Source organism: Salinivibrio sharmensis (assembly GCF_001995985.1).
Lineage (GTDB): Bacteria > Pseudomonadota > Gammaproteobacteria > Enterobacterales > Vibrionaceae > Salinivibrio > Salinivibrio sharmensis.
Genome location: NZ_MUFC01000016.1, coordinates 1 through 57,671, shown reverse-complemented (window position 1 = coordinate 57,671; position 57,671 = coordinate 1). Strand labels below are relative to the sequence as shown.

Here is a 57,671-nt window from a genome sequence, read left to right as displayed (position 1 = left end):
CGTATTCGCTCAGTGGGTGAAATGGCAGAAAACCAGTTCCGTGTTGGCTTAGTGCGTGTTGAGCGTGCGGTTAAAGAGCGTTTAAGCTTGGGCGATCTCGATAACGTGATGCCCCAAGACTTGATTAACGCCAAGCCTATTTCTGCGGCGGTTAAAGAGTTCTTTGGTTCTTCTCAGCTGTCACAGTTCATGGACCAAAACAACCCATTGTCTGAGGTAACGCATAAGCGTCGTATCTCTGCGTTGGGTCCAGGTGGTCTAACGCGTGAGCGCGCTGGCTTTGAAGTTCGAGACGTACACGCGACGCACTACGGTCGTCTCTGTCCAATCGAAACGCCGGAAGGACCGAACATCGGTCTGATTAACTCACTGTCTGCGTTTGCGCGCTGCAACGGCTACGGCTTCCTTGAAACCCCGTACCGTAAAGTGGTTGACGGTAAAGTCACCGATCAAATCGATTATCTGTCAGCGATTGAAGAAGGTCACTACGTCATTGCGCAGGCAAACGCCGCGTTAAATGAAGATGGCTCATTCACTGACGAGTTGATTACCGCACGTAAGACTGGGGAATCAGGTTTGCACCCACGTGACCATGTCCAGTACATGGACGTTGCGACCAATCAGGTTGTATCGGTGGCTGCTTCTCTGATCCCGTTCCTTGAGCATGACGATGCGAACCGTGCCTTGATGGGTGCGAACATGCAGCGTCAGGCGGTGCCGACATTGCGTGCGCAAAAGCCGCTAGTGGGTACGGGTATTGAGCGTAACGTTGCCGTTGACTCTGGGGTGACCGCGGTTGCTAAACGTGGCGGTACTATCCAGTCGGTAGATGCTTCACGCATCGTGGTGAAGGTGAATGAAGATGAATTGGTACCAGGCGAAGCCGGTATCGACATCTACAGCTTGATCAAATACACCCGTTCTAACCAGAACACCTGTATTAACCAGCGTCCAACCGTGATGCCGGGCCACGAAGTGGCAAAAGGTGACGTACTGGCTGACGGCCCATCGACTGACTTGGGCGAGCTAGCACTGGGTCAGAACATGCGTATCGCGTTTATGCCGTGGAACGGTTACAACTTTGAGGATTCCATCCTTATTTCTGAGCGTGTGGCTCAGGAAGACCGTTTGACCACCATCCACATTCAAGAGCTTTCTTGTGTGGCGCGTGATACCAAGCTGGGCAGCGAAGAAATCACAGCGGATATTCCAAACGTGGGTGAAGCCGCGCTTTCTAAGCTGGATGAGTCAGGGGTTGTGTATATCGGTGCCGAAGTGAAAGGCGGCGATATCATGGTTGGTAAAGTGACGCCGAAAGGCGAAACACAACTGACACCAGAAGAGAAACTGCTGCGTGCTATTTTCGGTGAGAAAGCGTCTGACGTAAAAGACTCGTCACTGCGTGTACCGAACGGCGTATCAGGCACGGTTATCGATGTACAGGTCTTTACTCGCGATGGCGTAGAAAAAGACAAGCGTGCGCTCGAAATCGAAGAAATGCAGCTGAAAGAAGCCAAGAAAGACCTGACCGAGGAGTTCTCTATCCTTGAAGGCGGTCTGATGGCGCGTGTTCGCACACTGCTTTCTCAAGCCGGTTATACCGACAGCCAGCTCGACAACATGGATCGTCAGACCATGTTGACGCAAACGCTGGATGACGAAGCACAGCAAACCCAGCTCGAGCAATTGGCTGAGCAATACGACGAAATCAAAGCGGACTTTGATAAGAAATTCGACACCAAGCGTCGCAAGATCACCCAGGGTGATGACCTTGCGCCAGGCGTGCTGAAGATTGTTAAAGTTTACCTCGCGGTGAAACGTCGCATTCAGCCAGGCGATAAAATGGCCGGTCGTCACGGTAACAAAGGTGTTATCTCTAAGATCAACCCGATCGAAGATATGCCTTACGATGAGACAGGCGAGCCTGTTGACTTGGTACTGAACCCACTGGGTGTACCTTCGCGGATGAACATCGGTCAGATCCTAGAAACTCACTTGGGTCTGGCGGCGAAAGGTATCGGTGACAAGATCAACCGTATGCTCAAAGAGCAGCAGGAACTGGCGAAATTCCGTGAGTTCTTGCAGAAGGTCTATGATCTGGGTGATACCCGTCAGGAAGTGGATATTAGTAAACTGACTGACGAGGAAGTTCGCACACTGATCAATAACCTTCGTGATGGTCTGCCAACGGCATCTCCTGTCTTTGATGGTGCGCCTGAGCCGGTTGTTAAAGAGCTACTGAAACTGGGTGATTTGCCAGAGTCAGGTCAGCTTGACCTTTACGATGGCCGTACCGGTGAGAAGTTTGAGCGTCCAGTAACTGTCGGTTACATGTACATGCTGAAACTGAACCACTTGGTTGATGACAAGATGCACGCCCGTTCAACTGGCTCATACAGCCTGGTGACGCAGCAGCCGCTGGGTGGTAAGGCACAGTTCGGTGGTCAGCGCTTCGGTGAGATGGAAGTGTGGGCACTGGAAGCATACGGTGCTGCCTATACCCTGCAAGAAATGCTCACCGTGAAGTCGGATGACGTTAATGGCCGTACCAAGATGTATAAAAACATCGTTGATGGCGACCATCGTATGGAGCCGGGCATGCCGGAATCTTTCAACGTATTGCTGAAAGAAATCCGCTCGTTGGGTATCAACATCGAGCTGGAAGACGAGTAAGCCACGCGCTACTCTCTCCGGTAAGAATATGAAGGCGCTGCCTGTCAGCGCCTTTATGGGTCAACTCCTCACAGGAGCCGATTGTGAAAGACTTACTTAAGTTTCTGAAAGCACAACATAAGACCGAAGAATTTGATTCGATCAAGATCGGTCTTGCCTCACCTGACATGATTCGCTCATGGTCGTTTGGTGAAGTGAAAAAGCCAGAAACCATTAACTACCGTACCTTTAAGCCTGAACGTGACGGTTTGTTCTGTGCACGTATCTTTGGCCCGGTCAAAGACTATGAATGTCTTTGCGGTAAGTACAAACGCCTCAAGCACCGCGGCGTCATTTGTGAAAAATGTGGCGTTGAAGTTACTCAGACCAAAGTGCGCCGTGAGCGTATGGGTCACATTGAGCTGGCTTCTCCTGTTGCCCACATTTGGTTCCTGAAGTCGCTGCCATCGCGTATCGGCTTGCTGATGGACATGCCACTGCGTGACATCGAGCGCGTGCTTTACTTCGAGTCGTATATTGTGATTGAACCAGGCATGACCAACCTAGAGCGTGGTCAAATGATGTCTGAGGAGCAATACCTAGACGCACTTGAAGAATGGGGCGACGAATTTGACGCGCGTATGGGCGCTGAAGCAGTTAAAGCACTGCTGGCGAACATGGATCTGTCGGTTGAGACAGAACAAATGCGCGAGCAGCTCGAAGAGACCAACTCTGAGACCAAGCGTAAGAAGATCACCAAGCGTTTGAAGCTGGTTGAATCCTTCTTGCAATCAGGTAACAACCCTGAGTGGATGATCCTGACCGTGCTGCCTGTGTTGCCGCCGGATCTACGTCCATTGGTGCCGTTGGATGGTGGCCGCTTTGCGACATCAGATCTTAACGACCTGTATCGCCGCGTGATCAACCGTAACAACCGTTTGAAGCGCCTGCTTGATCTTGCTGCACCGGACATCATCGTGCGCAACGAAAAGCGCATGCTGCAAGAGTCTGTGGATGCGATGCTGGATAACGGCCGTCGTGGCCGTGCGATCACCGGTTCGAACAAGCGTCCGCTGAAATCGCTGGCTGACATGATCAAAGGTAAGCAGGGTCGTTTCCGTCAGAACCTGCTGGGTAAACGTGTTGATTACTCTGGCCGTTCGGTAATTACCGTGGGTCCATACTTGCGTCTGCATCAGTGTGGTCTGCCAAAGAAAATGGCACTCGAGCTGTTTAAACCGTTTATCTACGGCAAGCTTGAGACCCGTGGTCTGGCGACCACCATCAAAGCGGCCAAGAAGATGGTTGAGCGCGAAGAAGCTGTGGTATGGGATATCTTGGATGAAGTCATCCGTGAACACCCTGTCCTGCTGAACCGTGCACCAACGCTTCACCGTTTGGGTATCCAAGCGTTTGAACCTGTGCTTATCGAAGGTAAAGCGATTCAGCTGCATCCATTGGTATGTGCGGCCTATAACGCTGACTTCGATGGTGACCAGATGGCGGTTCACGTACCGCTGACGCTGGAAGCCCAGCTCGAAGCGCGTGCGTTGATGATGTCGACCAACAACATCCTATCGCCAGCCTCCGGTGATCCTATCATCGTACCGTCTCAGGACGTGGTACTGGGTCTTTATTACATGACCCGTGAGAAGGTGAACGGTAAAGGCGAAGGCATGTACCTGGCTGGTCCAGGTGAAGCTGAAAAAGTTTACCGTACCGGTCATGCTGAACTGCATAGCCGCGTAAAAGTGCGCATCAAGCAAATCGATATCGATGAGATGGGCGCTCGCACTGAGAAAGTAGAGCTAGTCGATACCACGGTTGGCCGTGCCATGCTGTGGACGATTGTTCCAGATGGCCTGCCATACGAGTTGGTTAACCAGCCGCTGGGCAAAAAGCAAATCTCTAACTTGCTCAACACCTGTTACCGTAAGCTGGGTCTAAAAGATACGGTTATCTTTGCTGACCAAATCATGTACACAGGTTTTGCTTACTCAGCGCTATCGGGCACCTCTGTCGGTATCGACGACATGGTGATCCCACAAGCTAAATACGATCTGATTGAAGCGGCTGAAAGCGAAGTTGCGGAAATCCAAGAGCAATTCCAGTCTGGTCTGGTGACCGCTGGTGAGCGCTACAACAAAGTGATCGATATTTGGGCGGCGGCGAACGAGCAAGTGGCAAAAGCCATGATGGATAACCTGTCTAACGAGACAGTGATCAACCGTGACGGTGAAGAAGAGACACAGACCTCGTTCAACAGCGTGTATATGATGGCCGATTCAGGCGCACGTGGTTCTGCTGCACAGATTCGTCAGCTCGCTGGTATGCGTGGTCTGATGGCGAAACCAGATGGCTCGATCATCGAGACACCGATCACCGCGAACTTCCGTGAAGGTTTGAACGTACTTCAGTACTTTATTTCCACGCACGGTGCGCGTAAAGGTCTGGCGGATACGGCATTGAAGACTGCGAACTCAGGTTACCTGACTCGTCGTCTGGTTGACGTTGCCCAAGACGTGGTAGTGACCGAAACCGATTGTGGCACCGAAGGCGGTATCCACATGATGGCGGTTATCGAAGGCGGTGACGTAAAAGAAGCACTGCGTGAGCGTGTGCTTGGTCGTGTCGTCGCTGAAGATGTTCTCAAGCCGGGCACAGAAGAAGTGCTGGCGCCACGTAACACCCTACTCGACGAGAAGTGGTGTGACATTCTTGAGCACCACTCTGTCGACAAGGTAAAAGTACGCTCTGTCGTAACTTGTGAAACGGATTTTGGTTGCTGTGCAAACTGTTACGGCCGTGACTTGGCACGTGGCCACTTGGTTAACCACGGTGAGTCTGTGGGCGTTATCGCGGCACAGTCTATCGGTGAGCCAGGTACACAGCTGACCATGCGTACCTTCCACATTGGTGGTGCGGCATCGCGTGCAGCAGCAGAAAACAACATCCAGGTGAAGAACAAAGGTTCTATGCACCTGCACAATGCGAAGTCTGTGACCAACAGCGATGGTAAGCTAGTGATTACCTCGCGTGCCACAGAAATGACCATTGTTGATGAGTTTGGCCGTACCAAAGAAAGCTACAAAGTTCCTTATGGTGCGACGCTTGGTAAGCAAGACGGCGAAGCCGTTGAAGCTGGCGACGTAGTGGCTAACTGGGACCCACACACCATGCCAATCATCACTGAGGTAGAAGGTAACCTTCGCTTCGTGGATATGATTGATGGCGCGACCATGCAGCGTCAAACGGACGAGCTAACCGGTCTGTCTTCTATTGTGGTTATGGATGCGTCTGAGCGCCCATCATCCGGTAAAGACAAGCGTCCTGCTGTGAAGTTGGTGGATGCCCAAGGCAACGACGTAATGGTACCTGGCACTGATATGCCGGTTCAGTACTTCTTGCCTGGTAAAGCGATCGTTCAACTGGACGATGGTGCAAGCGTTGGTATTGGTGACACCCTTGCTCGTATCCCGCAAGAAAGCGGCGGTACCAAGGATATCACTGGTGGCCTACCACGTGTTGCTGACCTGTTTGAAGCACGTAAGCCAAAAGAGCCTGCTATCTTGGCAGAGATCACAGGTACTGTTTCCTTCGGTAAAGAGACCAAAGGTAAGCGCCGCCTGATTATCACGCCAGAAGAGGGTAAAGCTTACGAAGAGATGATTCCAAAATGGCGTCAGCTCAACGTATTCGAAGGTGAAAAAGTCGAGAAAGGTGATGTGATCGCAGACGGTCCTGAATCACCACACGACATTCTGCGCTTGCGTGGCATTCACGCGGTAGCAGAATACATCACTAACGAAGTCCAAGACGTTTACCGTCTGCAGGGCGTTAAGATCAACGATAAGCACATCGAGACCATCGTGCGTCAGATGCTGCGTAAGGTGACCATTAAGTCTGCGGGTGATACCGAGTTCTTGGAAGGCGAGCAGGTGGAATACTCACGTGTGATGATTGCTAACCGCGATCTGGAAGCGGAAGGCAAGCAACCAGCGACCTTTGGTCGTGATCTGCTGGGTATCACCAAAGCATCGTTGGCGACTGAGTCATTCATCTCAGCGGCATCGTTCCAGGAAACCACGCGCGTGCTGACTGAAGCTGCCGTGGCAGGTAAACGTGATGACTTGCGTGGTCTGAAAGAGAACGTGATTGTGGGTCGTCTGATCCCAGCCGGTACAGGCTTCGCGTATCACAAAGACCGTCAAGCAAAACGTGCCGAGCCAGAGCAGCCTGTTGCGCCTCAGGTCGATGCAGAGCAAGCATCGCAAGATCTTGCCGCGCTACTGAACGCCGGTCTTAACGACGACAACTAAGCGCAGAAGCGTTGATGTCATCAACGCTACGGCGACATACAAAGGCACCTCCGAGGAGGTGCCTTTTGTTTATCTGGCGTGTGGGGTTGTCAGTGACGACAGCGACAAAAAAGCCGCCTAGGTTGGCGGCGTTAAGCAGCTGACTGGCAGGTTGACTTACGCACCCGGTGGGTGAGCAAGGCTGTCGGCAATGACGCGAATTAGGGTATCTTCTAACTCAAAACGCTGCTCTAACCACTCACCGATCGCAGACATATCCTGATCGAAATCCGTGGCGTCATAATCATCATCGTCGAGGTCGATCGCGCTAAATTTATCGTTGTAGTCCAACAGTGGATCGGTAGTGTCGACAATACGGAAATAGAGGTTGTCGGTCTCTTTGGTGGCAGAGAAGCCTGTCGACTGCCAACGCTCCATGACCATATTGTAAATTTTGAAGTGGCCCGTTGAGATGTAATCGACTAGGTAGTCACAAAAGCGGTCAAGCTCCGCTTTGGTTGGCAGGGTTTGCTTCTTTTTAGCGGCGACGCCAGCCACATTGTAATACTCCACCAACAGTTGGCGACGTAGCTCGAGCCAGTAATCGATGACCTCGTCGTAACCGCTCCATTGTGCTTTGGTTCGTTCGAGTTGTCTCAGCATGATCGGTGTCCTCGTGATCGATCAGCGAATGAATGGCACTATATAAGGCCGGCTGAAAATTAACGGGCTGCTCAATCCTTTGCATCACGTTATAAAGCTAGATTGCCAGTATTCAAGTATAGCTGCAAGGCTAAGGAAGTGACCATGTCTCAGAATCAACAAGCCGTCTATGTGTGTGCGGTTACCAAGGGCAAACTTTGGCTGCCAAACGGCGAATTGCCATGTATCCCCTTGTCGAAGCTGCCGTTTTCTGGCGGTGATATCGTGACTGTCGGTGACTATCAGCACACGCCCGTCGTGGGGGCGTTTAATTGTAACCCGATGCTTCCTGATAATGAGATGGCGAGTTTACGAGACTTACTTCCCTGCCTGTCAGCCGACTTATTTGCGTTAGTCGGGCGGGCAGTCCAACTTGATTATATGCGCCAGCAGCAAGCCTATTGTGGTCGCTGTGGTCAGCACACCGAGTTTGACATACAGGCTGTGGCGATGTGGTGCTCATGCTGTCAGCGTCACGATTATCCGCGTGTGTCGCCTTGCGTCATTGTAGCGGTACGTGACGATAAACGCCTTTTATTGGCACAGCACCCTAGACATAAAACGGGGATGTACACTGTGATAGCGGGGTTTGTTGAGCCCGGAGAAACGCTCGAACAGTGTGTGGCTCGTGAAGTCGAGGAAGAGACGGGCATTCAGGTTAAGAATATCCGTTACATGGATAGTCAGCCTTGGGCGTTTCCCTCAAACTTGATGATGGGCTTCTTGGCAGAGTATGCGGGCGGCGAGTTAAGGCCAGATTATGAGGAATTAACGGATGCGCAGTGGTTTGACTGCAATGCTTTACCGCCAGTCGCACCCAAAGGCACCATTGCTCGACGCCTTATCGAGGCCAGCTGCGCCTTGGCGCAGGGATAAAAAAACCCGGCCGTAGGGGAGCCGGGGTAAGATGCGAACATGTTGTCTTTCGTAGACCTATTGTCGTTATAGATTGGTTGTAACATGTGGTTAAATCATCAGCAATCCTTTACGGTAGCTTGGTGACAGTTTTATGATCCTGTTAACAAAGCTTGGCTTTTGTTGCCACGGCACAGTGATACAATGAGCGCCACTATTCGCACACAGGTTTGACACAATGACCGAATTGAAAAACGATCGTTATTTACGCGCCCTCTATAAGCAGCCAGTCGATTGCACCCCAGTATGGATGATGCGCCAAGCTGGCCGTTACCTGCCGGAGTATCGTGAATTGCGTGCTCAAGCGGGGGATTTTTTGTCATTGTGTAAAAACGCCGAGCTGGCTTGCGAAGTCACCATGCAGCCGCTGCGTCGTTTCGATTTAGATGCAGCAATTTTGTTCTCAGACATCCTCACTATTCCCGATGCGATGGGGCTTGGGCTATATTTTGAAACGGGCGAGGGACCTAAGTTTTCCCGTCCCATCACCTGTAAAGCCGACGTGGATAAAATTGGCATGCCTGATCCCGAAGGGGAATTGCAGTATGTGATGAATGCGGTACGCACCATCCGTCGCGAGTTAAACGGTGACGTGCCTTTGATTGGTTTTTCGGGGAGCCCGTGGACGCTGGCGACTTACATGGTTGAAGGCGGCACTTCAAAAGCCTTTACCAAGATTAAAAAGATGATGTATGCCGAGCCACAAACGCTGCATGCACTACTCGATAAGCTTGCCGATAGCGTGACTAGCTATTTGAATGCCCAAATTAAAGCCGGTGCTCAGTCGGTCATGGTGTTTGATACCTGGGGTGGCGTTCTCACGCCACGCGACTATAACGATTTTTCTTTGCAGTATATGCAGAAAATCGTCGATGGTCTTATTCGCGAAAATGACGGTCGTCGTGTCCCTGTGACGCTGTTTACCAAAAATGCGGGGATGTGGTTAGAGCATATTGCGGCCACAGGCTGTGACGGTGTGGGCCTTGATTGGACGATTAACATCGCGGATGCCAAGGCGCGAATTGGCGACAGAGTGGCGCTGCAAGGCAATATGGATCCATCAATGCTCTATGCAAGTCCAGAACGCATTCGCCAAGAGGTCGCCACCATCCTAGAAGGGTTTGGGCAAGGTACGGGCCATGTGTTTAACTTGGGCCATGGCATTCACTTGGATGTGCCGCCCGAAAACGCAGGCGCCTTTATTGATGCAGTGCACGAACTCTCGCGTCCTTACCACGATTAAGAAAAACGCTCGCCAACTGGCGAGCTTTTTTTAGCCTCAATCGTATAAAGCCTGTTGAACCTGGTCACGCATAGCCGGCACCACCTGCTCTTCAAACCACGGGTTGCGGCGTAGCCACAAGGTGTTTCTGGGAGAAGGGTGAGGCAGCGCAAAGGTGCGAGGGGCCCACTTTTGCCAGTGTTTGACAGTCTCAGTCAATGTTTTCGGCTTATTGGCTAAATAGTACTGCTGCGCGTATTGGCCAATGAGCAAGGTAACAGACACTCGTGATAGGTGTGTTTTGATTGCCTGATGCCACACGGGGGCGCAAACGCGTGCCGGCGGTAGATCGCCCGATTTGCCTTTGCCGGGATAACAAAGGCCCATCGGCATGATGGCAAATAAATCTGACTGGTAAAACTGCTCGCGCGTGACCCCCAGCCATTCTCGCAGGCGGTCGCCACTGGGGTCATTAAAGGGCAGGCCACTCTCATGAACACGTCGTCCTGGTGCTTGACCGATAATCAGTACTCGAGCGTTAGCACTGGCTTGGATAACAGGGCGGGGCCCATCGGGCAGCCAGTGTTGGCATAACCGACACGCTCGGGCCGCGGCTACAGCCGTGCCTAAATCCTCGAAAAGCATCTAGTAGCCTTTGTCAAAATCGACTTGGTGCATGAGGGGATCGCCTGCGCGCCAGCGTCGATAGTTATCGGCAAATAGCGCAAAAACCTGCTCAGGAAAACTGACCGCCGCAATATGGGGTGTCACTTTCACGTTTGGGTGTGTCCAAAAGGGGTGCTGGTCAGGCAGCGGCTCTTGCTGCATTACATCCAAGACCGCCAAGCCGAGTTTCTTGTTATCTAACGCGTGGATCAGTGCTGGCTCCTCCACGGTGGCCCCTCGGCCAACGTTGATGAATATGAGGTTTTGTGCCTGTTGCCAAAAATCCGCATTCAAACATTTATCCGTCTCAGGCGTCGCGGGCAAGGTGCTGATCAGCACATCTACCTCCCCAAGTGTTTGCTGTAACTCTGGCAACGTCATGGTTTGATCAAATGCCTCGACGGGCCGGCCGGCTTGGTTGACGCCCAGTACCCTCATGCCGAATGCGTGAGCGACGGTCGCAATATGTTGCCCAATCGCCCCTGTGCCTAAAATGGCGAGCGTTTTCCCGCTCAAAGACTGATAGGGGTGAGGTTGCCAGCGACACTGAGCCTGCTGCTCGGCGTACTGGTGAATATGTCGGGTTTCCGTCAGTATGTGGCCGAATACATATTCGGCCATCAATGCGCCGAAAATACCGCGCACATTGGTGAGCTGATAGTCGCGGAAGGGGGCTTGAATCAGGGCATCGGTCCCGGCGAAGGTGGATTGTAGCCAACGTAACGCCTTGGCATGGTGCAGGTGGGGGGCCGCAAGCGGCGGATCGGCCAACCAGATACTGGCCTCCTCTGCGGATGAGGTGATAGCGAGATCGGGAAGCTGAGCCGTTTCAAGCAACTGGTGATAAGTCTCGGCATGCTCGCTGATAACGTAGATTTTATCCACAAAGGCTCCTTTTTATGGTTTGGGGAATCAAGTACACTGGCCGCATTCTATGAGGACAACATGCCTTCCCGTTATTAAAGATTCACTGACTATGTTACGAAACCCTTTGCAACTGCGTTTGGAAAAATGTGAAAACTGGCAGCATATTAGTTTTATGGCTGCGCTGGTGGAGCGTATGGTCCCTAACTATGCGCTCTACTGTGCTCAAACTGAATTTGCCGACCCTCAAGCGTTTCGCAATATTCTCGATGCGGTATGGGAGTCGCAGACGGTTAAAAGTGCCAAAATTGACTTTGAACAGCAATTGGAAAAGCTAGAGCCATTAATTCCGGTTGCTGATGAGGATGCCATTTATCTGACCTATCCTGCGATTGACGCCTGTATCGCCTTGTCTCAACTCCTCCATGCTTTGTTGGATCGTGATGAAATACTCCCCATCACCTTAAAAGTGTCGCAGCAATCCATACACAGCGTAGCGCAGCTAGAAGAGGCGCAAACGGGAGAAGCTGTGACGGATGAGAATCAAAAAACGTTTGAAGCAGTTTGTGACGAGTGGGATGCCCAATGGGCCATTTTCCGCGTGCTGAAAAGTGCTGAAAGCCGTGATGTAGAAATGATCAAAAGTATACGCCAAGAGCTGCGTGAGGCGGGTGTCAGTAACCTCGGATTACGTGTCGAGTAAGCACGCGTCATCCGATAAAAAGGCGGCTGGAGCCGCCTTTTCTGATCATGACTCATCCGTATGTCGCTGCACCGGCGGTTCGTCGTCATCTTGGCTTTCAATCATGTTGTGCTGTTTCTTCCAAGCGTCCCAACGCTGATAAGCAAGTTGCTGCATATCGGTGACCGTGTCCGCCTCATCGATAATTTCTCGCCCAGTTAAATATTCAAACACATCTTCCAAGGTGATAATACCTTGCACTGTGCCATATTCATCGACAATCATCGCCAACTGAGCGCGGCGGATCATTAAGATATCAAACGCTTGTAAGACACTATTGCCAGGTAAAATAACAGCCAGTGGCCGCATGAGATTGCCTATCCGTGTTTGGCCAGCGCCTTGGGTCTTGGCCTCATAGATATTAGACTTGTGGACAAAACCTAAAATATCGTCGCGTTGTTCACCGTAAACCAAGGGCCGCGAGAACGGGCAGTCACCGTGCTCCTCCAAAAAGCCATTCACGTCCATTTCAGCTGGCACGCGAAATAGTACGGGGCGCGGAGTCATCAGCTGGGTGGCGGGAAGATCCCTCAGCTTCAGCATGTTATGAAGCATTTGCGTTTCGTCTTCCCCCATTTCCCCACTTTCTGATGCCAGCATTGCCATTGCTGAAATTTCGTCCCTCAGTTTAACATGGGTGGTGTCCGCACTAAGTCGCTTGGTTATTTGTTCAGACAGCCAAACGAATGGCGTCAGCGCCCAGACCATCCATTTGAGCACTAGCGCCGCCCCAGGCGCTAATTGCGGCCAGAAGTTTGCGCCAATGGTTTTAGGAATGATTTCTGAGAGCAGTAAAATAGCCAGTGTGAGCACAGCGGAGAATACGCCAACCCATGCATCACCAAACACGTGAGCTGCTTGTGCCCCCGCGCCTGCTGCCCCCACCGTATGTGCAATGGTGTTGAGGGTCAGAATCGAGGCCAGAGGGCGATCTATATCCTTTTTGAGCGCATTGAGACGCTCGGCGGCAGGGTGCCCTTGGTGGCGGAGGTTCGCAATGTAGCTCGGTGTGATGCTGAGCAATACCGCCTCAAGTACGGAGCAAATGAAGGACACGCCAATCGAAAGCGAGATAAAAAGAACCAGAATGAGCATAAATTTCCGGAGTTAAAAGCCAATCAACACCCTAAAGATCAGGCTATTGACGGGCTTTTACAACCATTCAACTGAGAAAAAACGCAACAAATTGTGAGATCGCGCTCAGTTTGTGGTTAAAGAGCCTCCATACAGCCACACTCAGCGCCACAAACCTTTGCCAGCCGGGCTTCTTTTGAATTAGAGTGACTTCGTCTCTAAAAAACCTAGAAGGGAAGACATAATGAACAAGACCCAACTGATCGACCTGATCGCAGAAAAAGCGGACCTTTCAAAAGCACAAGCTAAAACAGCTTTGGAAGCGACTTTGGGCGGTATTGAAGGCGCCTTAAAAGAAGGCGAGCAGGTACAACTGATTGGCTTCGGTACGTTTAAGCTTAACCACCGTGCAGCGCGCACTGGTCGTAACCCACAAACGGGTCAAGAAATTCAAATCGCTGCAGCAAACGTCCCTGCGTTTGTCGCAGGTAAAGCGTTAAAAGACGCTGTTAAGTAAGCACGCATGCTGATGTCGCCATAGCCTCCCGCTATGGCGTTTTTGTCTCGAGCCCGCCATGCGCTTTCACCTCTGTATACTTGCCTTAGTGATGGCACTGACAGGCTGTTCTAGCGGTAAGCCGCCAAAGCCCGTCACTCATATCACCGCATTCGCAGCGGGAGATTATCGCGCCGTTTATTGGCTAGATAGCCAACAAGGGCAGGTTATCGGTTTAGCGGAGAAAGCGTGGCAAGGCGATTACGGCCAGTACCGCAGTGAATATGCGTGGCGAGCAGGTAGCCTACGTGCGTTAAAGCGTGAAGGGAAAAAGCTGGTCGATAACCGCTTGGTGCCCTTTTCGATGCACGTGCGGTTTGACGCTAATGGTGAGCCGGTTTTCCAGCGTTATCATCAAGGTGATGCCCTGTTGCCTTTAGACAGTGCAACGCTTTCCCGCCTATATCAAGAAGCGAATCACATTGAGCGCCAAGCGCAGGCGCAATTAGCTAACAATGTCTCGGTGCTGCAAGCGCAGCGGCAAGGTGAACATTGGGTTGATTGCGACAACGATCGTCAGCGCTGGGCGTTTTCAGAGGCTATCTCGGCGAGTTTGGTGCAACGTATCAACCAGCCTGGCACGTTTGTGATTGCGGGAGGCAGCCCAAGTATCGGTCGCGATCAAATAGACTTTTTGGTGCATGTTGACGATGAGAAGCGTTGCTTACAGCGCCCTCGCTTATTGGATGAATAAAAAAATGCGCCAACAGGGCGCATTTTAAATCATATTCTGACGGTTAGATTGTTTTCTCGCGTGATACGGCCCGGTGGGCAATATCGTTGCGATAGAAGCAACCTGGCCAATGAATCAAGGCAGCGAGCGCATCAGCCCCTTGTTTTGCCGTGGTAACATTCTCACCTAATGCGGTCGCGCAGAGTACACGCCCGCCAGCGGTCACGATATCACCGTCTTTCAGCGCGGTACCGGCATGAAACACTTTGGCGAGATCGCTATCTGTGGGTAAACCCGTGATGCGATCCCCTTTGCGATATTCACCTGGATAGCCGCCAGCCGCTAAAACGACCCCCACGGCTGCACGTGGATCCCACTTGGACTCAACCTTATCAAGGCGACCTTCGCTACCGGCCAAGCAAAGCTCAACCAAATCAGATTGCAAACGCATCATAATTGGTTGGGTTTCCGGATCGCCAAAGCGACAGTTAAACTCAATCACTTTTGGCGTGCCATCGGCGGTAATCATGAGCCCTGCGTACAAAAAGCCGGTGTAGGGAGTGCCATCTTGATGCATTCCCTCTACGGTGGGCATAATCACCTCGTCCATCACGCGTTGGTGAATCGCATCGGTGACCACAGGAGCGGGCGAGTATGCGCCCATGCCCCCGGTATTGAGGCCGGTATCGCCCTCTCCAACCCGCTTGTGGTCTTGGCTGGTGGCCATGGGGAGCACATGCTCGCCATCCACCATAACGATAAAGCTTGCCTCTTCACCTTGCAGGAATTCCTCGATGACCACGCGGTGACCCGCTTCACCAAACGCATTGCCCGAGAGCATGTCGCGCACCGCGTCGGTGGCTTCTTGCTCGGTCGTCGCCACCATGACTCCTTTCCCGGCGGCAAGGCCATCGGCTTTGACCACAATGGGCGCACCTTTTTCCGCGATGTAGGCTAGCGCGGGCTCAACCGTCGAAAAGGTTTGGTAGTCGGCGGTGGGAATATCATGACGCGCCAAAAAGTCTTTGCTGAAGGCTTTCGAGCCTTCAAGTTGTGCCGCTGCTTGGGTGGGGCCAAAGATAGCCAAGCCGTGTTCACGGAAGGCATCGACCACGCCTAACACCAAGGGGGCTTCAGGACCTACGATGGTTAAGCCAATCTGTTGCTCGCGGGCAAAGGCCAGCAACCCTTCAACGTCATCAGCCGCGATCGCAATGTTACTCAACTTGTTTTCGTGCGCGGTGCCAGCATTGCCCGGCGCGCAGTAAACGGTATCGACTCTCGGTGACTGAGCTGCTTTCCATGCCAAGGCATGTTCGCGGCCACCGCCACCAATCACTAAAACCTTCATATTCTCTCCTTCCTCAGCCGCTTAGTGGCGGAAATGGCGCATACCGGTAAAGATCATCGCCATGCCATGCTCATTGGCAGCGGTAATCACTTCTTCATCACGCATCGAACCACCTGGTTGGATCACGCAGGTGATCCCAGCGTCGGCTGCGGCATCAATGCCGTCACGGAAAGGGAAGAAGGCATCAGAGGCCATCACGCTACCGGCCACTTCGAGCTGCTCGTCGGCCGCTTTGATGCCGGCTATTTTCGCCGAGTAGACGCGGCTCATTTGGCCGGCACCGACGCCGATGGTCATGCTGTCTTTGGCATACACAATCGCGTTCGATTTCACGTATTTTGCCACTTTCCAGCAAAATAGTGCATCGCTTAGCTCTTTGTCTGTGGGCTGACGCTCAGAGACAATGCGCAAATCGTCTAAGCCGACCATGCCTTGGTCGCGTGCTTGGATTAACAAGCCGCCATTGACGCGCTTGCTATCCCAACCTGTGGTGCACGCTTGCCATTGGCCACACTCGAGAAGGCGTACGTTTTTCTTTGCTGCAACCACCGCTTTGGCGGCGTCACTGACGCGAGGTGCGATGATCACTTCAACAAATTGACGCTCAACAATGGCTTGTGCCGTGTCGCTGTCCAGTTCACGGTTAAAGGCAATAATGCCACCAAATGCTGAGGTAGGGTCGGTTTGAAAAGCACGTTGATAGGCGCTGAGTAAGTCTTCGCCAATAGCGACGCCACAGGGGTTGGCGTGCTTTACAATCACGCAGGCAGGCTGTTCAAACTCTTTGACGCATTCTAATGCCGCATCGGTGTCGGCGATATTGTTATAAGACAGCGCCTTGCCCTGGAGTTGGGTAGCCGTCGCCACCGAGGCCTCTTGCGGTTGGGCTTCAGTATAAAACGCACCTGCCTGATGGCTGTTCTCGCCGTAGCGCATGTCTTGCTTTTTAACCCAATGTTGGGTCAGGGTGCGCGGGAATGGCGAGTCTTGGCTCTCTTCGGCGTGATGGTAGGCAGGGACTTGGGTGCCAAAGTAATTCGCAATCATGGCATCGTAGGCCGCGGTGTGCTCGAACGCGGCAATGGCTAAATCAAAGCGCGTGGCATGTGTCAAAGAGTGCTGGTGCTGATCCATCTCGGTAAGCACGCGATCATAGTCTTGGCTGTTCACCACAATGGTGACGTCGGCATGGTTTTTCGCCGCTGAACGCACCATGGTCGGGCCGCCGATATCGATATTCTCGATGGCTTGCTCGCGTGTGCAGTCTGGGTTGGCAACGGTTTGTGCGAACGGGTAGAGATTCACTACTACCATATCAATCGGTGCGATCTGATGCTGCTCCATTACCGCATCGTCTTGACCGCGTCGGCCCAAAATGCCGCCGTGAATTTTCGGGTGGAGGGTTTTCACACGGCCATCCATCATTTCTGGGAAGCCGGTATGCTCGGAGACTTCGGTGACCGCAAGGCCGTTTTCTGCGAGTAAACGGGCCGTGCCGCCAGTTGATAGCAGTTCGACACCGCGTTGGGCGAGTGCTTGGGCAAACTCGACCACACCGGTTTTATCAGACACGCTGAGTAACGCGCGACGAATAGGACGCAGATTTTCCATGGCTTAGTTCTCTTCACTGACAGATTGAATGCTTATCAAAGCTCACCATCTATAACAATAGGGGTGGGCTTTATTAAACCGCCAAGTGCCAAAGCGGCGTTATTCTATCTGATTTCGCTCGCGCAATCGATTGCTATTTGCTGATGGCGACATTTTTATTGTGTTTACACCTCAGCCCTTTCTGGTTCTCATGCAATGCTGGTCATAGGGTCGCGGCTTTGCTACAAAAAGGAGGATCAATTGAATCAGGATAGAGGAGCGGTGATGACCAAATTGCTGCAAATTGGTGAGCTAGCCAAGCACTGTGGTGTCTCCACCGATACACTGCGTTTTTATGAAAAATCAGGCTTGCTAGCACCGAGTGCCCGCACAGAAGGTGGATACCGACTCTATGCCGATGAGGCCATTAGCCAGGTGATGTTTATCTTACGCGGCAAAGAAATGGGGTTATCGCTTGATGAAATTCACGAGCTGTCTGACATTCGCGAAGAAGCGACCTTACACACCTGTGCAGAGGTGAAAGGGATCACCCAGCGGCGCCTGAATGAGGTCTCAGAGAAGATAGCGGCGCTTGAGCGGGTCAAGCATGCCCTTACGCGTTTAAATGCCGCCTGCTGCGGTATGGACGACGATGACGCGACTCATTGCTCGATATTAGAAACCCTTGCAGACAGCGAAGACTCCAATTCATGTTGCTAAGGTGGGGCGCTTTGCGCGCTCATAGATAACAAAAACGGGCTAACCGATTGACGGCTAACCCGTTTGATAACAGCCAAACTAATGGTTGATTAGTTCATGCCGTATTTTTTCAGTTTCTTACGCAATGTACCGCGGTTGATGCCCATCATGGTGGCTGCGCGGGTTTGGTTACCGCGGGTGTATTGCATGATGGTATCCAGCAGTGGCTGCTCAACTTCTGCGAGGACAAGCTCATACAGATCGTTGACTTCCTGGCCATTCAATTGCGCGAGGTAGTTCTTCAAGGACGCTTTTACAGAGTCACGAAGTGGCTTTTGCGTAATTTGATCTTGTGAAGTTACAGTCGTTACTGTCAATGTTTCGGAAGTCAGGTTTTGTTCGAACATATTCTGTCAGCTCTTCTCGTATTTATGCAACGTTGTCGAAGTAGCCTTGCAGCGCATCGATCTGCTGTGGTGCATCTTCGATTGCGTTGAAGGTGCGGCGAAAGTCGCCAATTTGGTCATGCTCTTTTAGGTACCAGCCCACGTGTTTACGGGCAATACGCAACCCTTTGAGCTCCCCATAAAACTGATGAAGCTCTTGAACATGACCCAACAAAATTGTCCTAACCTCTTCTAGTGAAGGGGCAGGCAAGTGCTCACCTGTGGTGAGATAGTGGTGGATTTCGCGAAAAATCCACGGGCGTCCCTGAGCAGGGCGACCAATCATTATTGCATCCGCGCCCGTGTAGTCGAGGACATACTGAGCTTTTTCTGGTGAGTCAATGTCGCCATTGGCAATCACCGGAATGGATACCGCTGCTTTCGCAGCCCTAATGCTGTCGTACTCTGCTTCACCTTTGTACATACAGGCCCGCGTGCGGCCATGCAGTGCAAGGGCTTGGATGCCACAATCTTCCGCCATCCGGGCGATCTCAACACAATTCTTATTGTCCGGATCCCAGCCTGTGCGCGTTTTGAGTGTCACGGGAACATCCACCGCGTTTACCGTGGCTTTGAGGATTTGTTCAATGAGATCAGGTCGAGTTAGCAACGCAGAGCCTGCTAACTTTTTGTTGACCTTCTTCACTGGACAACCCATGTTGATGTCAATAATTTGCGCCCCGTTCTCCACACAAAACTGCGCTGCGTCAGCCATAAGCTCGGGTTCAGCCCCCGCGATTTGCACCGAACGCAGACCGGACTCGTCAATATGAACCATGCGCTTTTGCGACTTGCTCGTCCGCCACAACGCTGGATTTGATGACATCATTTCACTTATAGCCATGCCCGCACCATGTGCAAGGCATAACTCACGAAATGGTCTATCCGTCACGCCGGCCATTGGGGCCACGATCAAGGGGACATCCAGGGTGTAGGGTCCGATACGCAAAAGCTCTAAATCCTCTTCAGCCGCTCTGAGTCAGCAAGGGCGCGCATTTTACGCATTTTTTCAGCATCTGAAAAGGACAATATTTGAGCATTGATGGCTTGATTTTTACAGTACTTTTTGTATCTGTAGCGTTTCGCTGATTAATCAAGCAGTTCGGTATACTGATTGTGTAAGCCTGACGCACTGGTATGGCGAGAGGGTCAGGCTTTACGGGGGTTAGTGAGTGGCTTAAGCGGGCAAATCGCCACTTATACGGCACCACTCTTCGCGTTCGACAATCGGGTCAATAGTGAGCGTGTCACGGTAATGGTTCGCCACATCATCCGCTTGAGTTTCTAGCACGCCAGACATCGCCAGCTGACCGCCGGGTTTGATGAGGCCTTTGATCACCCCGGAGAGTTCACGAAGCGGCCCGGCAAGAATATTGGCCACTACCACATCGGCTTTGAGATCGGCCGGTTGGTCCTTAGGGAGATAAAGATGAAGTTGGTCGGCGACACCGTTACGCTCTGCGTTGTCTTTGGACGCCAGTAGCGCTTGGGGGTCGATATCAATACCAATCACGCGCTCGGCGCCCAGTTTGATGGCGGCAATCGCGAGAATGCCGGATCCACAGCCAAAATCAATCACGGTTTTGCCGCTTAGATCTAGGCTATCAAGCCATTCCAAGCACAGTGCGGTGGTTGGATGAGAGCCGGTGCCAAAGGCGAGGCCTGGGTCGAGCATCACATTCACTGCATTTTCATCAGGCACCTCACACCAGGTTGGGCAGATCCACAATCGCTCGCCAAATTGAATCGGCTTAAAGCTATCCATCCATGCCCGGGTCCAGTCTTTGTCTTCCAGTTGCTCTACTTTATACGCAAAGTCATCAGCGAGCAGTGGGCTGGCGCTTATGATGGCTAAAACATCGCTCATGTCAGCCTGTGCATCATACAAGGCCATAATATCTGTCTCGCCCCATAAGCGGGTTTCGCCGGGTAAGGGCTCAAAGACAGGTGTGTCTTTGGCATCTAAGAAGGTGACAGATAGGGCGCCCGTTTCTTCCATTAGTAGGTCGCCAATCGCTTCGGCGTTATCAGACGTCGCATTCAATTTGAGTTGGATCCAAGGCATGGTGTGTCTCGTGTCGGAAAAGGAATCGAGCGATCTTATCAGATCCATACTGTGCTCGCTGCACAAGATGATGACAGCATGATGAGTATTAAGCGTGAGTGGAATTTTTTGCAAGTTAGTGCGGGTTTTATGCAAATAGCCCTTTATTTTCTGCGGTTATTGATTACATTATTGCTCCGCAGCGATGAGCAAATGAGGTGGTTTTGCTCCCCATGGTCATGGTTAACAAAGGATTTGGAGAATGAGAGACACAGGCCCGGTGACACAAAAAGAGGTGAGATTTAATGGATTAGGGGAGCTGGTGTCGAAAACCGACCTCAATGGCAAAATACAATACGCTAATGATGCCTTTATCGAAATATGTGGGTATAACCGCGACGAACTCATTGGCAGCGACCACAATATTGTGCGCCACCCTGATATGCCACCGGCCGCGTTCAAGGACCTTTGGCAGACCATTAAGGCAGGTAAAAATTGGCGTGGCATGGTCAAAAACCGCTGTAAAAACGGTGACCATTATTGGGTGAATGCGTTTGTCTCGCCGGTGGTCAAAGAGGGGGAGATTGTCGGGTATCAATCGGTGCGCAGTGAACCAAGTCGCGATGAGGTGACAGACGCTGAAAAGCTTTATCAAACACTAAGACAAGAGCCCTCCCGCCCTTTACCTAACGCGCCTTTGTTGCGGCGTATCCAGTTGCGTTGGTTTTTTCATCTTTGTTGCGGGTTGGTGCTGATGTTGTGCACCTTGGGCATGGGGTTGGCGCTCAATCAGGGGCAACCTTATTTGGTTGGCATGTTGGCCGCCGTGTTGCTTATCACCGTAGGCATGACGTGGACGGTGCAAACGCGTGTGATTGGCGCTATTAAAGACACAAGTGAGGCATTAAAGCATCTGGCCTCTGGTAACCTTGTCTCGGGCGATGAGCCCGTTCGTCATGATGAGCTGGGGGAGCTCAACGACAATTACCGTATGGTTAAAGCACGTTTTGGTGCGATCATTGGGCAAGTGGTAGAGAATACACAAGTGCTCCTCGCGCATGCGGATCATCTGGCGGCGCGCGGCCGCAGTGTGCAGGACAATATGAGCACACAGTCGTCACAGATCACGCATGTTGCCAGTGCGATGACGCAAATGAGTGCCACGATTGAGCAAGTGGCGCAAAACATGAATCGTACGGCCGACATTATCTCCGTTACCCAAGGGCGTGCCAGCGATGGTGCCGATGTGGTCGGCCGTGCGACCACCAGTATGACCGCCTTTATCGACGAGCTTGAGCAGACCATTTCGCAGATTCAAGCCAGTGCAGAAGAGAGCCAAAAAATCACCAAAGTGACGCAAACCATCAGTGAGATTGCTGAGCAAACCAACTTGCTGGCTTTAAACGCGGCCATCGAGGCGGCAAGAGCGGGTGAGCAAGGGCGAGGCTTTGCCGTAGTTGCCGATGAAGTCAGAAACCTCGCTCAACGCACACAAGCGGCGACGTGTGACATTAAAGCCATGCTTGAGGGTCTGCAAAGCGGCATTCATCATTCATCAGAGCGGGTGCTCAGTAATAACCAAATGGCGCAAGAAACGCTGGCGGTGGTGGCGGAATCTCGCGCGGTGCTGGCCGACATCTTTGAGAAAGTCAATCAGGTGAAATCGATGGGCAGTGAAGTGGCGACCGCGGCGGGCGAGCAAGCCAGTGTGACCAAAGACATGAGCGAGTCGGTGGAGAAAATAAACGGACAAAGCCACACAGCCAGCGAGCAGGCCACGCAAACGGCCGATATCGCGGCGCAACTGATGAGTCAGTCGCTGTTTCTAAAAGAGACCTTGAATGATTTTAAGTTGGCCGGTCAGGCGAGAGAGAAAGGTCAGCCTGCCAAGGCTTAAGAGAGCTCGCGAGACAATCACGCTTAAAAAGAGATAAAAAAAACCGCCGATTAACGGCGGTTTGGTTGCTTGCGTTGATGGCATGGCCTCCGTCAAGGCCTACGGCATGATTACGACAAGCCGAGCTTTTTCTCGAGATAATGAATGTTGGCACCACCGTGTTGGAAGTGCTCGTCGTTCATAATATCGAGTTGGAGAGGGATGTTGGTTTTAATCCCATCAATCACGGTTTCAGCGAGCGCGTTACGCATGCGTGCAATCGCGACGTCACGGTTCTCACCGAAACAAATAAGCTTACCAACCATGGAGTCATAATGGGGTGGAACTTGATAGCCCGCGTACACGTGTGACTCCCAACGCACGCCCATCCCACCTGGTGAGTGGAAGCGTTCAATCTTGCCTGGGCTTGGGATAAAGCGCTCTGGATCTTCAGCGTTGATCCGGCATTCCACCGCGTGGCCACGAATTTGGATGTCGTCTTGGGTGAACGACAGTGGCTGACCCGCCGCAATGCGCAGTTGTTCTTTGACCAAGTCGACGCCAGTCACCATTTCGGTGACAGGATGTTCGACCTGGATGCGGGTGTTCATCTCAATAAAGTAGAACTCGCCGTTTTCATATAAGAACTCAAAGGTACCTGCGCCGCGATAGCCAATTTCGACGCATGCGCGGCAGCAGCGCTCGCCAATGAATTTACGCATCTCTGCGGTAATACCGGGGGCTGGCGCTTCTTCAACCACTTTTTGGTGACGGCGCTGCATCGAGCAGTCGCGTTCACCAAGATGGATCGCACCGCCTTGACCGTCGGCGAGCACCTGTACTTCAACATGGCGTGGGTTTTCCAGGAATTTTTCCATGTAAACCATGTCGTTGCTAAATGCAGACTTGGCTTCTGCTCGGGTCATCGCAATCGCATCGATAAGCTCGGCTTCAGAGCGAACCACGCGCATACCTCGGCCACCGCCGCCGCCGGATGCTTTGATGATCACCGGATAGCCAATGCGTTTGGCGATGGTTTTGTTTTTCTCCTGATCGCTACCTAGCGGGCCGTCCGAACCAGGCACACAAGGCACACCGGCTTTTTTCATCGCTTCAATGGCCGATACCTTATCGCCCATCAAACGGATGGTGTCAGCTTTGGGGCCGACAAAAACAAAGCCAGAACGCTCAACCTGCTCGGCAAAGTCAGCGTTTTCGGATAAGAACCCGTAACCTGGGTGAATTGCCACCGCACCGGTGATTTCAGCGGCACTGATGATGCGAGGAATATTCAGGTAGCTTTGGTTGCTCGGCGCTGGGCCAATACACACGGTTTCATCGGCGAGCAACACGTGTTTAAGGTCGCGGTCTGCGGTCGAGTGTACCGCGACGGTTTTAATCCCCAGCTCTTTACACGCACGCAAAATGCGCAGTGCAATTTCACCGCGGTTAGCTATTACAATTTTATCTAACATGCGCCCTCGCTTATTCGATGATCACGAGTGGTTCGTCGAATTCAACGGGCTGACCGTCTTCACATAGAATCGCTTTGACCACACCGCTCTTGTCGGCTTGGATTTGGTTCATCATCTTCATCGCTTCGACAATACACAGGGCGTCGCCTTCGTTGACCTGGGTGCCCACTTCAACAAACGGTGACGACTCTGGGCTTGGTGCACGATAGAAAGTGCCGACCATCGGTGAAAGAACCTGATGCCCGCTTGGCTGTGGAGCACTCGCAGGTTCCGCAGCCGATGCTTCAGGGGCGGCTGGCGCTGGTGCAGGCGTTGCTGGTGCCGCGTATTGCGGGGCAACCATTTGCGCAGGCGCCGCTGGGGAAGAGCGGCTGATACGAACTGACTCTTCGCCTTCGGCAATCTCTAGCTCGGAGATGCCAGACTCTTCAACAAGCTCGATCAGTTTCTTAATCTTACGGATATCCATGATAGGTCTCTTCTTTATGTTTGTTTTACTCAGCCGCAAACGCCAAATGACGCGCGGCCGCTGTTAAGGCGAATTCATAACCATCAGCACCAAAGCCGCTGAGCACCCCGATGGCTTTGTCCGAAAAGTACGAGTGATGCCGGAAGGGCTCACGCGCGTAAACATTCGACAAATGCACTTCGATAAAAGGGATGTTGACCCCTAATAGGGCGTCACGCAGGGCGACAGAGGTGTGGGTCAGCGCTGCTGGATTGATAATGATAAAGTCCACGGTCTCCATCGCTTGGTGGATTTTATCGATAAGGCTAGCTTCGCTATTGGATTGAAAGTGTTCAAGACTGAGACCCAAGGTAGCGGCTTGTGCCTCTAAGCCCGCCATGATTTGGCTGAGGGTCTGGGCACCGTAATGCTCAGGCTCACGTTTGCCAAGCAAATTAAGGTTTGGGCCATTTAACACTAAAACTTGGTTTCTTGTAGACATCTTGACGCTTACTTCTCCTATTCGCTGTTATTATGCAGCTTAACGCGGATTCCAGCCGATGGACATGCTATGACGGCGCATACCATGCAAATTTTTCCTTACTGACAGCAATTATAGAGACTTCAGCGCAAATCGCAGCAAAATACTGGTCTAATCAGCACACTTTGTCTTTTTGCTATCACAAAATGGGGGGTGACGGGCGGTTTGAAGCAGGGTAATACTTCATGTCCCTACTTTTTGTGTGATTGCCGGGGATGAAAAGAGTTCCGTTTACCGTGTGTCGGGGATCAAAAAAGCCGCCCGAAGGCGGCAAAGGTTGCTAAGCAATCTTTCGTTGGGGTTAGACCACACTTTCTTTTTCTGCGATAAGTTTATCCACCACACTAGGATCGGCCAATGTCGAGGTGTCGCCAAGGCTGCCGGTATCACCGGTGGCAATTTTGCGCAGAATACGGCGCATGATTTTACCTGAACGGGTTTTAGGTAGTGCATCCGTCCAGTGGATGAAATCGGGCGTCGCGATGGGCCCAATTTCTTTACGTACCCACTCTTTGACTTCTTTGTGCAGTTCGGCGCTGGGCACTTCACTCGCATTGAGGGTGATATACGCATAGATCGCTTGGCCTTTGATATCGTGTGGTACACCAACAATCGCGGCTTCGGCAATCTTATCGAATGCGACGAGCGCCGACTCGATTTCTGCCGTGCCCATCCGGTGCCCCGAGATATTGAGGACATCATCGACACGGCCGGTTATCCAGTAATAGCCATCTTCATCGCGACGCGCCCCGTCACCGGTAAAGTACATGCCTTTAAAGGTGGAGAAGTAAGTTTGCTCAAAGCGGTCATGGTCGCCAAATACGGTACGCATTTGTCCTGGCCACGAGTCAAGCATCACGAGGTTACCCTCGGTGGCACCGTCGAGAATATTGCCCATATTGTCGACCAAAGCAGGCTGTACGCCAAAGAAAGGACGGGTTGCCGAGCCTGGTTTTAACGCGGTGGCGCCCGGTAGCGGGGTAATCAAGATCCCACCGGTTTCTGTTTGCCACCAAGTATCGACAATCGGACAGGCTTGGTTGCCTATGGTGCTGTGGTACCACTCCCAAGCCTCTGGGTTGATGGGTTCACCCACCGAGCCCATGATCCGCAGTGAGTCGCGTTGGGTGCCCGCGACCGCTTCGTTGCCTTTTGCCATCAGTGCGCGAATCGCGGTGGGAGCGGTGTAAAGAATATTCACTTGGTGCTTATCGACCACTTCGCTCATTCGTGGCGTGCTTGGATAAGTGGGGACACCTTCAAATAAGATTGTTTTCGCACCATTGGCTAGTGGACCATAGACAAGGTAGCTGTGACCGGTGATCCAGCCGACATCGGCGGTACACCAGAACACTTCTCCCTCTTGATAGTCGAAGACATACTTAAAGGTCATCGCCGCGTACACCAGATAGCCACCGGTCGTGTGCAGTACCCCTTTTGGGGTGCCTGTGGAGCCTGATGTGTAAAGAATAAACAAAGGGTCTTCGGCTTTCATTTCTTCGGCGGGGCAGTCGTCTGACACCTTCGCAGCGGCCTCGTGCCACCACACATCACGATGACTGTGCCAGTCAATATTACCGCCGGTGCGTTGGTACACCACCACTTTTTCAATCGATTTCACTTTAGGGTTTGCTAGGGCATCATCGACGTTTTTCTTCAGGGGCACCGCACGGCCACCACGTATCCCTTCATCGGCTGTCACCACCACTTTGGCATTGGAGTCAATAATTCGGCCTGCCAGTGCTTCGGGAGAAAAGCCGCCAAACACCACGGTATGCACCGCACCAATACGGGCGCACGCCAGCATCGCGACGGCGGCTTCCATCACCATCGGCATATAAAGACATACCACATCGCCTTTTCTGACGCCGTTATCTTTTAACACGTTGGCAAATTGGCATACCTGCTGGTGGAGTTGGTTGTAGGTGAGCGTGGCATCGTCTTTTGGATCGTCGCCTTCCCAAATTAAGGCAACCTGATCGCCTTTGTCTTTAAGATGACGGTCAATACAGTTGGCTGCCACGTTCAAGGTACCATCTTCAAACCAGCGGATATCCACATGGCCGGTATCAAATGAGGTGTGTTTGACTTTGGTATAAGGCGTCATCCAATCAAGAATTTGCCCGTGCTCATGCCAAAAACCTTCTGGGTCGGTCACTGACTGCTGATACAGTGCTTGATACTTGGCTTCATCAGCGTGTGCCTTTTGTGCAATTGAAGGCATGACGGGGTATACGTGACTATCGCTCATCCTGTTTCTCCTCGTGTCCGCGATGCTCCACGCGGCGCTTCCATGTCGTGAGATGTCAGGCGTTACCGCTGCCTGGCAAACGAAAACCATGCAGTAAAGGTGAGATATATCGGGTCATCCGACAATTAGACTTTAGGATGACCCCATTGATTTTTAAGCGGTTTGTGCAGTTGTCAGGCCAGATAGTGGGGGCTGGATCCCACTTTGTCTTTGGCTTAGTGCGCAAGTCGCGGCTTCGATGTGTTATTTGGATTGCAGCATGGGCATCTCACCTTGGGTGAGGCGGACGTAAATTAATGCCGCCGCCAACGCATCATCCAGCGCATCATGTCGGGCAGGTAAAGGGATATCAAGATGACGACTGATGGCTTCGATGCTGATGTCGTGATAGGCATTAGGAAGCAGGCGCTCGAGTTTGCGTTGATAAATATCGCTGACCTCAATCAGGGGGTTGGGCAGCGGAAAGCCAAGATACTGGCGTGCGTAACGATCGAGAATGCTTTTATCGTAACGAATATGGTAGCCAACTAAGGGGTAGTTTCCAATAAAGTCGACCAGTGCGGTGATCGCTTGCGCTGCACTGACACCGTGGGCGAGATCCTGGTGGCGGAGTTTATGAATTCTGACCGAGCCGGCGTTTAGGCTCTCTGGTGCGGCCAGTGTCAAGGTGAGAGCGTGACTGGTGAGGATCCGGTTGCCTTTGATCGGGGTGGCCGCAATCGTAACCAGCTCTGCACGATGCGGATCCAGGCTGGTCGTTTCACAGTCGAGGGAAATCAGCGTGCTTGAGTCGGGGGGCAAAAATAAGTCCCGATAGGGTGAGTGTCGTAGACGATGACGGTACCAATGCCGAGTCAGCCAATTCAAATTAGTCCCTCACGTGATAATGGAAAGCGAGTGACTCTTTGAACTTTTTCACCACATGCAGCCCGTGGCGCAGCAAGTCGCGCTCACTCGAGGGGAGTTGGGAGACGTCCAGGTAGTTGCTTTGTGGCTCGCCGCTCAATTGCTGCCTGAGGCGCAGCCGGATAAACAGTTTTAAGGCTTCGGAGAGGTTGTCTGCGGTTTCTTCGGCGAGCGCCCCCAGCTTTGCCAGCTGTTCTAGACGCTCAAAGGTGTTGGTGTGGCGCACGCCTTTTTCCAAGCTCATGGTACGTACGCCATGGACGATGGGAAAAATCCCCCCTTTTTTGATATCCAGCCCTTCTTTGCTGCTTTTGAGGGAGCCAAACACGGTTAAGGGAACACGAAAGGCTAGCGCAGGCCGGACAAAGGTGTTGAGCGTCAACATATTGTCGGTCAAGGTGTCGTTGAGTGGTGTGTGGATCGCATCAATCAGACTCAGATCGCCGGCGATCGGCTGGCTGTCAGCGAGGATCGCCAAGTCCATGACACTTTGATGGTTGGCACTTTGTGCCAGATTACGCACGGTTTGCTGCCACTGTGCGGCGGTTTTCACCCATTTGGGGTTACTGACCATCACATTACCCGGGCAGGGCGGATAACCGAGTTGATAGAGTGTATGTGAAAAGGTTTCCATCACTTGCTGGCAATCGGGCCAGTTGAGATCGTCGGCGAGAATCAAGGCGTTGTCTTGGTCGGTTTTAAGCACTTGCTCGCCGCGCCCTTCAGAGCCCATGACCACCAAGCAGCACTGACTTTGGTAAGCTTCGGGCACCAGCAACCGGAAGGCTTTTTCCATGATTTGCTCATTCACCGTGGCGATGAGCTGCATCACAAAGCGGGTATGAATGCCATTGTTAAACAAGGTGTGTACCAGCTTGCTCTGGCTGTTTGCGGCGATCACTAGTTCGTCAATGGTTTGTGCGCGGGCAATTTGTAAGTTGAGCACGTGAGAGTGAGTCGAGAACAGGCTCAATACTTGAGGAAGATCGAGCATCCCTGCGGTCTTACCTTCCCCATCGACGACCCGAACACGTTTTACGCGCTGACGTGTCATTTTAATCATGGCGTGAAAGAGAAAGTCACCGTGCTCCACACTGATCACTGGGCGTGTGGCTACTTCACCCACCGGAACGGATTGATCATAGCCCTCGAGGACGAGCGCATGGAGCAAGTTGGTGCGCGTAATAATCCCGCATTCGCCATTTTCATAGTCGACCAAGGCGCAGTCGCAGCGCTCGGCTTTCATCTGAGCGGTGGCAACATGCAGTGGTACGTCGGGGGTGACACACAACGCAGGTTGAATATTGCTGTCATCAATCCGAGTGAGCATAAACTCGGCCAGATTTTGCTGTTGACGAGCTTGCACCATCAGCGTTTGTCGGCGCTGAAGGTTGGTATCAAAGTAGCCTCGAAACGCGTGATTATGATGATAAATGGCGAGGAACACCTCGGCGGGAAGCAGATGGCAGAGGGTATCTTCTAGCGCACGGTATTGATGTTTGGCGGTGCCATTAAGCAGTGCTGGCACGTCAAATAAGTCGTCGGTGGTATAATGAGAAAACACTTCCTTGCCGTCTTCTGACACTTCTTCCACGCTGCCTTTAATAATGATAAAGAGCTGCTCGCCCGTATCACCGGGCTGGATCAAGGTATCGCCACGGCGAAAGTAGGCGACGTCGAGCGCTTGGCGGCATTGTTTGACTTGTGATGCGGTTAGGCAGTCAAAGGGCGCATGAGAGGTGTCAAAAGGTTCTGGCATAGTCGCACTCCTCACTGTGATAGTCACAGTGTGTCTCACCCTTTTCGATCTCGCTAGCCGACTTTAGTCTAGCCAGGGACGTATACGGATTAGTCACCACCACGCATTTGTCGACAATCATGGCATGAGTGTCTTTTTTTCCTCGCACAGAGCTGCGACACTTAGCGGGTATCTATCTTAATGTGAAGTAATGAGATGACCTTAACCCAATGTTCCCCGTTTCGCTGGCTGTCAGAATACTTTGGCGGTTTCTTTTTTTCCTATGGTGTGTATCTCCCGTTTTGGGCAGTTTGGTTTGAGTATCTTGGTCTCAATTCAGGAGTGATCGGCACCTTGATTGGGCTTGGTTTTGCGACCCGTTGTGTGGCCAACTTAGTGTTCACACCTCGCGTACAACAGGTTGAAGCCTTGTTGCCGGCGCTGCGGGCCTTGACACTCATGGCGTTAGTGACGTGTGCATTGCATCCTATGATGGGGGCTAATGTGTGGTGGCTGGCTTTGGTGACCGTGTTATTTAATCTAGCGATTGGTCCCTCCGTCCCGTTGTCGGATGCACTCGCCAACTACTATGCCCGCCATAAAGTCATCGACTATGGTCGAACCCGCCTCTGGGGGTCGATTGCCTTTATTGTTGGGTCGAGTTTGACCGGATGGCTAGTGACCGAGCAGTCGGCGGCGATTATTCCCTGGGTCGCGATTGGCGGCTTGTCTGCCTGTTTGTTACTGACGTTGCGTCGACCGACATTGATGCCACAAAGCGAGCGCGATATGACCAATAGCAAAGTCTCTATGCGTCAGCTTTTTCGAGACCGTCAGGTGATCGTGTTCTTGTTAATCGCCTCCCTGCTGCAAGGCAGCCACGCAGCGTACTACAGCTTTAGTGCGATCTACTGGAAGCAGGCTGGATATAGCGAGAGCATCGTGGGCTATTTGTGGAGCCTCGGGGTTGTGGCGGAAGTGGCCGTCTTTGCCTTGGGGGCGCGGCTTTTTAATGGCTGGTCATCAAAAGCCTTGTTCCAATTGGCGGCTGTGGGTGTATTGCTGCGCTGGGGGATCACAGGGACCACCACCGCCGCGGTGCCTGTGATACTGGTGCAACTGCTTCATGGTATTACGTTTGCCGGTGCGCACCTTGGCGCGATGCAGTACATTCAACGCGAATGTGGGGCGCGATTGGTGGCCACACAAGCGGCTTACAATGCGTTGCCAATGGGCGCAGTGGTAGCGGCGCTGACCACAGCAAGCGGGTGGATTTATGCCGTATCGCCTTCAGGCACTTTCTATACCATGGCACTGCTTGCCTTGCCTGTTTTTGTTTTACCACTGCGTGAACCGGCATTTTGGCGTGCCAAGCAAGCTAAGGTGGCATAAACAGGCCTGAGCGGTAATACACCACGTTAAGGCTTGCAGTAAAGTTAGCTAAGGTGCCCACAAAGCGAATACGAGACGATTGAGTGGGCGCCGATACCGTGTTACACCCAGCTCAAGGATTCGGCAAAGGATTGCGCCAGGAAGGGAGCCATGACACAAGGCTGGGTAATTGTCTCTGTTTCACTGCTATATATGGGTGCGCTGTTCGCGATTGCCTGGTATGGCGACCGACAGCCGCGCTGGTTGCGCTCGTGGCGTCCTTGGATTTACAGCCTTTCGATCGCGGTGTATTGCACCTCTTGGACGTTTTTTGGCACGGTTGGCCAAGCATCTAGCTCGCCGTGGTCCTTTTTACCTATCTATCTTGCCCCTATCCTGGTGTTCACTCTTGGGTGGCGTTTTCTTGCCCGGATGATCTTGATCGCCAAGCGCGAACATATTACCTCTATTGCCGATTTTATCGCTGCTCGTTACGGAAAATCGCAGGGCCTAGCGGTGATGGTGACCTTGATTGCTGTGGTAGGCGTGCTGCCCTATATCGCGTTGCAACTGCGTGGTATCGCCATGGGGCTCGACGTTCTGTCGCCAGAACTGGGACAAAGTATTGGCTTGGCACAACCCCAAATCGCGTGGCTTGTGTGTATCTCCTTGGCCGCATTTACCGTGTTATTTGGTACCCGTCATATTGATAGCACTGAGCACCACCGAGGGATGATGATGGCGGTCGCTTTCGAGTCGATCGTCAAGCTGGTGGCGTTTCTCGGAGTGGGGATTTTTGTGGTGTGGCTGCTATTCCAAGCCCCTAGCTTGCCCGTGAGCCTTGAGGACTCTGGGGTGATTGGTCGCCCGGATGTGGGCAGCTTAATCATCCACACGTTTTTGACGGGGGCGGCGATCATTTGCTTGCCACGCCAGTTTCACACCATGGTGGTGGAGAATACGCGCGCGAGTGATTTGAATACGGCGCGTAAAGTATTCCCGACCTATTTATTACTGATGTTGATTTTTGTCCTGCCATTGGCATACGCCGGTCAAGCGCTGCTGCCTGGTGCGCCCGCCGATACGTACGTGATTCGGTTGCCGCTATCGGTAGAGGCTGAAGGGATGGCGCTACTGGCTTTTATGGGTGGGGCATCGGCTGCCAGCGGGATGGTGATTGTTTCCACCATTGCGTTGGCGATCATGGTATCCAATGACTTGGTGATGCCACTGTTGTTGCGGCGCATGAAGCTGAAATCCAGAAATTTTGCGCAGTTCTCAGGGCTGTTGCTTAATGTTCGCCGAGCGCTGATCTTTTTAATTTTAATTGCCGCGTGGGGCTTTTATCATCTGATCCTCACTGTGCCCACGTTGTCGGAAATTGGTTTTCTTTCCTTCGCGGCTATCGCCCAGTTTGCTCCAGCGATGATTGGTGCCTTGTACTGGCGTCAAGGTAACAAGAAAGGCGTCTATGCCGGGTTGCTGATTGGCTTTGTGCTGTGGTTGATCACCATGATGACCCAAACCGGCATGCTGGCTGGGGATGGGCAATCTAACCTTTTGATTTGGCTTATCACTCCTCCCGCTTTTTCACCGTTTATCCACCTCAATACCGTGGATTGGGGACTGGCCTTTAGTGTGTTAATGAACGCCCTTAGCTTTGTGGTGGTTTCTTTACTCACGCGGCCATCACTCAGTGAGCGTCTACAAGCCGCGGCGTTTGTGGGGATGCCTCTGCCGGAAAACGATGATGCGCGCTTGTATCAAAGCCGTGTCACTGTGGCGGAATTGGAAATGCTCGCGGCTCGCTTCGTGGGTCGCCGGCGCATGCGCCAGGCGTTTAGCCAATTTGGTGAACAGCGTGGGGAAGAATTAATGCCTCAGCAGCAAGCTAGCGCGCCACTTATTCGGCATACCGAGCGGGTGTTGGCAGGCGTGTTTGGTTCGTCGTCGGCACGCTTAGTCCTTTCATCGGCCCTGCAAGGGCGCAATATGCAGTTGGAAGAAATTGCCACCATTGTTGATGAGGCCTCTGAGCTGTTTGATTTTTCCCGGGGGTTACTGCAAGGGGCGATAGAGCATATCAATCAAGGGATCTCAGTGGTTGATAAGCAACTGCGGCTGGTGGCATGGAATCAGCGGTATATTGATATGTTTCAATTTCCACCCGGCCTTATCCAAGTCGGGCGACCGGTCGCGGATTTAATTCGGTTCAATGCTCAGCGTGGATTGTGTGGACCAGGCGACCCTGAGGATCACGTGAGCAAGCGGGTGATGCACTTAACGCGACGAAAGCCGCATACCTCCTCTCGTGTGCACCCCGATGGTCGAGTGATTGAGCTGCAAGGCAATCCGATGCCAGGTGGTGGCTTTGTCATGACCTTTACCGATATCACCGCGTTCCGGGATGCGGAAGCGGCGCTCAAGCAGTCTAACGAGACCCTCGAAGCGCGGGTGACAGAGCGAACGCGGGAATTGGAGCGATTAAATAGTCGCTTGATTGATGCCACTCGTAAGGCCGAATCCGCCTCTCAGTCGAAAAGCCGTTTTTTGGCGGCGGTTAGTCATGATTTGATGCAGCCACTGAATGCGGCACGCTTGTTCGCCTCATCACTCAGTGAGATGGCAGACAACCGAGATACAGAGGCTGTTGCCCATCACATCGAAAGCGCGCTGGAAAGTGCGGAAGTGTTGATTGGCGATCTGCTTGATATTTCCCGCCTTGAATCGGGCAAAATGAAAGCGCGTATTGAGACGTTTGCACTCAGTGAGGTGTTTGATGCGCTAGAGGCTGAATTTGGTGTACTGGCGCGCCGCCAAGGATTGGACTTTCGCGTCGTCAACAGCCAAGTCTACGTCCAATCAGATAAAAACCTGCTGCGTCGGGTGCTACAAAACTTTTTGACCAATGCCTTTCGTTACAACCCAGAAGGTCGTGTATTGCTGGGCGTGCGGCGAGTAGGAAATGACTATCGTATTGAAGTGTGGGACGACGGTGAGGGGATCCCCCTTGATCGTCAGCAAGATATCTTTCAAGAGTTTACTCGCATTGACCGCGAAGGCGCCGAACAGGGATTGGGCTTAGGGTTAGCGATTGCTAAAGGTATTAGCCAAATACTCGCGCAACCTCTGGCATTAAAATCCTGGCCAGGTCGGGGCACGGTGTTCTCGATGACGGTGAATGCGAGCCAAGCGGAAAAGGTTGAGCCAAGTCCTTTGGCGCCTACTACCTCTTCGGCGCAAGGACTCGAAGGGTGCCGTGTCTTATGTGTGGATAATGAGCAAGACATCTTGGATGGTATGGCACAGCTTTTATCACGGTGGGGATGCGACGTTCGCTGCGCCCCCGACGTGAGTGGTGCGATCAAGACGATCGGCGACCAATGGCAGCCTGAGTTTGTCCTGAGTGACTATCACTTAACGAACCAGCAAACTGGGTTACAAGTGCTGCAACAATGCCAACTGAAGTTAGGCTGCTGTTTTGAGGGAGTGATCATCAGCGCTGATCGCAGTGCGGAAACACAGCAGACCGTGACTGGTCTAGGCTTTAGGTATCTTTCTAAACCCGTTAAGCCACTTAAACTGCGCGCTTTATTACAACAGCGAGGAAAATCATGACCCCTTTTTCGTTACCCCGTTTAGAAACCGATGTCGGCATTGTCAAAGTGGAAGGGCACTTTGATCCGGTGAATGGGCATATCGACGTTGATGAGCTAGCCCACCTGGACGGTGATGGCTGGGCGGATGTCAGCCATTGGCTGACAGAGCAAGCGTATGAAAACAAAATCGCCACCATTGTGGTCGCGATCCGTTCATCGTTGATATGGCCCAATGCGTGAGTGGTTCCGTATCGTACCTACGCGGTATGATACGGTTAGACGTTATGACGCATCCTGAGATTGTTGGTGTTCGGTATAAAACGTTTTGTGTTCGATAAAGGTCACGGGTGTTTCTGCATAATAGTGGCTCCCCTCCATACTCACGGCTAGACGAATTTGCGTCTCCTCACTGCTTGGAGCAGGGAGGGTAACCGTCCAAGTAGTGCCTTTTTCATCGCGAATTTGCATGGTTTGTGGGGGGGTCTCTGTCAAACCAATTTGCGCGCCCTCCAAAGGCAGCTCGCTGACCAACCTTAGCGTTAGCTGATTGTTCTCGACACCTTGCGATTTCAGTTTGAGTTTCATATCGCCATTTTCGAGCTGACAAAAGCCACTGGTATAGCGACAGTTAGAACGGACCGCAAGCGGGTAGCTTTGTCCTGGCTGCGCGGCTTTTGGTGGTTCGGAGACCGCCTTATCGACGGCGAAATAAGCGATCACCGCTAAAATGGGGGCGACCAGCATTGCAATGACCACATGCTTGTTGGTTAATAAACGCGTAACCGTCGACATCATGCCTCTCCTTGGCTGGAAGTAATAAACCGTGTAAAAGCCCCCGAAGGGGCTTGATAGATTAACACTGTATTAGTGTGATTGTGCATCACCCGCGCCAGATGGCATGCGAACGTGCTCGACCAAATCTTGAACCTCTTGCGGTGTCTCTTTGGTCAGACGTGAGACAATGATTGCCACCACAAAGTTACATACAGCGCCCACCGCGCCAAAGGCATTTGGCTCGATACCGAGAATCCAGTTGCTACCGAGGCTTTCTAAGTAGGTCCAATCAGAGATAAATAGAATCCCCTTGTGTTGGAATACGTAGAATAGGGTGACGCTGATCCCTGCGACCATACCGGCAATCGCACCCTCTTTGTTGATGGTTTTGGTGAAGATCCCCATCATTAGCACTGGGAAAATCGATGATGCGGCCAAGCCGAACGCCAGTGCCACCGTCCCGGCCGCAAAGCCTGGTGGGTTGAGCCCTAAGTAACCGGCCCCAGCGATGGCTAATGCCATAGATATCCGGCTCGCCAGCAGTTCGCCTTTTTCGCTGATATTCGGATTGACGACCCCTTTAATTAAGTCGTGGGATATCGCCGACGATATCGCAAGCAACAACCCGGCGGCAGTCGACAGTGCCGCGGCTAAGCCACCGGCAGCGACCAGCGCAATCACCCAGTTAGGGAGTTTGGCGATTTCAGGGTTTGCCAACACCATGATGTCACGGTCAACGCGTAGCTCGTTGGTTTCAGCGTTTGAGGTGTATTGGATTTTGTCGTCACCGTTTTTATCTTCAAAGCCCAGTAGTCCAGTAGTCTCCCAGTTTTTAAACCAGTCAGGACGCTGATCGTAGGCAAGGTTGTCACCGTTAGGCAGGTTCACCGTGTCCATCAGGTTCAAGCGAGCCATTGCCGCTACCGCGGGGGCTGAGGTGTACAAGATGGCGATAAAGAACAGTGCCCAACCAGCGGATGTACGCGCATCACGCACCTTAGGGACGGTAAAGAAGCGGATAATGACGTGCGGTAAACCGGCCGTACCTATCATCAGTGACATGGTATAGGCAAACATGTTAAGTGTGCTACCACGCACCGCGGTGGTGTATTCGACAAAGCCGAGTTCGGTCACCACCTGATCAAGCCGGTCGAGCAAGTATTGATCGGTCCCCGCCATGGTGCTACCTAAGCCAAGCTGTGGGAATGGGTTACCCGTCAGTTTGAGGGAGATGAAGATTGCGGGAATAGTGTAAGCCAAAATGAGCACGCAATACTGAGCAATTTGGGTGTAAGTAATGCCCTTCATCCCGCCCATCACGGAATACATAAAGACAATGACCATACCGATTAATAGCCCGGTGGAGTAGTCAACTTCTAAGAAGCGCCCAAAGGCGACCCCGACCCCTTTCATCTGGCCGATAACATAAGTGACCGAGGCGATGATCAAACAAACGACGGCAACAATGCGCGCGGTTTTTGAGTAGAAGCGCTCACCGACAAACTCTGGCACGGTAAATTTGCCAAACTTACGTAGGTAAGGGGCGAGCAACAGTGCGAGGAGCACGAAGCCGCCAGTCCAGCCCATCAAAAAGACCGAGCCCCCATAGCCCATAAACGCGATTAAGCCGGCCATAGAAATGAACGAGGCCGCTGACATCCAGTCGGCAGCGGTTGCCATCCCGTTGGCAACCGGATTAACCCCGCCACCGGCAACATAGAACTCTTTGGTGGAGCCTGCGCGTGCCCAGATCGCAATCCCAATATAGAGTGCGAACGTGAACCCGACAACAATATAAGTAATGGTTCTTAAATCCATGTGTTAGTCCTCTTACTCGTCGTCCACGCCGAACTCGCGATCGAGTTTGCGCATTTGTTTGGCATACACGAATATGATGCCGAGGAAGGTATAAATTGATCCCTGCTGAGCAAACCAGAACCCGAGTTTGTAGCCACCAATTTGAATGGTATTGAGGGCATCCACGAATAAGATCCCACAGCCGAATGAGACAACAAACCAGACAATCAGTAGACTGATCATCAGTTTTACGTTTCTGTCCCAGTAGGCTTTCGCGTGTTCCTTGCTTTGAAACGCCATCGCCTTCTCCTTGTTTAGCACGTTAATGGAATGTTACTTGAAGACGATAGCAGGGGATGGACGAAGCGACATTGCAACTTTAGTCGAGCGCAGTAAGCGGTAATGAGCGGAAAAAACAGGGTTTTTGTGAGCTAGGTACGGCTGGCTCGGGTTGAGCCAGCCAAGCCTTGCGCCAAAGGTCTAACTAAGGTGATAAAACTTTTGGATACCTTCAAGTAAATTAGCAACGGCGACGGAGGCTAGGATCAGCCCCATGACGCGGCTGATAATCGACGCGCCGACGTTGCCAATCACTTTGTGAATGACATTGGCTCCGAGGAGTAAGACCAAGGTCGCGACCAAAACAAAAAACATCACCCCAGCGGTCACCGCTTGTTCAGCGATGGCATATCGATTGTTATCCGTGAGCATGACCACCGCCATCATGGCGCCGGGAGAGGCGATAGAAGGAACGGCGAGCGGATACACTGCGGTGGCGGCAATTTCTGCTTTATCCACGTTTTCGCTCAGCATTTTGGCTTCTTGGCTGGGTTTTCCTTCACCGAAAATCATGGTGAGGGAAAACAATAGCAATACTAAGCCACCGGCCGCTTGGAACGCGGGCAAGGGGATTTGCATGGCTTCGAGCAAAATCTGACCGACAATTAAAAAGAACAGTAAAATAGCAAAGGCAATCGCCACGGCTTTCACCGCGACGCGGCGCTTTTGTTTGGCGGACATGTGGCTGGTTTGTGACAGATAAATGGGCACGCTACCGATAGGGTCGATCACGGCCCATAAAATCACGAATTGCGTAGCAAGAATACTTAACATAAGCGCTCCAAAGTCGGTGTCTGGGGCGCTAGCTTATCAAAGTTCGATATTGGATTGCTGCAATAAAATCACCGCCTGAGTGCGGTTTTTTACTCCTAGCTTACGAAAGATGGCCGTCATGTGCGCTTTAATAGTCGCCTCGGAAACCGCCAGGTCGTAGGCGATTTGCTTGTTCAGTAGACCATCGCAAAGCATTCGCAACACTTTGTACTGCTGTGGGGTCAGTGTGGCGAGTTTGTCAGATAAGCTCTCGCTCTCATCGTCTTCGCCGAGATTATCAGGAAAGCAGGGGGTGCCTTCAAGCACTTGGGTTAGCGACTGTACCAATGCACGCATATCGCTGGATTTAGGGATAAAACCAAACGCGCCATGGGAGCGGACTTGGCGGATCACGCTCGGCTCTTCACTGGCAGAGACCACCACAATTGGCAGGGTAGGATACTGGTGACGCAGCGCAATTAAGCCCGACATGCCATTAGCGCCCGGCATTTTAAGGTCGAGCAGCACCAAATCAACCTCAGCATCTCGCGCTAGGATCTGATTTAAACTGTCTAAGCTGTCTGCCTCTAGCAGGTTGGCACCGCTTATTGCCATGTGTACCGACTGAAACAAAGCATTTCGAAACAGTGGATGATCGTCGGCAATAACGATGGTGTGTTGCGCTTCCATAATGCGGCTATCTTTCCCTTTGTTTTCAATAAAGCTACCACCAGATATGGGGTTTATCAATTTTGTAACAAGAGAACTAAGAGATTGATCATTACTCGCTTTTTACTTCATCCACTAATCCATGCTGGCGCAGGTGAGTCATGAAAGCCTGAGGTGTTAAAAAGCCAGTAATGCGGGCTGTCGCATGACGCTTTCCATTGGGTAACCAAAAGTCGAGTGTGGGGAGCCCGGCCACGTCTTGGCTGCGCATTAACGCAAAATCGTCAGGACGATTTTCACTGAGATTCACTTTAATCCGGTGCATGCGGTTAAGTTGCTGAGCCACGTCTGGATCGGTAAAGGTTTGTGTGGCGAACTGCTTACACGGAATGCACCAATCGGCGTAGTAATCGACAAAGGCAATTTTCTGACTGGCGGTTGCGTTGGCGAGCTCTTCATCAAGCGCTGTTTGGCTGTTGACGGTCACAAACGTTGGCGCCGCGATAGTATCCGATGTGTTTGCAGGAGCGGTAGCGTGCTGCGAGCGAACGATATAAAGCGCACTGGCGCCCAGTGCGACAATCAACAATCCAGCAACCAGTGCAAAGCGGCGACCCTGTCTCATACGTTTTCCTTTTCATGCTAATAGGATGAGTATACACACATACCATGATCACACCGCATGGGTGTGCGACTGGATCAACTGACCGGGCGTCACACCAAACTGACGCTTAAATGCGGTAACGAAGTTAGAGGGGTGATGGTAGCCCGCCCAGTAAGCTGCTTCGCCAATTGAAATCGCCTCATGCAGCAACTTTTCTTTGACCACCGCGAGCCGGCGGCGTCGAATGTAATCAGACACGGGCACGCCCAGATGGGTACGAAATCGACGCTGTAGTGTGCTGCGACTCAGGCCGCACGCCTGAGCGATGGTCGATATGGTCAATGCCGTATGCAGTTTGGTCTCAATATACGCGACGGCTTTTGCGACCTGTGGCTCATGGGTGGTAGGGGTGTGTTCGACAACAGGCTCAATGATCAGACCAGCGGTTTGGTCACACAGGTGCTTGATGATGGTGAGTGCATGGAGGTGCTGGGTCAGTGGATCCGCCTCATGTTGCCTATTGGCGCTGGGCAATAAGGCGCGAGTGGGGTCGAGTATAGAGGTATTCGGTGGCCAGCGTACACAGCCTAAATGATGGCGATGCAAGGCACTAAGCAGTGGCAAGGCTTGCTCGTCTGCATACCCTTCAAGCCACTCTGGTGGCAGTAATATGTTCACTTTTTTCAGGTGATTCCCTTCAATTAAGCGACGGCGAAAGGTGCTATCACGACACACGGAGACGGCAATCGCTTGGGGCTGGTGACGTGCATCACACCGATAGGTGTGACCATCGTAGGCAAATTCCAGCACGCCCTCGAGGACTATCACTAGGGTGATCCCCAGATGGGCACGGTGGAGTACATTGGCGTCACATAACTCATCGGTGATCCCGCCATCGATATGTAACCCACCCGGGCATAAGGTATGTGAAAACTGTCCTCGTACCAGAGATTGCGTCCGTTGCGAGTGGGTAGCCATGATCTCGGCGTGACCCTCTGCGCTGGATTCTCGTTGTGTGCAAACAACAGACACGGGTGCTGCCATAGTGTTCCCCCTTAACATGCCGCATCAACGTGCTATGCATAAACGCTCTGCGCATAAAAGCTTGATGCGTGCGCATAATTCTTTTTTCTTCCTGAAAAGCACTTAAACAGTAACATAAATGCGAATTAGTATCATTTAGTTGTTTGGTTGCCCAAGAAGGAAATGAATCATGATGTTGTTACTTCCCGCTAAGGCGCGTCCAGCCTTGCTTGCGCTGAGCATTGCCAGTGCTTTGTGTCCCTCTGCGATGGCTGATAGCCCCGAAGATGAAAGCATAGAAACGGTGTCCGTGTGGGGCACAAAAGTGTCTAGCTCCTCCCGTTATCTGGGGGAGGCTGATCTTACCGTGAAGCAGCCCGATCACCTCTCTGACCTATTACGTGATATTCCCGGTGTGGATGTGGGCGGCACGCACTCGCTCACCCAGCGCATTAATATCCGTGGCTTTACCGAACAAGATCTGGATATCACCGTCGATGGCGCCTCACAAGGCGGTAAAATGTTCCACCACATCAGCAACCTCACTTTAAACCCTGACATTTTGCAGCGTGTTGATGTCGCGGTGGGTGCATCGTCGATTATCACCAACGAGCTGGGGGGCGCGGTCGCGTTTGAAACCAAGGATCCGTACGACCTCTTGCGTGCCAATGAGACATTTGGGGCACGGTTAAGTGCGGGCTGGGGTAGTAACGATTACCAACAAGGCTCGTTGACCGTTTATGGGGTGTTGAGTGATGAATGGGATGCGATGGCTTACATCAGCCGTTTTGATCGCGACAACTTTAAAGACGGCAATGGGCATCGTACTTTTGGTGGTGAAGGCGCAGTTACCAATGGCTTAGTGAAACTAGGCTGGGAGCCTGCGATTGGGCATCGCTTTGAAGTCAGTTATGACAAGTACCGTGATAAGGGCGATTACCTGCCGCGTCCTGATATGGGCGTGAGCTTCAACCGCAATCGTACGGGCGAAATGACGCTGCCAGTGACCTACGATCGTGATACCGCGACGATCAACTATGAATACACGCCGTCACAAGCCATTGAATTAAAAGCGCTGGCCTATTATAACCAGCTGTCACTCACCCGTGATGAAACCGAATTTGCAACCCACCCATTTCTGGCTGACCGCAAAGGCGTCAATGTGGCAGAAGACACAAATATGGGGGTACAACTCAGTGTGTCGCAGCGTATTGGCGATCATCAGCTCGCGTACGGTGCGCACTATGAAAACCAAGACAACGACACCCAATTTGCCAAACCGGGTGTACAGATTTTGGAGTCGGCCGACAAGATTGCGCTGTATGTGGAAGACAAGATAGCGCTGAGCTCACGCTTTTCGGTGATGCCAGCGGTACGTTATGACAGCTTTGATCGTCGAGCGACCAGCTCGAGTCAGCGTTATGATGATGTGTCGCTGGCGTTGGGTGCCGAGTTTGTCGCTAACGACTACCTCACCCTGTTTGCCAACAGTCGAGAGCTGCACAAAGCGCCGCCGTTGAATGAATCATTTACTACCACAGCACTAAGTGAAAGCGCGGATAAAGACTTGAAAGCCGAGCATGGCCGGACCGATGAAATTGGTGTGCGCCTTTCGAATGCAGCGGCGCCAAAAGACTACTCGTTAACCGCCAATCTAACGGTATTTCGCACCTATCTCGATGATGAAATTGTGGTGCGTAGTTACAAAGATGGTGGTGGCAACTGGGCTTATGAAACCACCAACCGTGGCGATGTCACCTATCGTGGCTTTGAAGCCAGTACCTATTGGGCATGGCAGCAGTGGACGGCGTCAGCCAGTTACAGTCGCACGGATGTGAGTTATTCAGAGGCGTATCAACTGGATCAGATTTTTGGTCGCGCCCGCCACCTCGGCGATACCGTAGCCTTGAATGCGGATTACGCGTTGACCCGTTGGGATGTTTTGCTGGGGTGGAACACTCAAATTCAGCGATCGACCACCGTTCCTGATAGCAACTTGACCAAGCCGGGCTACACAGTCCACAACGTGTTCGCTCAGTGGCAACCGATGGCAGTAGACGGATTCACTTTGACGGCAGGGGTCGACAACCTGTTTGACAGTCGCTATCGCTCGCATGCGTCAACGTCAGGTAAACGAGGCGCAGAAATCCTCGATTACGAGCCCGGTCGCAATATTAAATTGACGGCATCCTATCAATTTTAATCGCAAAGAGGTGGGCGCTTGCGCCCACCTATCAAGGAGCATTGATGCCTAGTATGACGACGATGATTGACTCCGAGCATGCCCCACGTTACTTGCAGACCTTGTGTCGTCACTTTGGTCGCAAAGTCGAGGCGAGCTGGGATGAGCAAACAGGACGCGTACATTTCCCTGCGGGAGTGTGTGATATGCAGGTGCAAGGAACCCAGTTGCGTGTTACATGCCATGCCGATGATGAAGCGAGCTTAACCTTGGTGACTGAGACGGTCAGTAGCCACATCAAGATGTTTGCACGCCGAGAAGCACTGCCCCATCAGTGGCAGTGCGTCGCCGACGCTTAGGCGTGTTTTTTCGCGCGCCCTTGCACCGCCTTAAAACGTGGATTGGTTTTGCAAATGACGAACATGCGCCCGCGACGACGGACAACCTGACAATCAGGGTGGCGCTGGCGGGCGCTTTTTAGTGAGTTAACGACCTTCATGACGACGCCTTTTTGCGGCGGCCTACTTGGCCAAACTTACGCGCAAAGTGTGCCGCGCGCCCTTCTTTGTTCGTCGCTCGTGCCTTCCCGGTATATACCGGGTGTGAGGCGCTCGAGATATCCAGTGGATAGTAAGGATAGGTTTTGCCATCTTGCCACTCGATGGTACGTGATGTTTGCAAGGTTGAGCCGATAATAAAATAGGCGTCAACACTGGTGTCATGAAAAACGACAGAACGGTATTCGGGATGGATATTGGCTTTCATAACGACTCTCCGTTGTTTGTTATGATATAACATAACATCACTGAGAAAGAATGAAAAGTCCATCAGCGTCTAGGTTAAAGATCTCATTTCCCGAACTTTTTGTTGTCAGTTCGCGAAAAGTGTTACTTTTTCTTACCTGAATCAACATGCGCGTGACGGCATCTGGTTAGGATTTGGCCATGGTGCTGAGCGCGGTTGCTCACATCTCCCACCAAGGATGGTGCTTATTAGTGGCGATAGGCCGACGGAGGAGCCGTCATATCGTATCTACCCCAATACGCCATGGGCGTGCCATAGACAATGAATGCATGTGAACGGACGCGTGGGGACGTCTATCCAAAGTAGGAGAAAGTTATGTTCTTGGTTGAGTTATTAGTGGTACTCAGCTGCATCTTAATTGGTGCCCGTATCGGCGGCATTGGTTTAGGTGTGATGGGCGGGGTCGGGCTCGCTGTCTTAAGTTTTGGGTTTGGTTTACAGCCCACGCATCCGCCGATTGATGTTTTATTAATGATCATGGCGGTGGTCGCCGCGGCAGCCACCATGCAAGCAGCAGGTGGCTTGGATTTTTTAATTAAAATTGCCACCAATATATTACGTAAAAACCCACGTCACATTACCTTTGTTGCCCCTTTAGTGACTTATGTCTTCACCATGATGGCGGGAACCGGACACGTTGCCTATTCGGTCTTACCAGTTATCGCTGAAGTCAGTCGTAAAAGCGGCATTCGTCCGGCTCGTCCGTTAGGGATGGCGGTCATTGCCTCGCAATTTGCGATTGTGGCCAGCCCCATCGCCGCTGCGGTGGTGGCGTGTGTGGCCTTTTTAGAGCCGCAAGGGATTACCCTTACTGATGTGCTGTCGGTTACCATTCCCAGCACCTTTATTGGCCTTGCCTTGGCGTGTGTGATTGTTAATAAGCTGGGTAAAGAGCTTAAAGACGATCCTGAATATCAACGCCGTTTACAAGATCCCGACTTTCGTCGAGAAATGGAAGCGGATTTGGCCGTTGAAGATATCGAAGTCACGCCGGAGGCGAAGAAATCGGTTGGCTTGTTCTTATTTGGTGCCTTAGCCGTGGTCATCATGGGGGCATTCCCAACCCTGCGCCCGGCCTTTGATGGCGAGCCAATGGGGATGGCGCATACCATTGAAATCGTGATGTTGTCAGTGGGGGCACTGATCATTTTGACCTGTAAGCCGGACGGCAATGCGATTAGCCAAGGTTCGGTATTCCATGCCGGGATGCGTGCGATTGTCGCTATCTTTGGTATTGCTTGGCTAGGTGATACTTTGATTGGTGGCCATGGCGAGATGGTAAAAGAGGCGGTGTCTGGCTTGGTTGAGATGGCACCGTGGACATTTGCGTTTGCGCTGTTCGCTTTGTCAGTCATGGTGAACAGCCAAGGTGCAACGACAGCGGTGTTGGTGCCTGTGGCGATTACCTTGGGGCTGCCGCCTTCGATGATTATTGCGACCTTTGTAGCGGTGAATGGCTACTTCTTTATTCCTAACTACGGGCCGATCATTGCCTCTATCGACTTTGACCGAACCGGCACCACGCGGATTGGTAAGTATATTTTTAATCACAGCTTTATGGCACCAGGCTTGCTGAGTATGGTGTTCAGTATCGCTTGTGGTTTGCTGATTACCCAGGTGTTGTAACGGCAATTGAAGGTATAAAAGAAGGGCGCTATCAGCGCCCTTGTTGTCTCTGTAGGTGGTTGGTGTCTGTTGTGAGTGACCCACTGATGACTGACCCACTAGGCGTTAAAGCGTTTACCGCGATACTTAGGATGCATCAGGTTCTCCACCGAGAAGATCTCGTCCAGCTCCGCCTCGGTCATTAAACCACGCTCGAGCACCACCTCTTTGACGCTCTTACCCGTTTCGGCGCAAATCTTACCGACAATATCGCCTTCATGGTGGCCGATAAAGGGGTTAAGATAAGTGATAATCCCAATCGAGTTAAGCACGTAGTGTTCGCACACGGCTTGGTTAACGGTGATCCCACTCACGCACTTCTCACCCAAGTTCCGGCAGCCATTCGCCAGAATGGAGATAGACTCAAACAGCGCCTGGCCAATCACCGGCTCCATCACGTTAAGTTGCAATTGACCGGCTTCGGCAGCAAAGGTGATGGTGGTGTCATTCCCCATCACGCGATAGCAAACCTGGTTCACCACTTCTGGGATCACCGGGTTAACCTTAGCGGGCATGATGGATGAGCCGGCCTGCATTTCAGGTAGGTTAATTTCATTGAGCCCGGCACGTGGGCCCGAGGAGAGCAGTCGGAGGTCGTTACAAATCTTCGATAGTTTCACCGCCAGGCGTTTTAGCGAGCCATGGACCATCACATACGACCCACAGTCTGACGTGGCTTCAATCAAATCTTCTGCTGGGATACACGGCAGGCCTGTGATTTCAGCTAGGCGTTTCACCGCCAGTTGCTGATAGCCTTCTGCGGCATTCAGTTTGGTGCCAATCGCGGTGGCGCCGAGGTTGACCTCTAACAGCAGCGCGGCGGTATATTTAATGTTTTTGATTTCTTCGCGCAGTAGCACTGAGAAGGCTTTGAATTCTTGCCCGACCGTCATCGGTACCGCGTCTTGCAGCTGGGTGCGGCCCATTTTGATGACATGCGCATAGGCTTCAGCTTTGGCATCGAATTCTTTTTGCAGGTAATCAATCGCATCCATTAGCTTGAGAATGCTGTTGTAAACGGCAATACGGAAGCCTGTTGGGTACGCACAGTTGGTGGATTGGCTCTTATTGACGTGATCGTTGGGGTTAATCACATCATAGTCACCTTTCTCATGCCCCATCAGTTCAAGCGCAAGGTTGGCAATCACCTCGTTAGCATTCATGTTCACTGAGGTGCCTGCACCGCCTTGGAAGACATCCGAGGGGAACTGGTCCATGCATTTACCCGTTTCCAAAATCTGGTCACAGGCTTTAACAATGTAGTCACCGACATCAGAAGGGATCACGCCGAGTTCTTGGTTTGCCATCGCGGCGGCTTTTTTGGTGTATACCATGCCGCGTACGAAATCGGGAATGTCTGAAATACGGGTACTTGAGATGGTAAAGTTCTCAATGGCGCGCAAGGTGTGAATACCGTAATACGCATCGGCTGGAACAGCGCGTTGACCGAGTAAGTCTTCTTCAAGGCGGGTTGCAGTAGTCAGCGTAGGGGTATCATTGGGTGTAATAATCGTCTGAGACATGTGTTGGCCTTAACATCAAAGTTATTATAATGATTAAAACGTCGCCACAAATTTTGCTGTAGAATCCATTCCTCAGAGATTTTGGCTGGATGTATCGTCTCTTACATCCTTTCGCCGCTATTAGAGCATATGATGCGGTGAAAAGGGCTGACACCGGTCACAGCACTAAGAGGAGGCGATAACAAAATGCGCTTTCTTGCCGCGAGATTCAAGCAGTAAATCCACTTTCCCGATTCGGCTTTTGCGTGATTTTGATGTTAGGATGAAAAGTGAATTTCCAGTGCGAGGTGAACCGTGTTTCCAGTTTTATTACTGCTATTTATTTTGGTGCCAGTGATCGAAATTGGCCTGTTTATTCAGGTTGGTGGCTGGCTGGGGCTGTGGCCCACACTGGCACTGGTTTTGATTACCGCGTTTGTCGGTGCGTCTCTGGTGCGAAGCCAAGGCATTATGACCTTGGCTTCGGTGCAAGACAGGCTCAACCGAGGGGAATTACCCGCTCAGCAAATCCTTGAAGGCGTGATGCTGGCCGTCGCTGGCGTGCTGCTGTTAACGCCAGGTTTTATGACCGATGCGATGGGGATGTTGGTGCTTTTACCTAGGCCGCGAGCCGCGCTCGCCAAACAAGTGATGAAGCGCGTCACTGTGTCTCAAGCAGGCTTTAGCCAAGGTGGCTTCCATCAGGGGGGCAATGCGCAAGGCCCTTTCGGGGAGGATCCTTTCCGTCGCGGAGGCCGTGGTGAGGATGGCAACACCTTTGAGGGGGAATATGAGCGCAAAGATGACGATGATGACCATCGCCTGCGCTAAGCTATTTCGGGATTAAGCCCAGCCAAAAGGCCGCATGAAGATGCGGCCTTTTTCGATCATGGCGTCAGCTTACTCGTTGAGCTCAGGACGCTGACGGTATTGGTCGAGTGATGCTGGGTTATCCAACGCGCTTAACTGTGCCACGTCTTGGCCATGAACCACATCGCGCACCGCCAGCTCAGCCAGTTTCCCTGACTTGGTGCGTGGAATATCGCTCACCTCGGCAATCACGGCGGGAACGTGACGTGGCGTGCACTGGGTACGGATGGTTTTTTTGATGGCTTGCTTGAGTGGCTCATCCAGTGTCACGCCGGCGGCGAGTTTAACGAATAGCACCACGCGGACATCATTTTGCCATTGCTGGCCGATGACCACTGAATCCATGATCTCGCTAAGCTGATTCACATGGCGATAGATTTCTGCCGTGCCAATTCGTACCCCGCCTGGGTTTAGTACCGCATCAGACCGACCATAAAACACCATGCCGCCTTGTGCGGTCAGGCGCACATAGTCACCATGAAACCAGATATCATCAATCTTGTTCCAATAGGCATTGTGATAGCGACTGCCATCGGTATCGTGCCAAAAGCCAACTGGCTGGTTGGGGAAGCTATTACAGCACACCAGCTCCCCTTTCTTCTCCTCGACCGCTTGGCCTTGGGCGTTAAACACTTGTACATCGAGCGCCAAGCCCCGCTTTTGGCTTTCACCGCGATAAACCGGTGACAGCGGACTGCCAAGGACAAAGCAGCCACAAATGTCGGTACCACCCGCAATCGAGCTTAACTGCAGATCAGACTTTATCTTTTGATAGACATAATCAAACTGCTCGGGCGCAAGTACCGAGCCGGTCGAACACAAGACGCGTAGCGACGCCAGCGAGTAATCATCTTTCGGTGCCACCCCTTGTTTTTCCAATGCTTCTAAGTATTTCGCCGCCGTACCAAAAAGGGTGAGCTGTTGCTGCTCGGCCAGTCGCCAAAGTACCCCCGCATCGGGATAAAACGGTGAGCCATCATAAAGCACCAAGGTCGCGCCGCTTGCCAAGGCACTGACCTGCCAATTCCACATCATCCAGCCGCAGGTGGTGAAGTAGAAAAAGCGATCACCGGGGCGCACATCCGAATGGAGCTGATGCTCTTTCAAATGATTGAGCAATATTCCCCCCACCGAATGAATAATGCACTTGGGCTTACCCGTGGTGCCGGAAGAGTACAGCACAAAGAGTGGGGCATTGAACGCCACGCGGGTAAAGCGAAGCGGCGGCGAGTCCTTGGCTAATAAGTCTTGCCAGTTATCCACGCCAGCAGGTAAAGAAGGTCGATCGCTATCAAAAGGGATCACCACTAGGCGCTCAATGGCCGGTACGTTATCCACCACCTGCTGTGCTTTATTCAGGCAGTCATAGGTTTTGCCGTTGTAGTGGTAATGATCGGTGGTAAACAGCACTTTGGGCTCGGTTTGGCCAAAACGGTCTAACACACTGTCGACGCCAAAGTCCGGTGAGGTTGAGGTCCAAATCGCGCCCAGTGCCGCGGTGGCAAGCATTGCAATCACGGTTTCAGGGAGATTAGGTAAATAGCCAGCAACCACATCGCCCGGTTGAACACCTTGCATATCTAGGTAGTGACGGATGGCCGCGACCTGATCGACGAGCTCACGCCAAGTGAGAGTTCGTGCTACCTCATGCTCACCGCTAAAAATCATCGCCGGTTGGTCGGCATATTGCTCTGCGTGCTTTAGTAGGTTTTCGGCATAGTTCAGACGTGCGGTGGGAAACCAGTGGCTATCTCGATTGGGGTGCTCGGGGTCGATATCGCACACTCTCTCGCCCAGATCGCCGATCACGCCAGCAAATTGCCATAACTGTTGCCAAAAATCGCCGCTTTGACGTACTGACCAGGCATAAAGATCGTCATAACCACTCAGCTGGGTGTCGTGAGTCTGATTCACGGCACGGATAAACGCGGCGAGTAACGTGTGGGTTTGACGCTCCTTATCCGGCGCCCACAACAATCCGTCTTTCATGTTCTCTCCTTAGCTCTTATCAGGGTGTGCCTGTATAAATGCATCCAGCGTTTGGCACTGTGCCTCAATGTGCGTCAAAGTTGGGTAGGCCGTTAAATCAAACGCAAATCGGCGTGCATTAAACAGCTGCGCGACCAAACAAATATCGGCCAAATTGGGCGCTTCTCCGCCGATAAAGGGGCTGTCTAATCCTTGTAGTTTGGCTTCCAAGCCATCGAACCCTTGTTTTAGCCAATGGTGATACCAAGTGATTTTGTCGTCATCACTATGGCCAAAGGGGCCAGTTAAGTATTGCAGAACCCGTAAGTTATTGAGTGGATGCACATCACAGGCAATGTCGAGTGCCAAAGAGCGGCACTGGGCTTTTTGCACTGGATCACTGGGGAGCAGTTTGACCTGTGGATAGCGCTCATCGAGGTATTCGATAATGGCGAGCGATTGGCTCAAGGTGACATCGCCATCGACCAAGGTCGGCACTAAACCGGCGGGGTTGAGCGAACGATAGGCGTCGCTATGCTGGTGTTTATCCAGCAGGGACACGGTTTCTCGTTGGTAGGTGAGGCCTTTAAGGCCAAGGGCGATGCGGACGCGGTAGGCCGCGGTCGACTTACTGTAATCATAAAGCAGCATACAAGCTCCTAGACGGCGTCAACGTCAAGCGCGCCTAGAGGCACTAGGCGCGCATCAAGGTTACTCGGCAATGTAGCGGGTCACGGTTTGCTCAATGGCACCGAAAATAGACGCATCTTGGCTGTCGCGCATATCGATGGTGACGCTATCGCCAAAGGTCATAAATGGGGTTTTTGCCTCGCCTTGGTCGATAATTTCCAACATGCGCTTTTCGGCTAAGCAGCACGAGCCTTTACTGCGATCGGTATTGGACACGGTGCCGGAGCCAATAATAGTCCCGGCACTGACATGGCGGCTTTTCGCCACATGGGCGACCAGCTCGGCAAAATCAAAGGTCATATCGACACCGGCCTCGGGCGAGCCGAACCATTCGCCGTTCAGGGTGACATGCATCGGTAAGTGGACTTTATGATCGTGCCAGTGATCGCCCAGCTCATCAGGGGTAACCGCCACCGGCGAAAAGGCAGAGGCGGGCTTGGATTGGAAAAAGCCGAACCCTTTGGCAAGCTCGCCGGGGATCAGGTTGCGCAGGGAAACATCGTTGACCAGCATCAGCAGTTTAATGTGTTGGCCCGCTTTGTCAGCACTAAGGTGCATGGGCACATCATCGGTGACGACGGCAAGCTCGGCTTCAAAGTCACAGCCCCATGCATCATCCACCAATTCAATCTCGTCACGTGGACCGAGAAAGCCATCAGACATGCCTTGATACATCAGTGGGTCGGTCCAAAAACTCTCAGGCATTTGTGCGCCGCGTGCTTTGCGCACCAGTTCAACGTGGTTAACGTAGGCGCTGCCATCCGCCCACTGAAAGGCGCGGGGCAGTGGTGAGTCGCAGACACTGGGGTCAAAGGCAAAGGACTCACTGACTTGGTTGTCATTGAGCGCGTCGTAGCGCTGAGTCAGTTTGGGCGCCAGTGTCGCCCAGTTATCGAGTGCCGCTTGTAGTGTGGGCGCAATATCGTCGGCGTGGACGGCGCGAGTAAGGTCACGAGAGACCAAAATCAATTTGCCATCACGTCCGTGTTTGAGTGAAGCCAGTTTCATTGCTTTCTCCTTCGCTATTCTGCGTCACTTGGCGTGCGCCAAGAGTAAACATAATCGGTCAGTTCGGTGGCTTTCGCCGCGTCGCTCATATCAAGTGGCATGCGGGTATCGATCATCACCGCCACTTCATCGGTCTCTTTTTTCTGATGCTTTTTGCCCGCAGCAAAGGCTTTTGGGTGAGGGCCATGTGGGAAGCCACAAGGGTGTAGGGTCACCATGCCGGCATCAATGTTATCGCGGCTGAAAAAGTCACCTTGGTGATAGAAAAGCACCTCATCATAGTCATCGTTATTGTGGTAGAAAGGCACCTTCAGTGCGCCGGGATCCGACTCGATTGGGCGGGGGACAAAGGTGCAAATCACAAAACCTTGCGCGACAAAGGTGGTGTGCGCGGATGGCGGTAAGTGATAACGATGGCTCATCAACGGGCGGATATCTCGCCAGTTGAGTCGGAATACGGTGAGGTTGCCCTTCCAGCCCACCGCATCGAGTGGGTTATAAGGATAAGTGACGCGGTTAAGCTGTTGGCGCGATTTGATCATCACCTGCCAGCTTTCGTTATCGGATTGCTGGGCTTTAAAGCTATCGTCAATGCGCGCATGTTCTAACACCGCGGGGTCAAACACCGCATGTTCGCCGACAATGCCTCGTTCGGCGCTCATGTAGGAGCCGTGAGTCGCTTCAATCATCAGCAAAGTGGTGGCCTCATCTGGCACGAGCCGCCAGCTGGTGGCGCGAGGAATGATCAAATAATCGCCTTTGGTGTAGCGCAAGTGGCCATAATCGCAATACAGCGAGCCTTCGCCCTGATGGACAAATAAGCAATCATCACCATCGCTGTTGCGCACTAGATAAGACATGGCGGTATCGGTGCGCCATAAGCGAACCTGAACGTTGGCATTGGATAACAGCACAGGTGCATCCATTGGCGATGTGCCTTGAGTTTCAACTCGGTTGGTATCAAAAGCATGCGGTCGCAATGGCCCTTCCCACTCGCTCCAGCCCGTCGGGGGATGGCGGTGATACATATGACTGGCCGGGCCAAAAAAGCCTTCTTTGCCACACTCGCGCTCGTAGGTTCCCTCAGGGAAGTCGCAGTGGGCTTGACGTGAGGCATCCCCTTCACGAATGGGGAATGAAAACCACTTTCGCATAACTCGCTCCTTGTGCTGGGCGGCCGTGCTCACCGGGACGGCCAAATAGTTTCAAAAGAAACAATCTATTCGTTTATATTAGCGATCAGAGACGAGAAAAAGCAACGCGCTGTTAACAAATAATTTACCTTTTGTGTTCAGTATTTTTGCCGCTTAAAAACCGTAAGTGTAAACAAAGCACTACCTTTGCATCTTATCGAAGCCTCTCGTAAAGTATTCCACATGATTTCACTTGAAACTAAATGATATGACCCTTCCTCATTTAGCGCTCGATAGCTTTTTGCCTTATAAGCTGGTTCACACGGCGGAACTGGTTGCCGATAGTCTTGCGGCACGTTATGAAGCAGAGTTTGGATTGTCGCGTCCAGAATGGCGCGTGCTGGCCTCTTTGGGCGCACGGGATGGCGTGATGGCGAAAGATTTAGCCGCAGAAACGCGGCTGGATAAAGTAAAAGTGTCGCGCTTGCTTACCCGTTTAGAGCAGCATCAGTTAGTGGAGCGGCGCGCGTGCCAAGGTGATCAGCGCGCCGCGTTAGTCCATTTGACCGACAAAGGCCGCACCCATTATCAGACCATTGTTCCCAAAGTACTGGAGTGGGAAAAAGCCATGCTCGAGGGACTCAGTGCGGCGCAGTATCAAGCGCTTTATCAGGCGCTAGATGTGTTGCAGCACCGCGTTCATGAACTGGATCAAGCAGGCAGTGAAGACGCGAGCATCTGACGGCGCAGCACCAGGGCATACAGGTACGCCATAATACCGGCCAGTAGATTGGCAATGGCGATTCCCGCAAACAGGCCATGGGTGCCGTTGACCATGCCGCCCAGCCATGCACAGGGCACTAGGAAGACAAACAAACGCACTAGGTTGCAAGCGAACGAATGCAGTGAACGCTTCATGGCATTCAGGCCGCCGACCAATAACATCAAGGTGCCTTGTAAGCCGTAACTGGCCGGAACCACCATCAAATAGTGGGCAATTTCTTGTTGAACCCGCACATCGTCACTGAATACATCCGCAATCAGATCGATAAAAGGCCACAGCGACAAGTACACGGCAAACTGGAACAAAATGGCAAAGCGCATCGCGCTAAACAGCGCTTGAAAGGCCCGTTGGTGATATTGCGCGCCAAAGTTTTGCGACATTAAGGGCGTGAGCGATGACGTCATCGCCATCATCACAATTAATAAAATGGCTTCAATGCGTTGAGCGGCGCCATAGGCGGCAACGCTTTCTGTTCCCTGTGAGGCAAGCATCATCATTAAAATGGCGCCTGCGGCTGGGTTTAAGGCATTGGTCATTCCAGCCGGCATGCCAATTTTGAGGATCTGACGCACATCAGTCGCTAGCTTGCTCCATTGCGGCGGCATCAACAGTCGCTCACGGCGGATAAGTATACTCAGCGCGGCCATTAATGCGCCGGCCCAGCTGACGGCACTGGCGATGGCGGCCCCTTGCACACCCAGCTCGGGAAATGGGCCCAAGCCAAAAATCAGTAAGGGGTCGAGCGCCCCATTAATCAGGCCGGAGACCATCATGATTTTCGCCGGTGTTTTCGTGTCGCCTGTGGCACGGATAGCCGCGTTCCCTGCCATGGGTACCACAAGTAATGGAATGGTGAGGTACCACACTTGCATATAGTCATGGATTAACGGCAATAAGTTGTCGCTTGCCCCCAACGCGGAAAACACTGGGTTGATGGTGGCCGCCCCCAACCAGCCGACGGCCATCACCATGAAGACCGCCAAGATCAAACCGTGACTCGAGACCCGCGCAGCATCTTGATGATCGCCCTGGCCGAGTAATCGCGCGACCAAGGCAGCAATGCCGACCCCTAATCCGAGCGTGATGGAGTTGACCGCAAAGGTGATGGGAAAGGTGAAGCTCACCGCAGCTAGTGCTTCCGTGCCAAGCAGTGAAATAAAGAAGGTATCCACCACATTGAACATGATGATCGCGAACAGCCCAAATACCATGGGTACGGTCATCTTACGTAATGTGAGGTTGATCGGGGCAGACAGCAGCCCGTGTTTGTCGTTCATAGTTTCTTATCACTGGGTTGGGACGGCTTACCCTAGCGGATCCTCACAATCGGAGAAAGTTGCCAGTCTAAAAAAACAAAAAAATTGCTGTAAAACCCTTGGGAAAGAAAAAGGGCGTCCCCACATAGGGAGTTACATCAGGAACCGGACGCATGTACGGCCTGTGTGCATACTTACTTCATCAAACGGAACATCATTACTAATTCAGGAGACGACCGATGAACATTCGTCCACTACATGATCGCGTTATCGTTGAGCGCCAAGAAGCTGAGTCTAAATCAGCGGGCGGCATCGTGTTAACTGGTTCTGCTGCAGAAAAGTCTACCCGCGGTAAAGTGCTGGCGGTAGGCAAAGGCCGTATTCTTGAAAACGGCAACGTGCAGCCATTGGACGTTCAAGTGGGTGACACTGTTATCTTCTCTGAAGGCTTTGGCACCAAGACGGAAAAAATCGAGGGTCAAGAAGTTCTGATCTTGTCTGAAAGCGACATTATGGCAATCGTTGAATAATTCATTTCACCTCCAATCAATAATGTAAGAAAGGAATAGAATCATGGCTGCTAAAGACGTTAAATTTAGTGACGACGCGCGTGCGAAAATGCTCGAAGGTGTGAATGTTCTGGCTGATGCCGTGAAAGTCACACTGGGCCCTAAAGGTCGTAACGTAGTACTAGACAAATCATTCGGTGCCCCAACCATCACCAAAGATGGCGTCTCTGTTGCGCGTGAAATTGAACTGGAAGACAAGTTCCAGAACATGGGCGCACAAATGGTGAAAGAAGTAGCGTCTCAGTCAAACGACGCGGCGGGTGACGGTACCACTACCGCTACAGTATTGGCGCAATCCATTGTTAATGAAGGCTTGAAAGCAGTAGCGGCAGGCATGAACCCAATGGATCTAAAGCGTGGTATCGACAAAGCAGTTGTTGCGGCGGTTGAAGAGCTGAAAAACCTATCAGCGCCTTGCACCAGCAACAATGCGATTGAGCAAGTGGGCACGATTTCCGCGAACTCTGACCACACCGTTGGTAAGATCATCGCTCAAGCGATGGAAAAAGTAGGCCGTGATGGCGTGATTACCGTTGAAGAAGGCCAATCACTGCAAGACGAACTGAGTGTCGTAGAAGGTATGCAGTTCGACCGTGGTTACCTGTCTCCTTACTTCATCAATAACCAAGAAGCCGGTAACGTTGAGCTGGATAACCCATTTATCCTGCTGATCGACAAAAAAGTCTCGAACATCCGCGAGCTGCTACCAACCCTTGAAGCGGTTTCTAAAGCGTCTCGTCCACTGCTTATCATTGCAGAAGACCTTGAAGGTGAAGCACTGGCAACCTTGGTGGTCAACAACATGCGTGGCATCGTTAAAGTTGCGGCTGTAAAAGCACCTGGGTTCGGTGACCGTCGTAAAGCGATGCTACAAGATATCGCAACCTTGACAGCAGGTACTGTGGTTTCTGAAGAAATCGGCATGGACCTAGAGAAAGTGACGCTGGAAGATTTGGGTCAAGCCAAACGTGTCACTGTTACTAAAGACAACACCACCATCGTTGACGGTGTTGGTGAGGAAGCTGCGATTGAAGGGCGTGTTGCGCAGATTCGTCAGCAAATCGAAGAAGCGACGTCTGATTACGACAAAGAGAAACTGCAAGAGCGCGTCGCCAAACTGGCTGGCGGTGTTGCGGTGATCAAAGTCGGTGCAGCGACTGAAGTCGAAATGAAAGAGAAGAAAGACCGTGTTGAAGATGCTCTGCACGCAACACGTGCGGCGGTTGAAGAAGGCGTGGTTGCCGGTGGTGGCGTTGCGCTTATCCGTGCTGCAAGCAAAGTCGGTGATCTGAAAGGTGACAACGAAGAGCAAAACGTCGGTATCCGTGTTGCGCTGCGCGCCATGGAATCACCTCTTCGTCAAATCGCGACTAACGCAGGTGATGAAGACTCAGTGGTTGCTAACAAAGTGAAATCTGGCGACAACCACTTTGGCTACAATGCATCAACTGGCGAATACGGTGATATGATTGAGATGGGCATTCTTGACCCAACCAAAGTAACACGTAGTGCACTACAGTTCGCTGCCTCTGTTGCGGGTCTGATGATCACGACTGAAGCCATGGTTACCGATCTGCCACAAAAAGACGGCGGTGCTGATATGGGCGCTGCTGCTGGTATGGGTGGCATGGGCGGAATGGGCGGCATGATGTAATCGCCTCTCCCCCTGAAATGAAAAAACCCAGCTTCGGCTGGGTTTTTTCGTTGTGTGCTGTCTGAATCTATTTTTAATCGTCAGTGTGCTGAGGTGGATGAGAATATGTTCATCACGGCCACACCAGAGACAATCAATGCCATTCCGATCACCGCCGGCGTATCCAGCTTTTGGTCAAAGACCAGCCAGCCAATCAAAGCAATCAATGTCACGCCCGCGCCGGCCCATATGGCATAAGCGATGCCTACAGGAATTGCGCGCAAAGTGAGGGCGAGTAGATAAAAAGAGAAACTGTATCCCACCACCACTAATATCGAAGGAACGAGCTTAGAAAAGCCGTCACTGTTTTTGAGTGATGCGGTTGCAATCACCTCTGCCACAATAGCAAACCCTAGAAAAAGCCAATGCTTCATATCGATGACTCCCAAGTGAGAAACAGGCAGGCCATGCTACCAGCCAATTTTTATGATGTATGCCTCATTTTGAGTGGAGAAGAGTGAAAAATACGATCGGGCATGTAAGCCAAGGTGAACACTGGCGGCAAAATATAGGGGGTAAAATAGACAAAAAAAGGTGTTTTGTACGAATTTCGTTCAGGTGAGATTTTTTTTAAAAAAAGGGGTTGCGGTAAAAACTGAGATCTCTATACTGCGCTTCCTGTTGACGGGGCARCGAGACGCAAGTCACGAAATGCCGACCACGAAGTCAAYACGCTCTTTAACAATTTGACCTATGCAATCTGTGTGGGCACTCGTTGAGAATAGACAAAAAGATTTATTCGATGAACTGAGTGACCAAACGATAACTTTTAGTTATTCGGCACAGTCAATTCGTTTGTCTCTTCGGAGATAAACAGTAATCAGTATTCATTGAGCAGTTTCTACGGAAACACCAAACTTAAATTGAAGAGTTTGATCATGGCTCAGAT

General features: G+C 52.1%; 50 protein-coding genes (1 of these 50 running past the window's edge). 19 read left to right on the top strand and 31 right to left on the bottom strand.

Features of this window, described 5'->3' with window-relative positions; translation table 11 throughout:
* On the top strand, positions 1 to 2,673 hold the 3' portion of the coding sequence (gene rpoB, locus BZG74_RS13035; RefSeq protein WP_077773000.1) for a DNA-directed RNA polymerase subunit beta. The gene continues 1,353 nt to the left of window position 1, outside the view; the window shows 2,673 of its 4,026 coding nt (coding positions 1,354-4,026); its start codon lies off the left edge, out of view; its stop codon occupies positions 2,671 to 2,673.
* 83 nt (positions 2,674 to 2,756) lie between these two features.
* Positions 2,757 to 6,971, top strand: coding sequence for a DNA-directed RNA polymerase subunit beta' (gene rpoC, locus BZG74_RS13030; protein WP_077772999.1), 4,215 nt, complete (start codon positions 2,757 to 2,759; stop codon positions 6,969 to 6,971).
* A gap of 156 nt (positions 6,972 to 7,127) precedes the next feature.
* Here rpoC and BZG74_RS13025 read toward each other — a convergent pair whose 3' ends face one another.
* Entirely contained in the window at positions 7,128 to 7,613 is a 486-nt protein-coding gene (locus BZG74_RS13025; protein ID WP_077772998.1) for an Rsd/AlgQ family anti-sigma factor, read from the bottom strand.
* A 144-nt stretch (positions 7,614 to 7,757) separates the two neighbouring features.
* Between BZG74_RS13025 and nudC the strand changes: the two genes are divergently transcribed.
* The gene (gene nudC, locus BZG74_RS13020) at positions 7,758 to 8,528 is read left to right on the top strand and encodes an NAD(+) diphosphatase (protein WP_077772997.1); all 771 of its coding nucleotides are present in this window, start codon (positions 7,758 to 7,760) and stop codon (positions 8,526 to 8,528) included.
* A 217-nt stretch (positions 8,529 to 8,745) separates the two neighbouring features.
* Entirely contained in the window at positions 8,746 to 9,810 is a 1,065-nt protein-coding gene (gene hemE, locus BZG74_RS13015; RefSeq protein WP_077772996.1) for a uroporphyrinogen decarboxylase, read from the top strand.
* Between the two features lie 36 nt (positions 9,811 to 9,846).
* On the opposite strand, the gene BZG74_RS13010 is transcribed toward hemE, so the two are convergent.
* Together BZG74_RS13010 and BZG74_RS13005 are read right to left on the bottom strand one after the other, a co-directional pair.
* Entirely contained in the window at positions 9,847 to 10,434 is a 588-nt protein-coding gene (locus tag BZG74_RS13010; RefSeq protein WP_077772995.1) for a uracil-DNA glycosylase family protein, read from the bottom strand.
* Positions 10,435 to 11,340: a D-2-hydroxyacid dehydrogenase gene (locus BZG74_RS13005; protein WP_077772994.1), complete on the bottom strand. Its 906-nt coding sequence runs from the start codon at positions 11,338 to 11,340 to the stop codon at positions 10,435 to 10,437. It lies immediately after the preceding gene.
* Positions 11,341 to 11,431: 91 nt separating this feature from the next.
* On the opposite strand from BZG74_RS13005, the gene BZG74_RS13000 reads away from it, so the two are divergent.
* Complete coding sequence (locus BZG74_RS13000; RefSeq protein ID WP_077772993.1) at positions 11,432 to 12,022, top strand: YjaG family protein; 591 nt, start codon at positions 11,432 to 11,434, stop codon at positions 12,020 to 12,022.
* A gap of 45 nt (positions 12,023 to 12,067) precedes the next feature.
* On the opposite strand, the gene BZG74_RS12995 is transcribed toward BZG74_RS13000, so the two are convergent.
* Positions 12,068 to 13,156, bottom strand: coding sequence for a CNNM domain-containing protein (locus BZG74_RS12995; protein WP_077772992.1), 1,089 nt, complete (start codon positions 13,154 to 13,156; stop codon positions 12,068 to 12,070).
* Positions 13,157 to 13,379: 223 nt separating this feature from the next.
* Between BZG74_RS12995 and hupA the strand changes: the two genes are divergently transcribed.
* Together hupA and BZG74_RS12985 are read left to right on the top strand one after the other, a co-directional pair.
* Positions 13,380 to 13,652 carry a nucleoid-associated protein HU-alpha gene (hupA, locus tag BZG74_RS12990; protein WP_046074522.1) on the top strand — a complete coding sequence of 91 codons (273 nt, stop codon included), beginning with the start codon at positions 13,380 to 13,382 and terminating at the stop codon, positions 13,650 to 13,652.
* 58 nt (positions 13,653 to 13,710) lie between these two features.
* Complete coding sequence (locus BZG74_RS12985) at positions 13,711 to 14,385, top strand: DUF1481 domain-containing protein (protein WP_077772991.1); 675 nt, start codon at positions 13,711 to 13,713, stop codon at positions 14,383 to 14,385.
* Between the two features lie 43 nt (positions 14,386 to 14,428).
* On the opposite strand, the gene purD is transcribed toward BZG74_RS12985, so the two are convergent.
* Together purD and purH are read right to left on the bottom strand one after the other, a co-directional pair.
* Complete coding sequence (gene purD / locus BZG74_RS12980; protein WP_077772990.1) at positions 14,429 to 15,715, bottom strand: phosphoribosylamine--glycine ligase; 1,287 nt, start codon at positions 15,713 to 15,715, stop codon at positions 14,429 to 14,431.
* Between the two features lie 21 nt (positions 15,716 to 15,736).
* A complete protein-coding gene (purH, locus tag BZG74_RS12975; protein ID WP_077772989.1) occupies positions 15,737 to 17,326 on the bottom strand; it encodes a bifunctional phosphoribosylaminoimidazolecarboxamide formyltransferase/IMP cyclohydrolase in 1,590 nt (529 codons plus the stop codon).
* A gap of 273 nt (positions 17,327 to 17,599) precedes the next feature.
* Between purH and zntR the strand changes: the two genes are divergently transcribed.
* Positions 17,600 to 18,025, top strand: a complete 426-nt coding sequence (zntR, locus tag BZG74_RS12970) for a Zn(2+)-responsive transcriptional regulator (protein ID WP_369801946.1) — start codon at positions 17,600 to 17,602, stop codon at positions 18,023 to 18,025.
* A gap of 89 nt (positions 18,026 to 18,114) precedes the next feature.
* Here the strand turns inward: zntR and fis are convergent, their stop codons facing one another.
* The 3 genes from fis to prmA all read right to left on the bottom strand — a co-directional run bounded on the left by fis (position 18,115) and on the right by prmA (position 20,515).
* Positions 18,115 to 18,411 carry a DNA-binding transcriptional regulator Fis gene (fis, locus tag BZG74_RS12965; RefSeq protein ID WP_021024113.1) on the bottom strand — a complete coding sequence of 99 codons (297 nt, stop codon included), beginning with the start codon at positions 18,409 to 18,411 and terminating at the stop codon, positions 18,115 to 18,117.
* A 22-nt stretch (positions 18,412 to 18,433) separates the two neighbouring features.
* Positions 18,434 to 19,399, bottom strand: coding sequence for a tRNA dihydrouridine synthase DusB (dusB, locus tag BZG74_RS12960; protein ID WP_077772988.1), 966 nt, complete (start codon positions 19,397 to 19,399; stop codon positions 18,434 to 18,436).
* A gap of 228 nt (positions 19,400 to 19,627) precedes the next feature.
* Positions 19,628 to 20,515 (bottom strand): 50S ribosomal protein L11 methyltransferase, encoded by an 888-nt coding sequence (gene prmA / locus BZG74_RS12955; protein ID WP_077772987.1) that lies wholly within the window; start codon positions 20,513 to 20,515, stop codon positions 19,628 to 19,630.
* A gap of 241 nt (positions 20,516 to 20,756) precedes the next feature.
* On the opposite strand from prmA, the gene BZG74_RS12950 reads away from it, so the two are divergent.
* A complete protein-coding gene (locus BZG74_RS12950; RefSeq protein ID WP_077772986.1) occupies positions 20,757 to 22,391 on the top strand; it encodes a methyl-accepting chemotaxis protein in 1,635 nt (544 codons plus the stop codon).
* Positions 22,392 to 22,501: 110 nt separating this feature from the next.
* On the opposite strand, the gene accC is transcribed toward BZG74_RS12950, so the two are convergent.
* The 6 genes from accC to BZG74_RS12920 all read right to left on the bottom strand — a co-directional run bounded on the left by accC (position 22,502) and on the right by BZG74_RS12920 (position 29,750).
* Positions 22,502 to 23,845 (bottom strand): acetyl-CoA carboxylase biotin carboxylase subunit, encoded by a 1,344-nt coding sequence (gene accC / locus BZG74_RS12945; RefSeq protein ID WP_077772985.1) that lies wholly within the window; start codon positions 23,843 to 23,845, stop codon positions 22,502 to 22,504.
* 10 nt (positions 23,846 to 23,855) lie between these two features.
* A complete protein-coding gene (gene accB, locus BZG74_RS12940) occupies positions 23,856 to 24,314 on the bottom strand; it encodes an acetyl-CoA carboxylase biotin carboxyl carrier protein (protein WP_077772984.1) in 459 nt (152 codons plus the stop codon).
* 25 nt (positions 24,315 to 24,339) lie between these two features.
* The gene (gene aroQ / locus BZG74_RS12935; protein WP_077772983.1) at positions 24,340 to 24,795 is read right to left on the bottom strand and encodes a type II 3-dehydroquinate dehydratase; all 456 of its coding nucleotides are present in this window, start codon (positions 24,793 to 24,795) and stop codon (positions 24,340 to 24,342) included.
* A gap of 340 nt (positions 24,796 to 25,135) precedes the next feature.
* Positions 25,136 to 27,085 carry an acetate--CoA ligase gene (gene acs, locus BZG74_RS12930; protein WP_077772982.1) on the bottom strand — a complete coding sequence of 650 codons (1,950 nt, stop codon included), beginning with the start codon at positions 27,083 to 27,085 and terminating at the stop codon, positions 25,136 to 25,138.
* Positions 27,086 to 27,328: 243 nt separating this feature from the next.
* Positions 27,329 to 27,952, bottom strand: coding sequence for a 3'-5' exonuclease (locus BZG74_RS12925; protein WP_077772981.1), 624 nt, complete (start codon positions 27,950 to 27,952; stop codon positions 27,329 to 27,331).
* Position 27,953: 1 nt separating this feature from the next.
* On the bottom strand, positions 27,954 to 29,750 hold the full coding sequence (locus tag BZG74_RS12920) for a DUF294 nucleotidyltransferase-like domain-containing protein (protein WP_077772980.1): 1,797 nt from the start codon (positions 29,748 to 29,750) through the stop codon (positions 27,954 to 27,956).
* A 195-nt stretch (positions 29,751 to 29,945) separates the two neighbouring features.
* Between BZG74_RS12920 and BZG74_RS12915 the strand changes: the two genes are divergently transcribed.
* From BZG74_RS12915 to BZG74_RS12905, 3 genes are all read left to right on the top strand, one after another.
* Positions 29,946 to 31,121 carry a 3-phenylpropionate MFS transporter gene (locus tag BZG74_RS12915; RefSeq protein WP_077772979.1) on the top strand — a complete coding sequence of 392 codons (1,176 nt, stop codon included), beginning with the start codon at positions 29,946 to 29,948 and terminating at the stop codon, positions 31,119 to 31,121.
* A gap of 150 nt (positions 31,122 to 31,271) precedes the next feature.
* On the top strand, positions 31,272 to 34,718 hold the full coding sequence (locus tag BZG74_RS12910) for a PAS domain-containing hybrid sensor histidine kinase/response regulator (protein WP_077772978.1): 3,447 nt from the start codon (positions 31,272 to 31,274) through the stop codon (positions 34,716 to 34,718).
* A complete protein-coding gene (locus BZG74_RS12905; RefSeq protein WP_077772977.1) occupies positions 34,715 to 34,939 on the top strand; it encodes a hypothetical protein in 225 nt (74 codons plus the stop codon). Before BZG74_RS12910 ends, BZG74_RS12905 begins: the two co-directional genes overlap by 4 nt.
* 42 nt (positions 34,940 to 34,981) lie before the next feature.
* On the opposite strand, the gene BZG74_RS12900 is transcribed toward BZG74_RS12905, so the two are convergent.
* The 7 genes from BZG74_RS12900 to BZG74_RS12870 all read right to left on the bottom strand — a co-directional run bounded on the left by BZG74_RS12900 (position 34,982) and on the right by BZG74_RS12870 (position 40,679).
* Positions 34,982 to 35,494: a hypothetical protein gene (locus tag BZG74_RS12900; protein WP_235605762.1), complete on the bottom strand. Its 513-nt coding sequence runs from the start codon at positions 35,492 to 35,494 to the stop codon at positions 34,982 to 34,984.
* 69 nt (positions 35,495 to 35,563) lie between these two features.
* A complete protein-coding gene (locus tag BZG74_RS12895; RefSeq protein WP_077772975.1) occupies positions 35,564 to 37,291 on the bottom strand; it encodes a sodium:solute symporter family protein in 1,728 nt (575 codons plus the stop codon).
* A 12-nt stretch (positions 37,292 to 37,303) separates the two neighbouring features.
* Positions 37,304 to 37,570, bottom strand: a complete 267-nt coding sequence (locus tag BZG74_RS12890) for a DUF4212 domain-containing protein (protein WP_046074540.1) — start codon at positions 37,568 to 37,570, stop codon at positions 37,304 to 37,306.
* A gap of 180 nt (positions 37,571 to 37,750) precedes the next feature.
* The gene (locus tag BZG74_RS12885) at positions 37,751 to 38,383 is read right to left on the bottom strand and encodes a MarC family protein (RefSeq protein ID WP_077772974.1); all 633 of its coding nucleotides are present in this window, start codon (positions 38,381 to 38,383) and stop codon (positions 37,751 to 37,753) included.
* Between the two features lie 36 nt (positions 38,384 to 38,419).
* Positions 38,420 to 39,052, bottom strand: a complete 633-nt coding sequence (locus BZG74_RS12880; protein WP_077772973.1) for a response regulator — start codon at positions 39,050 to 39,052, stop codon at positions 38,420 to 38,422.
* Positions 39,053 to 39,143: 91 nt separating this feature from the next.
* Positions 39,144 to 39,656: a thioredoxin fold domain-containing protein gene (locus tag BZG74_RS12875; RefSeq protein ID WP_077772972.1), complete on the bottom strand. Its 513-nt coding sequence runs from the start codon at positions 39,654 to 39,656 to the stop codon at positions 39,144 to 39,146.
* Between the two features lie 48 nt (positions 39,657 to 39,704).
* Complete coding sequence (locus tag BZG74_RS12870) at positions 39,705 to 40,679, bottom strand: helix-turn-helix transcriptional regulator (protein ID WP_158020657.1); 975 nt, start codon at positions 40,677 to 40,679, stop codon at positions 39,705 to 39,707.
* 169 nt (positions 40,680 to 40,848) lie between these two features.
* Here BZG74_RS12870 and BZG74_RS12865 point away from each other — a divergent pair, with 169 nt between their 5' ends.
* Entirely contained in the window at positions 40,849 to 42,861 is a 2,013-nt protein-coding gene (locus tag BZG74_RS12865) for a TonB-dependent receptor domain-containing protein (protein WP_077772970.1), read from the top strand.
* A 44-nt stretch (positions 42,862 to 42,905) separates the two neighbouring features.
* Positions 42,906 to 43,199, top strand: coding sequence for a DUF2218 domain-containing protein (locus tag BZG74_RS12860; protein WP_069361520.1), 294 nt, complete (start codon positions 42,906 to 42,908; stop codon positions 43,197 to 43,199).
* Here the strand turns inward: BZG74_RS12860 and ykgO are convergent.
* Together ykgO and BZG74_RS12850 are read right to left on the bottom strand one after the other, a co-directional pair.
* The gene (ykgO, locus tag BZG74_RS12855) at positions 43,196 to 43,339 is read right to left on the bottom strand and encodes a type B 50S ribosomal protein L36 (protein WP_069361519.1); all 144 of its coding nucleotides are present in this window, start codon (positions 43,337 to 43,339) and stop codon (positions 43,196 to 43,198) included. The two genes, BZG74_RS12860 and ykgO, sit on opposite strands and share 4 nt — an antisense overlap.
* On the bottom strand, positions 43,336 to 43,605 hold the full coding sequence (locus tag BZG74_RS12850; protein ID WP_077772969.1) for a type B 50S ribosomal protein L31: 270 nt from the start codon (positions 43,603 to 43,605) through the stop codon (positions 43,336 to 43,338). Before BZG74_RS12850 ends, ykgO begins: the two co-directional genes overlap by 4 nt.
* Before the next feature lie 354 nt (positions 43,606 to 43,959).
* On the opposite strand from BZG74_RS12850, the gene BZG74_RS12845 reads away from it, so the two are divergent.
* Complete coding sequence (locus BZG74_RS12845; RefSeq protein WP_069361517.1) at positions 43,960 to 45,270, top strand: anaerobic C4-dicarboxylate transporter family protein; 1,311 nt, start codon at positions 43,960 to 43,962, stop codon at positions 45,268 to 45,270.
* 98 nt (positions 45,271 to 45,368) lie between these two features.
* On the opposite strand, the gene aspA is transcribed toward BZG74_RS12845, so the two are convergent.
* Positions 45,369 to 46,820, bottom strand: coding sequence for an aspartate ammonia-lyase (aspA, locus tag BZG74_RS12840; protein ID WP_392397595.1), 1,452 nt, complete (start codon positions 46,818 to 46,820; stop codon positions 45,369 to 45,371).
* A gap of 306 nt (positions 46,821 to 47,126) precedes the next feature.
* Here aspA and BZG74_RS12835 point away from each other — a divergent pair, with 306 nt between their 5' ends.
* The gene (locus BZG74_RS12835; protein WP_077772967.1) at positions 47,127 to 47,642 is read left to right on the top strand and encodes an FxsA family protein; all 516 of its coding nucleotides are present in this window, start codon (positions 47,127 to 47,129) and stop codon (positions 47,640 to 47,642) included.
* A gap of 69 nt (positions 47,643 to 47,711) precedes the next feature.
* On the opposite strand, the gene BZG74_RS12830 is transcribed toward BZG74_RS12835, so the two are convergent.
* Genes BZG74_RS12830 through BZG74_RS12815 form a run of 4 tightly spaced genes read right to left on the bottom strand, consistent with a single transcriptional unit; the run spans position 47,712 to position 52,501 of the window.
* On the bottom strand, positions 47,712 to 49,670 hold the full coding sequence (locus BZG74_RS12830; RefSeq protein WP_077772966.1) for an acetoacetate--CoA ligase: 1,959 nt from the start codon (positions 49,668 to 49,670) through the stop codon (positions 47,712 to 47,714).
* 9 nt (positions 49,671 to 49,679) lie between these two features.
* Positions 49,680 to 50,300, bottom strand: a complete 621-nt coding sequence (maiA, locus tag BZG74_RS12825; protein WP_077772965.1) for a maleylacetoacetate isomerase — start codon at positions 50,298 to 50,300, stop codon at positions 49,680 to 49,682.
* Positions 50,301 to 50,360: 60 nt separating this feature from the next.
* Positions 50,361 to 51,347: a fumarylacetoacetate hydrolase family protein gene (locus BZG74_RS12820; RefSeq protein ID WP_077772964.1), complete on the bottom strand. Its 987-nt coding sequence runs from the start codon at positions 51,345 to 51,347 to the stop codon at positions 50,361 to 50,363.
* Between the two features lie 14 nt (positions 51,348 to 51,361).
* Positions 51,362 to 52,501: a homogentisate 1,2-dioxygenase gene (locus BZG74_RS12815; protein ID WP_077772963.1), complete on the bottom strand. Its 1,140-nt coding sequence runs from the start codon at positions 52,499 to 52,501 to the stop codon at positions 51,362 to 51,364.
* A 232-nt stretch (positions 52,502 to 52,733) separates the two neighbouring features.
* Here BZG74_RS12815 and BZG74_RS12810 point away from each other — a divergent pair, with 232 nt between their 5' ends.
* Positions 52,734 to 53,222 carry a MarR family winged helix-turn-helix transcriptional regulator gene (locus tag BZG74_RS12810; protein ID WP_316243046.1) on the top strand — a complete coding sequence of 163 codons (489 nt, stop codon included), beginning with the start codon at positions 52,734 to 52,736 and terminating at the stop codon, positions 53,220 to 53,222.
* Here BZG74_RS12810 and BZG74_RS12805 read toward each other — a convergent pair.
* Complete coding sequence (locus BZG74_RS12805) at positions 53,192 to 54,541, bottom strand: MATE family efflux transporter (RefSeq protein WP_077772962.1); 1,350 nt, start codon at positions 54,539 to 54,541, stop codon at positions 53,192 to 53,194. The two genes, BZG74_RS12810 and BZG74_RS12805, sit on opposite strands and share 31 nt — an antisense overlap.
* Positions 54,542 to 54,759: 218 nt before the next feature.
* Here BZG74_RS12805 and BZG74_RS12800 point away from each other — a divergent pair, with 218 nt between their 5' ends.
* Both BZG74_RS12800 and groL read left to right on the top strand, forming a co-directional pair.
* On the top strand, positions 54,760 to 55,050 hold the full coding sequence (locus tag BZG74_RS12800; RefSeq protein ID WP_046074554.1) for a co-chaperone GroES: 291 nt from the start codon (positions 54,760 to 54,762) through the stop codon (positions 55,048 to 55,050).
* 43 nt (positions 55,051 to 55,093) lie between these two features.
* Entirely contained in the window at positions 55,094 to 56,743 is a 1,650-nt protein-coding gene (gene groL / locus BZG74_RS12795; RefSeq protein WP_077639278.1) for a chaperonin GroEL, read from the top strand.
* Positions 56,744 to 56,823: 80 nt separating this feature from the next.
* Here groL and BZG74_RS12790 read toward each other — a convergent pair whose 3' ends face one another.
* On the bottom strand, positions 56,824 to 57,156 hold the full coding sequence (locus tag BZG74_RS12790; protein WP_077772961.1) for an SMR family transporter: 333 nt from the start codon (positions 57,154 to 57,156) through the stop codon (positions 56,824 to 56,826).
* Positions 57,157 to 57,671: the final 515 nt, after the last annotated feature.

What these genes read in the sequence shown, in the direction of transcription:
- groL (WP_077639278.1), top strand. Translation starts at nt 55,094, where the DNA reads ATGGCTGCTAAAGACGTTAAATTTAGTGACGACGCGCGTGCGAAAATG.
- BZG74_RS12880 (WP_077772973.1), bottom strand. Translation starts at nt 39,052, where the DNA reads ATGGAAGCGCAACACACCATCGTTATTGCCGACGATCATCCACTGTTT.
- ykgO (WP_069361519.1), bottom strand. Translation starts at nt 43,339, where the DNA reads ATGAAGGTCGTTAACTCACTAAAAAGCGCCCGCCAGCGCCACCCTGAT.
- BZG74_RS13010 (WP_077772995.1), bottom strand. Translation starts at nt 10,434, where the DNA reads ATGCTTTTCGAGGATTTAGGCACGGCTGTAGCCGCGGCCCGAGCGTGT.
- BZG74_RS12895 (WP_077772975.1), bottom strand. Translation starts at nt 37,291, where the DNA reads ATGGATTTAAGAACCATTACTTATATTGTTGTCGGGTTCACGTTCGCA.
- BZG74_RS12985 (WP_077772991.1), top strand. Translation starts at nt 13,711, where the DNA reads ATGCGCTTTCACCTCTGTATACTTGCCTTAGTGATGGCACTGACAGGC.
- BZG74_RS12805 (WP_077772962.1), bottom strand. Translation starts at nt 54,541, where the DNA reads ATGAACGACAAACACGGGCTGCTGTCTGCCCCGATCAACCTCACATTA.
- BZG74_RS12845 (WP_069361517.1), top strand. Translation starts at nt 43,960, where the DNA reads ATGTTCTTGGTTGAGTTATTAGTGGTACTCAGCTGCATCTTAATTGGT.
- hemE (WP_077772996.1), top strand. Translation starts at nt 8,746, where the DNA reads ATGACCGAATTGAAAAACGATCGTTATTTACGCGCCCTCTATAAGCAG.
- accC (WP_077772985.1), bottom strand. Translation starts at nt 23,845, where the DNA reads ATGTTAGATAAAATTGTAATAGCTAACCGCGGTGAAATTGCACTGCGC.
- purD (WP_077772990.1), bottom strand. Translation starts at nt 15,715, where the DNA reads ATGAAGGTTTTAGTGATTGGTGGCGGTGGCCGCGAACATGCCTTGGCA.
- BZG74_RS12950 (WP_077772986.1), top strand. Translation starts at nt 20,757, where the DNA reads ATGAGAGACACAGGCCCGGTGACACAAAAAGAGGTGAGATTTAATGGA.
- nudC (WP_077772997.1), top strand. Translation starts at nt 7,758, where the DNA reads ATGTCTCAGAATCAACAAGCCGTCTATGTGTGTGCGGTTACCAAGGGC.
- BZG74_RS12830 (WP_077772966.1), bottom strand. Translation starts at nt 49,670, where the DNA reads ATGAAAGACGGATTGTTGTGGGCGCCGGATAAGGAGCGTCAAACCCAC.
- BZG74_RS12870 (WP_158020657.1), bottom strand. Translation starts at nt 40,679, where the DNA reads ATGGCAGCACCCGTGTCTGTTGTTTGCACACAACGAGAATCCAGCGCA.
- BZG74_RS13025 (WP_077772998.1), bottom strand. Translation starts at nt 7,613, where the DNA reads ATGCTGAGACAACTCGAACGAACCAAAGCACAATGGAGCGGTTACGAC.
- fis (WP_021024113.1), bottom strand. Translation starts at nt 18,411, where the DNA reads ATGTTCGAACAAAACCTGACTTCCGAAACATTGACAGTAACGACTGTA.
- BZG74_RS12995 (WP_077772992.1), bottom strand. Translation starts at nt 13,156, where the DNA reads ATGCTCATTCTGGTTCTTTTTATCTCGCTTTCGATTGGCGTGTCCTTC.
- accB (WP_077772984.1), bottom strand. Translation starts at nt 24,314, where the DNA reads ATGGATATCCGTAAGATTAAGAAACTGATCGAGCTTGTTGAAGAGTCT.
- BZG74_RS12860 (WP_069361520.1), top strand. Translation starts at nt 42,906, where the DNA reads ATGCCTAGTATGACGACGATGATTGACTCCGAGCATGCCCCACGTTAC.
- BZG74_RS12885 (WP_077772974.1), bottom strand. Translation starts at nt 38,383, where the DNA reads ATGTTAAGTATTCTTGCTACGCAATTCGTGATTTTATGGGCCGTGATC.
- hupA (WP_046074522.1), top strand. Translation starts at nt 13,380, where the DNA reads ATGAACAAGACCCAACTGATCGACCTGATCGCAGAAAAAGCGGACCTT.
- BZG74_RS12820 (WP_077772964.1), bottom strand. Translation starts at nt 51,347, where the DNA reads ATGAAACTGGCTTCACTCAAACACGGACGTGATGGCAAATTGATTTTG.
- BZG74_RS12865 (WP_077772970.1), top strand. Translation starts at nt 40,849, where the DNA reads ATGATGTTGTTACTTCCCGCTAAGGCGCGTCCAGCCTTGCTTGCGCTG.
- BZG74_RS12910 (WP_077772978.1), top strand. Translation starts at nt 31,272, where the DNA reads ATGACACAAGGCTGGGTAATTGTCTCTGTTTCACTGCTATATATGGGT.
- BZG74_RS13000 (WP_077772993.1), top strand. Translation starts at nt 11,432, where the DNA reads ATGTTACGAAACCCTTTGCAACTGCGTTTGGAAAAATGTGAAAACTGG.
- BZG74_RS12920 (WP_077772980.1), bottom strand. Translation starts at nt 29,750, where the DNA reads ATGCCAGAACCTTTTGACACCTCTCATGCGCCCTTTGACTGCCTAACC.
- BZG74_RS12850 (WP_077772969.1), bottom strand. Translation starts at nt 43,605, where the DNA reads ATGAAAGCCAATATCCATCCCGAATACCGTTCTGTCGTTTTTCATGAC.
- BZG74_RS12890 (WP_046074540.1), bottom strand. Translation starts at nt 37,570, where the DNA reads ATGGCGTTTCAAAGCAAGGAACACGCGAAAGCCTACTGGGACAGAAAC.
- BZG74_RS12900 (WP_235605762.1), bottom strand. Translation starts at nt 35,494, where the DNA reads ATGATGTCGACGGTTACGCGTTTATTAACCAACAAGCATGTGGTCATT.
- BZG74_RS12915 (WP_077772979.1), top strand. Translation starts at nt 29,946, where the DNA reads ATGACCTTAACCCAATGTTCCCCGTTTCGCTGGCTGTCAGAATACTTT.
- maiA (WP_077772965.1), bottom strand. Translation starts at nt 50,300, where the DNA reads ATGCTGCTTTATGATTACAGTAAGTCGACCGCGGCCTACCGCGTCCGC.
- acs (WP_077772982.1), bottom strand. Translation starts at nt 27,085, where the DNA reads ATGAGCGATAGTCACGTATACCCCGTCATGCCTTCAATTGCACAAAAG.
- aroQ (WP_077772983.1), bottom strand. Translation starts at nt 24,795, where the DNA reads ATGTCTACAAGAAACCAAGTTTTAGTGTTAAATGGCCCAAACCTTAAT.
- BZG74_RS12875 (WP_077772972.1), bottom strand. Translation starts at nt 39,656, where the DNA reads ATGAGACAGGGTCGCCGCTTTGCACTGGTTGCTGGATTGTTGATTGTC.
- BZG74_RS12800 (WP_046074554.1), top strand. Translation starts at nt 54,760, where the DNA reads ATGAACATTCGTCCACTACATGATCGCGTTATCGTTGAGCGCCAAGAA.
- BZG74_RS12815 (WP_077772963.1), bottom strand. Translation starts at nt 52,501, where the DNA reads ATGCGAAAGTGGTTTTCATTCCCCATTCGTGAAGGGGATGCCTCACGT.
- prmA (WP_077772987.1), bottom strand. Translation starts at nt 20,515, where the DNA reads ATGCCTTGGATCCAACTCAAATTGAATGCGACGTCTGATAACGCCGAA.
- BZG74_RS12905 (WP_077772977.1), top strand. Translation starts at nt 34,715, where the DNA reads ATGACCCCTTTTTCGTTACCCCGTTTAGAAACCGATGTCGGCATTGTC.
- purH (WP_077772989.1), bottom strand. Translation starts at nt 17,326, where the DNA reads ATGGAAAATCTGCGTCCTATTCGTCGCGCGTTACTCAGCGTGTCTGAT.
- BZG74_RS12790 (WP_077772961.1), bottom strand. Translation starts at nt 57,156, where the DNA reads ATGAAGCATTGGCTTTTTCTAGGGTTTGCTATTGTGGCAGAGGTGATT.